This is a genomic window from Palleniella intestinalis, from assembly GCF_013166595.1.
In the GTDB taxonomy this organism is placed as follows: Bacteria; Bacteroidota; Bacteroidia; order Bacteroidales; family Bacteroidaceae; genus Prevotella; species Prevotella intestinalis.
The window spans coordinates 112103-169773 of the sequence record NZ_JABKKG010000006.1 but is presented as its reverse complement, the minus strand read 5'-3'; the positions used below and the strand labels follow the sequence as shown (position 1 = coordinate 169773).

Genomic DNA, 57671 nt, shown 5'->3' with positions numbered 1-57671 from the left:
TTTACTATTTCAATGCTGTGGAGCAGTTTGGCGGAGTGGTGAAGGTCACTGACCTTGGCGTGCCTAACTATGCGCCTGAGCGCACTGACCCATTGACAATATATAAGGAGGTGATTATCCCTGACCTTGAGTTCGCTACGCAATATCTTGACAAGGGAACCGACGCAACTTGCACGACTCCCACAAAGAAATCGGCATTGGGATTCCTCGCAAAGGCTTGCCTTCAGACTTACGAGTATGGTTCTACGGAGTTCCTGCAGAAGGGTATGGACGCAGCAAAGGCTCTTATAACCGACTGTGAGAATGGCGGTTCGCAGTATGGAGCATACATGTATTCCAACTTTGAGGATGTCTTCAAGCAGGACAACAGCTGGGAGAACAAGGAGGCTTTGTGGAAGCATCGCTGGTATTCCGGAAGCGACGGCCATGGCTCATCCAACGGTGCGCAGAAGTGTAACCGCAATGATGAGATGTTCCTCGCTGCCATCAACCATTTCGCTGCGCGTCAGGACAATCCACAGGCGCGACAGACATGGGAAGGCGGACAGACAGGCAGCTTCATGCCTACCCGGCATCTGCTCAACCTTTTCGTGCAGGAAGACGGCTCACTTGACCCGCGTTTCCACAAATCCTTTGTCACAGAGTGGAACTGCAACCGTGACTACACATGGACGGACGGCGACGCAAAGACTTATGGCAAGGACGCTTCTGTCGTAGGAAAGACCCTGAAATTCCAGGAGAACATCCTTGACAAGACACAGAATTCCAAGGCTATCGGTGACCTTGCCATTAAGTTTGTCATGCCGCAGGATGCCGGTTACGCATCGGAGGTTGCCAATGCTGCCAATGCTTCTTATCTGCTTGTGGACTATAAGAAGGTGTACAGTGACGCCGACCGTAACGTAATCATGACTTCCGGCAATGCAGAGAACCACTGGCGTTACTTCTATCCTTCATTGAGCAAGCACAACTCCAGCAACATCTATGTTGTTAACGAGAGCAAGAACCGTTTCGCAAACCTGAATGCTACGTTCATCATGCGCATGGCTGAGGTTTACCTTATCGCTGCCGAGCTTGACATTTATCTCAACGGTGGCAGTGGTGCGATGGCGTATATTAACAAGGTGCGCACAAGAGCAGGGGCAAACGCCCTCTCAGGCACTGCCTCTGTACGCACTGTGCTTGACGAGCGTGGCAGGGAGTTGTGTGGCGAGTACAGCCGTTTCTATGACCTGAAGCGCACCGGTATGTTCAAGGATGCCAACTATCTGCAGGAGACACACCCTGACCTGGCTAAGTTCTTCACTCCTGAGTATGCTCTGCGCCCTATCTCCACGACATATTTGGCGACAATCACCAATGGCGCCGGATGGCAGAACCCCGGCTATTGATAAAATGAACTGACGACTTGTTCAGTCGTCTGATTAACATGTAATCCGTGATACACTCTCAAAAGAGGGCATGTATCACGGATTTGTTGTGTTAGAAGGTCTCTTATTTCATGACATTACTCCTTTGTCAGTTCGATGACATGGCTCTGTGTCTCTTGCGCAGTGAACACATCAAGACCGACCTTCATGAGAAAATCGCCGCTGAAGACCTTATTGTCGGAAGCCCATGTTGACTTGTATGACGGATTAGGAGCGGCAGAACTTCTCTGCTTTGCGGACTTTGTTGTGTCTATCATAGGCATGACATTTATTTCTTTAACGCGATAGTTTGCCGTTGGAATCAGACCTTGCAGCTTCACTTTGTGGAGCTTCTCGGCAAAGCGAGGGTGTATGTCGAAGGCGAAGAGGACAGCCTTTGTGGCATCTTCCGTGGTGTACATTGTGGCAGTGTGGTTGCTTTCGTAAGGCGAAACGAGACGGTACTGCACACCGTCGAGGATTGCCGGTTTCAGACGGTTCCAGTTCTTTATGGCGTTTTGGACATAGAGGAGGTCTGTGGGAGAGAGGTCTTTGAGTCCGATGTCAAAGCCCAACTTGCCCATTGACGCTACATCGGTGCGGAATTTCACGGAAGTCTGCTTGTTCCAGCTTGTCACATGGGCGCACATAGCCTTGGCAGGGAAGAATTGGGAGAAGCCCCATTGTATGAAGAGTCGTTCCACAGGGTCTGTGTTGTCAGAGCACCAGAACTCGGTGAAGTATTTCAGTGCCTCGTAGTCGCAGCGTGCTCCGCCACCCGAGCAGAGCATCATTGGGGTGTCGGGGAAATTCTTCTTGATGCGCTGCAGCACTTTGTAGAGTCCGCGCACATGACCGATGTAGAGTTGCTGCTGCTTCTCCTTGAGGTAGTGTGAGAATATGTTTGTTATCGGAGAATTACAGTCCCATTTGAAATATGCCACGTCCGGGTTGTTCCTAAGTATGTCTTCCACCACTTTGTAGACATGCTCCTGAACCTCAGGGTTGTTGAGGTCAAGGACAAGTTGGTTGCGATAGTAGTATGTCTTGCGGTCAGGGAGGGTGTAAGCCCAGTCAGGATGTTTCTCAAAAAGTTCACTTTTAGGGTTTACCATCTCGGGTTCTATCCATAGTCCGAATTTCACTCCTGCCGTTTTTGCTGACTCTGTAAGGGCGTGGATGCCACCGGGCAGTTTTGATTTCGTTGGTTGCCAGTCGCCAAGACCTGCCCGGTCGTTCTTACGGGGATGCTTGTTGCCAAACCACCCGTCGTCGAGGAGGAACATGTCCACTCCGAGTTCCTTTGCTTCGTTCATAAGTTGCGCAAGAAGATTCTGGTCGAAATCGAAGTAAGTGTTCTCCCAGTTGTTGAGCAAAGTCATGCGGTCGCCCATGCCGTCTTTGAGTTGGTAGAGCCTTGCCCAACGCTGCAAGTCGCGGCTTCCCTCGCTGGTGCCGTGCTGTGATAGTGTGAAGATGAACTCAGGTGTGGCAAAACTCTCTTTTGCCGCCACCTCGTAGGTTGAGGCATAAGGGTTTATGGACGGCAGGATGCGCAGATTCCCCACATTGTCCACCTCAAAAGTGAATTGGAAATTCCCAGTCCATGCAAGTGTTCCCATGAGAACCTCGCCACGGTTCTCGCTTGCAGGCGTGTCCAATCCTATCTCGAAGAACGGGTGTGTGTGCATGGCGGCACGGCTTCCCAACTTTGTGTCGATGACTTTCTTTCCGAAACAGAGCGGTTGGGTGCGCATCTGCGCCTCCTTTGCCCAGTCGCTTGAGAACTCAGTGAGATAGTATTCGCTGCGGTTGAAGTAGAGCATTGCCGAGGCATAGCGCCACAATGCCACCGCACTTTTACCGTTGTTGCTGATTGTTGCCCATGTCTTTATGATGTTCTCTTTGTAGTAGGACTCATAATGGAGAGTCACTTCCACAGGGTAGAGCTTATCCTTCAGGCGTATCTCCGTTATTGCTCCGAAGGGCGTCTGCTGCTGTGTATGGTCGGAATATTGCAGGATTGTCGTAAGATTTCCGTCATAGTGGGTCATGGCAAGTGCCGGTTCGTAGTAGTCCTCCGCACCGGAACCGGGATAAACTTCCCATCCTCGTTCCGAGACACTTCCATCGCTGCCGCCCTTAACGTGCCAAGGCAGGATGTCACCGTCGGACTTGTTCAGTAGTTTTTCCCCGAGATAGGTTTGGTAGAGGCGTTTGTTGTCTCCCACTTTCAGTATCAGGTCGGTTTTTGATGTTGAGATGTCGATGCGCTGTGCGTCGATGTTCGTTGCTGAAGATAAGAGCAATAATGATAGTAGTACAGGTTTCATTGTTTGTATATTGTTAGGTTAAAATTCAAGTTTCATGCCAAATTCAAGTGTGAACGGACGAAGATAGTTGCCGCTCATGTAATGTCCCGCAAACAGATGAGCATCCTCTTTCGAGATAAGTTCGCTTCCGTTGATTGTGCCGCTTGCCCCTTTTTGATTTAGGAAGTTGATGACAGTGGCGTTGAGGCTGAGGTTTTTGTTCACTTTCCAGTTTATTCCGCCGAAGGATTCCCAGCGTCCGTTGAAGAAAAGTGATTCCTGAAGGTTTGCGTAGGTCTTGCCGAAATAGCGGAAACTGAGCCAAAGACGCAGGTCATCGGTGATGTTATAGCTTGGGTCAAGTTCTATTATTGTCTGTGGAATCTCTTTTACAATGTTCCCGTTGGCATTCACAGCCATGCCGGTGCCGTCAGAAAATGTCACTGATGCGTTGTAATCCTTGTATGTAGGCTTTTGGAGTGTCAGCAAAGCGTGGAGGTGTGCCCCTTTGAAGGGCGTTATCTCAGCCGATGTTGTCCACCCTATGGTTTGTATGCCGTAGATGAGCAGGACTGTCTTGCTTTCGGTGCTTCCGGGGCGTGTGAGGTTTTGCTGGTCGATGTTGTTTGTCTTTCCGATGTAGCTGACCATGGAAGTGAGGTCAAGCCATGAATTGCGGTATGTCATTCCGCCACGGACGAGAGGGATGGTTACGCGTTTGTACTGCTCTTCTGTCGGTCCGGTGCCGGCATATTCGTTAATGCGTGGGAATCGTGTCGCTACGGTTGCGTCCGCGGTAAGTCCGAAACCATGGTTCAAAGTGTAGGTGGCACGGAGCGTGGCGGCATAGTTGAGCTTGTTTTTCACAATGTTTTCCACAGCCACTGTTGAGCCGTCGACAGGCGAAGTCGCTCCAATATGGAAGCCGTTGAAGCGGGTCATCGGGATGCGGTCAGCGTTCATGCGGTAGTACTCAAGGCGTGCTCCGGCGAAGATGTTAAGGCGTCGCGTTGCCTGCCATTGGTCCGTGGCATAGAAGGCAAGTTTGTTTTCGTAGCCTTTTGTGTATTCCGGGCTCAGTTCGTTATAGCCATAAGTGGAGTTAAGCATACGGGGATATTCCTCGACTGTGGCGTCCCACTGCATGGAGGCTGAATGATAGTCCAGTGAATAGTGCCATTGGTTAAGTCCGAGTTTCAGTGTGTTGGTGCGGAAAGTCTTCTGCAGCTCCGTTGTGAGAAGGACATTTTTCACCTTGCCGTCATGAAGCCAAGTTCTTCTGCCTTCCTTCAGTCCGGTATATATAGAACCGTCGTCAAGCATATAGTTGTCGTCGGCACAGACTTCTGATATGGAGCTTCCACCGAAATCCACATATTTGGCGCGTGGAGCGTCCATCCATTTGAACGAGAGGCTGCCCTTCCATTCTTTGTTGAAGCGGTAATCGGCGACCAGAGTAAGCTCATTTGCCATGTTCCGGTCATCGTCCCCAAGGTTCCAAGTCTTCATTTCGCCGGTCATAATGTCCATGTAGTGGAAAGAACCGTTGTGTGGCACATAAGAACTTGTTCCCAGTTTGAAGCCCGGAAGTTCCTCAACGCTGCCGTCGCCTTTATATATAAACGGTGCAGCACTGGAAAAATTGCCCGGGTTTTCGTTACGTGAATGCTTATACATGAGGGATATGCGTCCGCGGTTGTTTGGCAGAAGGTGCGTCAAACCGAGATGATATAACTGTGTGCGGTCGGCATAATCCGTGAATTTCAGTTTGAAACTGCCCGGGTCGAAGTTCTGATAGACGGACGCTGTGAAGAGCAGATTGTCGGTGATTTCCCCTGAAACGTTCATGTCAAAGTTCTGCCAACCGAAGTGGTTAGCCTTGTATGAGAGTACGGCATGGAAGTCTTTCTCTCCCCATCGGCTGTTGCTGTTGACGGAGTATGCTATGTTTCCCGTGGCGATTGCCGATTCCGAAGGAGTCATGAGCGACACTTCGCCAAGGGAATTGTCGCTGCGCCAATGGGCGGAGAGCTTATGCACAGCGGAAGAATAGACGGCAGGGAGTCCGTTTTCATAGACATTGATGTCCTCGCTTGGCAGTCCGATTTGGATTTCACGCGGTTTGTTGGCGTCGGAGGCGTTAAGCATGACGTTGCGTTCCTCCTTCTTTTCCTGCGTGACGGATGCTGTTGTGTCACGCTTTTCCGTGGCTGCACTGCTTGCGACGGTTGCCGCAAAGGTCAAAGCAAGTAGAGATGTTCTTTTCATGTGGTGTATATCTTTTAGGTTTTTGGGTTTCCGTCGGCAAAGATAATATGATTTTCTTTAGGTTGTTCCGTTAAGTAATTGCGCGGTAAATGTACAGTAGTGTACTATTTTGTGTAATTAGTTGGTAATCAAAATAGTAATATTTCATATTTTGATGTTTCGGGTAAATATAATTAATTGAATTATTTGGTGGAATGCAGGAAAAGTATTATCTTTGCATAAGATAAGCTGCACCTCAGCAATTAAGAGCAAGCTCTATTGCATTCGGTTTGCATTATCTTTGCATAAGATAAGCTGCACCTCAGCAATTAAGAGCAAGCTCTATTGCATTCGGTTTGCATTATCTTTGCAAGAGATAAACTAACACATTACCCCTATGCGCAAATCAATAATCCTTTTCCTGATTTTTCTTACGGCTGCCATTGCCAAAGGCGAGACCGTCAGTATTGATTCATTGGACAAAGTCCTTGCAAAGCGCGACCATTATGTGCGTTTGAAGGAGCAGACCATAGAGCGTGTGAAATCAAAACTTGCTAAAACCACCGTTCCCACGGAGCGATTGAAGCACCTGAACTCCGTCTATGAGGAATATTCAACATTCAGATTTGATTCGGCAATGGCTTATGCCGACAAGCTCCATGGTGAGGCCCTCAGGGCAGGAAGCACGGATTATGCTAACCTTGCCATAATCCACAAGGCGGACATGCTCACCACGGCAGGGCTTTTCCATGAGGCTTTGGGCTGTCTTGGCAGCATCAGCCGTGAGGAAATTCCCGATTGGATTCTGCCCGACTACTACATGGTTTATGAGTGGTGTTACGGTGTTCTTGCGGAATATGCCGAGGGGACTGCCTATTCTGAAGGTTATCATGCTAAGGAAAATGTCTATTTGGATTCTCTAATCTCTGTGCTTCAGGAGGGTACGGCATCGTGGTATTACATGAAAGCTGAGCAGGAAATTAAGCGGAATGACCACCGCAAGGCATTGGAACTTTATGAGAAAGCGTTGTCTGGAGTGGCAGTTTACGAGCGCCTTTATGCCCAGATAACTTTCGGAATGGCTTCTGCAGCTACTGCTTTGGGGGACAAGAAGATGCGTCGTGATTACATTGTTCGTGCCGCCATCAGCGACCAAATCTGTCCGTTGAAGGAAAATCTGGCTTTGCAGACCCTTGCTTTGGATATGGTGAATGACAAAACGCCTGATTATGAGCGTGCTAACATGTATTTGGACTATTCGCTTGACGATGCCATCTTCTTCGGAAACCGTCTCCGTCTGCTGGAAATTTCGCGGAAGATACCGTCAATTGTGAATAATTATGAGCGTCAGCTTGTCGAGCGCAGCCGTCAGCGTGGCTACGTTATTATGGCGGTTGGCGTCATGGCGGTGCTGCTTCTTGTCGTTGCCGCCCTCCTTCTCGTTGACCATAAAAGGGTGAAAAAGAGCCGGTTGGCATTGACTGTTGCCAACGAATCGCTGAGCGCGGCAATGGAGAAGGCTGAGCGCACGAATGCAAGTCTTGACAGGGCGAACAAGGAACTGCTGCTTATGACGAGGCAGAGGGAGAGTGTCATAAGCATGTTTATGGAACTTACGGCGGCGTATATAGCCAAACTTACTCATTTTCAGACTACTGTACAAAGAAAGGTGAAGGCGAACCAAGTTGCCGACCTAATGAAACTTGCTAATCCGTCGCGCATGACGGAGGCGGAGGCGAAGGAGTTCTTCAACAATTTCGACAAGGCTTTCTTGCTTGCGTTCCCTGATTTCATTGAAAAATTCAATGCTCTTCTACAGCCCGAAAGCAGGATAAGTCTTGGCATGGGCGGTGCGATGAACCTTGATTTGCGTATCTTTGCGCTGGTGCGACTTGGCATAAATGACAGTGCGAAGATAGCCGTTTTGCTTAACTACAGTACGCAAACGATTTACAACCACCGCTCCATGGTGAAGGCGAAAGCGATGGTGAAAGAGACGTTTGATGAGGATGTGATGAACCTGTGATGACCGGGCATTTTCAGTTATGCCATGATACAGAAAACCAAAGGTAACCTTTCACAATGCGAAAGGTTACCTTTGGCTATGTAAAGTGTTACTTTTTGTGGGGTAAAACGTTACCTTTTGTTTTTGAGCTGTTGTGGTTTCTTTTAACTGGCTGATTATCTGCGGGTTGATGTTTGTGGGGATTGACAATCAAGCATCATGATGTACCATGTTTTCTCATGATACATCATGATGCCTGATTACTAACTTTGATGAGTTGTTTCAGCTTATCTTTGTTGCCTTTTCTTGGCTTATCCCACCACAGACCCCGGCTTCACCTCTTGGTCAAGAGTGGAGGTGACGTGCAGAGTGCCGTCGTAGTTCACTGCTGAGAGTATCATGCCCTGTGATTCTTCGCCCATCATCTTGCGAGGAGCGAAGTTGGCAACGAAGAGCACCTGCTTGCCTACAAGCACCTGAGGGTCTTCGTAATACTGCGCAATGCCTGACAGGATTGTGCGTCCGTCCTTTGTTCCGTCGTCAATGTGGAACTTGAGGAGCTTCTTCGACTTCTTCACTTTCTCGCAGGAAATCACCAGTCCGACACGTATGTCAAGCTTCTCGAAGGTCTCGAAGTCCACGTTCTCCTTGATTGGTTCAGGCTCAAAGTTGGCTGCTTCGTTGGCACGCTTTGTGTCTTCGAGCTTCTGCAGCTGTGCGTCTATCACGCTGTCCTCAATCTTTTCAAAGAGGAGTGCAGGCTCGTTGAGCTGCTTTCCGACAGGGAGGATGTCCATTGTGCCGAGCTGCTCCCATTCAAATGTGTCCATGGAAAGCATCTCGCGCAGCCTCTTTGATGAGAACGGCAGGAACGGTTCGAATGCGATTGAGAGGTTGGCGGTGAGCTGGAGGCAGACGTAAAGTATTGTCTCGACACGCTTCGGGTCTTCCTTCCACACCTTCCACGGCTCACATTCTGTGATGTAACGGTTGCCGATGCGTGCAAGGTTCATAGCCTCTTTTTGTGCCTCGCGGAACTTATACTGGTCAAGAAGTTCCTCAACGTTCTTCTTGACATCCTTGAATTCTGCTATCGCATTGTTGTCAACGTCAAGGAGTTCGCCACAGGCAGGGACTACACCGTTGAAATATTTCTTTGTCAGCTGCAGCGCGCGGTTGACGAAATTGCCGTAAATCGCCACAAGTTCCGAGTTGTTATGCTCCTGGAAGTCCTTCCATGTGAAGTTGTTGTCCTTGGTCTCCGGTGCGTTGGCGGTGAGGACATAGCGCAGCACATCCTGCTTTCCGGGCATGTCAACGAGGTACTCGTGAAGCCATACTGCCCAGTTGCGCGATGTGGAGATTTTGTCATTCTCGAGGTTAAGGAACTCATTGGAAGGCACATTGTCAGGCATGATGTACTTACCGTGAGCCTTCATCATGACAGGGAAGATGAGACAGTGGAACACAATGTTGTCCTTTCCGATGAAATGCACGAGCTTTGTGTCCTCGTCCTGCCACCACTGCTCCCATTTTCCGAACTTCTCAGGGTTCCGGTCGCAGAGCTCCTTTGTGTTGGAGATATAGCCGATAGGCGCGTCAAACCACACGTAGAGCACCTTTCCCTCAGCCCCTTCCACCGGAACAGGTATGCCCCAGTCAAGGTCGCGTGTCATTGCGCGCGGCTGGAGGTCCATGTCAAGCCATGACTTGCACTGTCCGTAGACATTCGGACGCCACTCCTTGTGGCCTTCAAGTATCCATTCCTTCAGCCAATCCTGGTATTTTCCGAGCGGCAGATACCAGTTTTTTGTTGGTCGTTTGACAAGTCCGTGACCCGGATTGTTCTTGTTTGTAGGGTTGATAAGTTCGTCCGGAGAAAGTGTTGCGCCACATTTCTCACACTGGTCGCCGTATGCTCCCTCTGCTCCGCATCGCGGGCAAGTGCCGACAATGTTACGGTCGGTGAGGAATTCCCCTGTCACCTCGTCGCAGTACTGCTCTTCTGTAATCTCTTCAAGCTCACCCTTTTCGTAGAGAGTGCGGAAGAAGTCGGAGGCGAACTTGTGGTGTATGTCGGATGTTGTGCGGCTGTATATGTCGAAAGAGATACCGAACTTCTCGAAAGAGTCCTTTATCAAGTTGTGGTAACGGTCGACAACCTCCTGCACGGTGATGCCCTCTTTGCGTGCGCGGATGGTCACAGGCACGCCGTGTTCGTCAGAGCCGCCGATGAAGATGACGTCCTTCTTCTTCAGGCGCAGGTAGCGTACGTAGATGTCCGCAGGGACATAGACACCGGCAAGGTGGCCGATGTGCACACCGCCGTTGGCATACGGCAGGGCGGCTGTTACGGTAGTTCTCTTGTATTCTTTCATGTTTGCTCTTGGTTTTTCTTGTTTGTTACATGGTTGGAAATCATTGTTCCGAAATGCAAAATTAATGTTTTTTTTTGACATTGTCAGCCGTTTGCGGGAAAAAAGTAGTACTTTTGCAGAAAAATACGTTACTTTACAAGACACGATATGGATGAAGCGATACTTTTATGGGTCAATTCCCATCATTTTGAGTATATGGATGAGTACATGTGGATGCTGACTTACAGGTTCACATGGATACCGATGTACCTTGCCGTTGCATACGCCGTGGTGCGCTCGCTGGGGTGGAGAAGGGGGCTGTTGTACATTGTCGCTGTGGGACTTACCATTCTCCTTGCCGACCAGATGTGCTCCCATGTCATCCGTCCATGGGCGGAAAGGTTGCGTCCGTCCAACCTTGACAATCCTCTTTCTGCAGTTATTCACATCGTGCACGACTACCGTGGCGCGCCATACGGCATGCCTTCGTGCCATGCAGCGAACACGATGGCGTTGCTGACCATACTCCTTTGGCAGTTCCGCAGCAGGGTTCTTGCCGTGACAATGACGGTGTGGATGCTCTCGCAGGTGTACTCGCGTATGTATCTCGGTGTGCATTACCCTACCGATTTGCTTGTCGGAGCAGCGGTGGGAGCGGTGTCTGCCACACTGATGTTCTTTGTTTACAAATGGGTTGTGGCATGGAATGCTGCTTTTTCGACAGGCACAGCCAATGCCGGTGGACGCTTGCCGATGCGAGCAGTGTGTGTGCCGGCAACGGTGTTCGTGGGCATCCTTGCCGTGATAGCCGTCCTTTCAGCGTTCTGAGAGTGGATTGTGGCATAAGAAATCCCCTGTTTCCAAAGCAGAAAAACTGTTTTGAGAACAGGGGAAAGTTGTGTTTTAGCCAGATTACAAGTAGTTTGTTGCAATGTTATAATCAGTTTTTTTTTGTATTATAAGCCGTTTCTTATAATCCGAGATACTTTCTCAGACCGAGCACACCGAGACAAGGCGATGAGAGAACCGGCTTGCCTGTGAGTTCTGCGAGACGCTTTTCCATGCGCTCCATAGAGCCTTGCGCAAGCACAAACATGTCCACCTTGTCCGCAATCTTCTGTGCTGCCTCGGCGATAAGGCGGTCGTGTGTCTCACCGTCTCCGCTCTGTCCGGCAGCGAAAGCTCCGTCAGCGAGTCCCTCCACGAGCTCTATTTCCTTGCCGGCCGCCTTTGCGCAGTTCTGCAAAAGGCGGCATGTAGGGTCGAGAGTGGTAGGAAGGGTGGAGATTACACCGATCCTTTTTGCTTCCTGCACAGCCTTTTCAGCCATCGGCTTGTCGATTCTGAACACCGGGATGCGGCAGATTTGGTTGCCGAGGTCTGCTATGTCGCCCACGGAAGAGCAGGTGTTGAAAATCACATCCGCACCGGAATCCGCAGCGGCGTTATAGTAGTCCAGCAGGCGGCGGCGCACAGCAGGAGTCATGGCATTGTTGGCAATGACCTCCTTTATCAGTGAACTCTCGGCGATATGCTCAACCTCCACTTCCGGAATGAGCCTCTTGAATGTCTCTGTCAACGGCCCTACCAGAGCCATTGCAGTATGAACGCATACAACTTTCATAGATTTTCTTTGTTTGATGATTGGTTTTAAGATTATGCTTTTGTTATTAAGTGTTCCGGCCTTTCTGCCTTTTTGTTCCGGCAAAGTTAATGAAATCTTTCCTTTATGCCAAACATTCCGGTGGAAATCTTAGTCCCACCAGAAGTTCCATACTGTCGATTCCTTGTCGGCATCGGCAAGTGTCGCAAGGCTGCCGTAGCCTTGGTCGATAATGTCTGGACAGTAAGCGAACTGCTCTTCGGCTAGTTCCAGTGTGTCTTTTGTGACAGGTTGTGGGAGGACATATCCTATTGTGTCGGACGACATGGCGGCAACCACAGCGCCATACTTCTCGAACCAGTATTTTGCGACAGCCATTTGCTCCTCCGCATCAGGGCATTCGTTCCAACCGCCCATAGGGAGATAGGCGAAGATTTGCCACGGATTCTTTACCGGAACCTCCACAAGCAGGATGTCATTGCCATAGAAATCGAACGCTGTGGATGCTTCCGCCCCTTCGGATGTCCCGACCATCACCTCTTCCCAGTCGGCATCTTCGTCGTTTTCTTCAAAGAGTGCACGCTCTTCTTCAAGTCTTTCCGCAAGCAAAGCCTTACCGTCCTTTACCGGATTGTCAAGCATCTGCTGTCTCCATGCGGCGAATTCCTCTTTCTCTGTCAGGCATGATGGTGTCGAAAGGCTGTCAAAGAAATTGTCGTTTATCTCCAGCAGGATAGGGCAGAACCCTTCTTTCCTGCCTCTTTGGTATTCATTCTGCCACAATTCCTTCAGTTCCTGCTGTGTCAAGTCCGGCGAAAGAGGTCTGCAACGGCAACCTTCAAGGAGTGATACAATCTCTTTGTATTTGTCATCATCACTCAGACAGTCATCCTCTGTTTCTTGCTTAATCTCCGATTCTTCCTTCTTTTCGGAAGGGACATAAGACTGTTCTTCACTCGTTTTAATGGTTTCCTTCTTGTTTTTCAGGAAGATAAAAAGGCAGAATGCTGCCAAAATGATGATAAAAATGGTAATGTACATAATTAGATGTTTATATGGTTAGTGTATGAAAGAGTATGTCCGTCTTTACCCTTTCCTCAGTGTTATGACCACGATTTCGGGCCAAACGCCGAAGCGGAAGGGTAGGTTTCCGCCTGTTCCGGTGCAGACAAATAGCTTGCGACCGGCTTCTTCGTACAGTCCGGCGTACTCATCGTAGATAAGGGATGCAGGAGTCCACCCGAAGAGTTTGAACTGTGTGGAGTGCGTATGTCCCGAAAGTTGCAGCTGCACACTCGTCTCCGGCAGCACGTTGCGCCGCCAGTGGGTTGGGTCATGGCTGAGAAGTATGGTGAACAGACTGCCATTCTTGCTCGCCGATGATGCTTTTCTGCCTGTCGATAGTGCTTTCCGCAAGTCCCCATAGTCAGGGAACGGCGGACGGCTGGAGTTCTCCACACCGGCAAGGAGTATGGAATCACCGTTATGGTGTATAGTCCTGTTGTCATTGTTCAGCAACTGCCACCCGAACCTGCGCTCACGTTCCTGCAGGTCGCGGACAGACTTGCGTATGGCTTCCGCGCTCTTGTCCCTGGTGTAGGTGCAGTAATCATGGTTTCCCATGACAGAAAACACACCGTCCTTAGCCTTCAACTGTGGAAAAATGTCCATAAAACCGTCAAGCTCCCTTGGGCTGCTGTTGACAAGATCGCCAACGAAACAAATCATGTCCGGTTGCCTTTGGTTCACTTCGCGGACAATCTTCTCCACGAATTCCGGCGCACTTCCGTAGGTTTCGATGTGCATGTCGGACATCAGCGCGATACGGTAGCCGTCAAAACCTGCTGGCAAGTCCTTGAACGAGAGTTCCACTTCATTGACCGTAAGGCGTCGCCAGCCGAACAGCATGCCATACATCACGATGCCCACCATTATTGTTCCGACAACCGCACCGGCACCGTTCATCACCTGCCATGCCACAGGCAGCAGCGGGCGTGCCGCAAGTCCTATGAGCGAAAGGAGCATGAACAGCAGTTTTGGGACGGTGAATATGAGCATAAGCATCATGCCCACGCGGAACATCCATGCCTGATACAGCGGTGTCTGCACAAGCACCATGCACAGAATCGTGGCGATGACCGGCACAAAGAATGCCGCTTGCCACGCCCAATGTGTGCCGCGCAGGAACATATACCATATATATATGTCAGGGATAAGCAGTAAAAGAAACAGTAATGCTATCATTTCTTAGTGTTTTTGGTTGTGTTTTTTGGAGGTTGTTGGTTCACTCGAATTATTCGAATGATTCGGTTAAGTCGAGTGAATCGGTTAATTCGAATAATTCGAGTTAACTAACAATTCTCACCAATCCTCCTCCACATCGTCCACATCGCCGATGCACTCCCTCGCTTCGGCGAAGGAAAAGCCCCTGCCTAAGGCAAAGCGGAGCAGCTTTTGGTTTATCTCGTAGTCGTTTCTGCCCTTCACGGACTTGCGTTTTTGCCTGATCAGCGGACGCAGGATGTCCGTCCATCTGTCCTCGTCAATCTCGTCAAACAGCGGTGTGGAGATGCTTTTCTCTATGCCTTTCATCCACAAAGCCTGCTCAATCTTGCGTCGGCCCCAATGGTTGTACTCCATTTTGTCATGGATAAGGCCGCGGCAATAACGGTCGTGATCGATATAACGCTCCTCGATGAGCGTCGCCATGATGCGTGCCCGGGCATCGTCGGGTATCTCCCAACGGCGCATTTTCTCCAGCATCTCGCTCTCGCAATGCTCACTTTGCGAGCAAAGGAGCGTCAGCCGCTGAAGGGCTTCCTTTTCGTCTATCTTCTGCATAATACAATCCTTGGGTTTCCAAACCGGTCGTCGATGACTTTCGCGTCGTGGTATCCGAGTGCGGAAAGCATACTGCACATCTCGCTGCCATAGGCGCGGTTGATTTCAAAGGCTATCCTTCCGCCCTCGGCAAGTGCCTCCCTGCCAAATTCAGCGATAGTGCGGTAGAAGAGCAGAGGGTCATTGTCCGGCACAAACAAAGCTGTTTCCGGCTCGTGGTCGAGGACATTGCGCTCCATTTCCGCGGCTTCTTTACGGCAGATGTATGGCGGATTGGAGACGATTATGTCGTATTTCTCCGCTGCGGGAAGTGCATGCCATTCACGCCATTGCAGTATGTCAGCCTTGCGGAAGGCGACCTTTGCGCCAAGGCTTGTGGCGTTTTCCCGTGCGACAGCCAGCGCTTCCTCGCTGATGTCCATGGCTTCCACATGGCAGCGGTGGCGCAGTGCGATGCTTATGGCTATGCATCCGGAGCCGGTGCCTATGTCAAGGACACGGCAACCGCTGTCTGCCACGCCGCATTTGTCCACAAGAAGCTCCGTCTCGGGACGAGGGATAAGCACTCCCGGGGCTACCCGAAAACTGTTGCCGCAGAACCATTCCCGCCCCAGGACATACTGGACAGGCTCATGGTTTTCTAAACGAACCATAATTTTTTCGAGCTCTTCAAGGTCTTCTCGGCTAAAATCATTAACTTTGCCCAAGGCAATGTCCGTCAGCGAAAGCCCGAAATGCTCCTCCAGCACGAGCCTTGCCACTGCCCGCGCCTCGCCTTGTCCGCAGACAGGCAGCAACCGTCGTATGATTTCCTGATAAGTCATCGTCTCACAAAATTAGCAATTAATCGAGACAAAACACCGCCTGCCGGCGAAAGATTAAGATAATTTAAGGCGGAAAGCCGACAGTGTTGACACAATTGTCAGTATTGTCAACACTGTCAATCAGACAATTCTGACATAACTGACAATACTGTCAATCCTAACCAAAACCAATCCCCAATGAACCTCCGAAGCATAAAAGACGCAATCTTCCCACGCACATGCCTTTGCTGCGGCGGACGGCTTATGCCTACCGAGAGGCATGTCTGCCTCGGCTGCGTTGCCGGAATGGCGCGCCCGTCACCACACACCGACCCTCGCGACAGCAGACTTGCGCGCCGGTTTTGGGACATTTTCCCCGTGGAGAGTGTGGCGGTTGCGTTTCAGTATGTCCCTGACGATATGGCACATAGCATCATCTTGCGCATGAAGTACAGCCATCCCGATGCCGAACTCTGCCGTTATGCCGGACAACTCATGGCGCTGGAGGACGTGCCGGCACGGATTCTTGCCGAGGGCGAGGTGCTTCTGCCTGTGCCGGTGACGCCGTCGCGGCGGAAGAAGCGCGGTTTCAACCAGAGCGAGGAGCTATGCCTCGGCATAAGCGAGGTCACCGGGCTGCCCATAGTCACGGATGTGTTCACCCGCCGGGAGTATGCTGTCAGCCAGGCATCCACGGCGCATCACCGGAAAACAGGCAATGACAGTGGTTTCCTTTTGGGTGACATCGGATGCCTGACTGACCGCCATGTCGTGCTCATCGACGACATAATCACCACAGGAGCGACCGTCAGGGCGTGCCTTGAGACGTTGAGGGACATCCCCGGCATTAGAATAAGTGTCCTCGCTTTCTGCCAGACGCAGAGGTGAAAGACTGTCATCAGCGTTTTATTGTATTATGGTTTGTAAAACTACTGTAAATCAGTGAAATACAAAAGGTAACACTTTGCCTGCCCAAAGGTAACACTTTGTCGTGCGAAGTGTTACACTTTACCATGCGAAAGGTAACCTTTTGTTTTGCAGATGCTCACAAAACCACAAAAAAAGTGAAAAATGCTGCAATATCAAAAATAATAACTACCTTTGCAGAAAACATCGGACATTATTGAAAATAGCGCGCGAAAGGCGCATACATGGAAACGTAAAACAATAAAAACATACAACACATGGAATCAATAAAAAACGCATTCGCAGCAAAACTGCTCGCAATCAACGCTATCAAGTTGCAGCCACAGAACCCGTTCACATGGGCATCGGGCTGGAAATCACCTATCTACACCGACAACCGCAAGACGCTTGCTTACCCTGAGGTACGCAGCTTCGTGAAGCAGGAGCTGTGCCACCTCATCAACAGCGAGTTCCCTGAGGCGACAGCCGTTGCAGGTGTGGCGACAGGAGCGATAGCACAGGGCGCGCTGGTTGCCGAGGAACTTGGCAAGCCTTTCTGCTATGTGCGCTCAAAACCGAAGGACCACGGCATGGGAAACCTTATCGAGGGAACGCTGCCGGAGGGTGCCAAAGTCGTTGTCGTTGAGGATCTTATCTCCACAGGAGGCTCTTCTCTGAAGGCTGTCGAGGCTCTTCGCGCCGCAGGGTTTGAGGTAGTGGGCATGGTAGCGTCCTACACCTATGGCTTCCCACAGGCGGAGGAGGCTTTCAAGGCTGCCGATGTGCGCCTCATAACGCTCTCCGACTATGAGCACACCACTGCCATCGCTGCCAAGACAGGCTACATCAGGGAGTCTGACCTCGAGGTGCTCTCAACATGGAGAAAGTCGCCTTCAACATGGATGCAGGACTAAATATTCAGGTTTTAGGTTATGGGCAATATTGACAGTGCTGTCAGTATTGACAATATTGCCCCACAAAACACAACCTAAAACCCACAATCCAAAACCCACAACCAACTTATGGCAAAATACGAAAGTGAAGTAAAATTCCTGCCACAATGCACTGTGGAACAGGTGTATAGCAAGCTCTCGAACCTTGAGACTTTCCGCCCTATCCTTGAAAATGCCGCCAACAACCCGATGATTGCGGAGAAACTGAAGGAGGCGGGACAGGACCCGGCGCAGCTGGAGAAACTGAAAGAAGTGGAACTTACCGGTGACAGCATCTCTTTTCCTGTGCCGATGATTGGCTTGATGGAGCTACGTATTGTCGAGCGTGAGGAGAACCGCTGCATCAAACTGGAGGCTGTCGGTGCGCCGCTTGACGCGAATCTGTGGATTCAGGTGCTCCCTGTGAGTGCCGGCGGCTCAAAGATGAGGCTCACCTTGAAGGCTGACCTCAATATGATGATGAAGATGATGATTGGCAAGAAACTGGCGAAGGGCATCGACCAAATGGCGGATATGCTTGCCGGTCTGCCTTATCAGATGATGTAAATTATAGAAAAACAGTAGTGACTATATAGTGGATGCAACTCCAGTAACGAAGGAGCACCGCGAGGCGGTGCATTCTTGTTAACCCCGTATGGAGCAGAGCGACATGCGGGGTGGTAGGGCAATTCTTCAATAGCACCGTAAGACGGTGCCTCATGGAAGTCCATGCAAAGTGAAAAACTCAGTGTGAGGCACCGTCTTACGGTGCTGTTTTACACTTTACGTTGTACCCCGCATGCCGATAAACGGCATACGGGGTTAACAAAAAAACACCGCTTTGCGGTGCATTGAGCATGGATTTTTCTGCTTTATGGTTAACAATTAATACCACGATTTCTTATGAAACTTTGGAGCAAGGGATTTGAGATAAACAAGGAGATAGAACGCTTCACCGTGGGCAGAGACCGCGAAATGGACCTCTATCTCGCAAAGTACGATGTGCTCGGCTCTATGGCGCACATCACCATGCTTAACAGTATCGGACTCATCGGTGACGAAGAACTGCCGCAACTACTGCACGAACTGCGTGCCATCTATGACGTCTGCGAGAGGGGAGAGTTCGTCATCGAGGACGACATCGAGGATGTCCACTCACAAGTGGAACTTATGCTCACACGCGCTTTGGGAGACATGGGCAAGAAAATACATAGCGGACGCTCACGCAACGACCAGGTGCTTGTGGACCTGAAACTGTTCACACGTGCCGCTCTCCGCAGCATTGTGGAGGAGACAAAGTCTCTCTTTGATGAGCTTTTGGCAAAGTCGGAGGAGTACAAGGACGTGCTTATGCCGGGCTATACACACCTGCAGATCGCCATGCCGTCATCCTTCGGACTGTGGTTCGGCGCTTATGCCGAGTCGCTTACCGACGATATGCTCTTCCTGCAGGCAGCCTACCGCATGACAAACCGCAATCCGCTCGGCTCTGCTGCCGGCTATGGCTCGTCGTTCCCGCTGAACAGGCAGATGACAACCGACCTCCTCGGCTTCGACACGATGAACTATAATGTGGTCTATGCACAGATGGGACGCGGCAAAATGGAGCGCAACGTGGCAATGGCAATGGCGAGTGTGGCAGGGACAGTGGCTAAAATGGCGTTTGATGCGTGCATGTTCAATTCACAGAATTTCTCCTTCGTGAAGCTCCCTAAAGAGTGCACGACTGGCTCTTCCATAATGCCGCACAAGAAGAATCCGGATGTCTTTGAGCTTATACGTGCAAAATGCAACAAGCTGCAAGGGCTTCCACAGCAGGTGACGCTCATCATGAACAATCTGCCTTGCGGATATTTCCGTGACCTTCAGATAATCAAGGAGGTGTTTCTCCCTGCCTTCGAGAACTTGAAGGACTGCCTGTCAATGGCGGCTTACATAATCAACCGTATGGAGGTGAGGACGGACATCCTTGACAATCCTATGTATGATGCCATCTTCTCCGTAGAGGAGGTTAACCGTCTTGCTGTCGAGGGCATGCCGTTCCGTGACGCTTACCGCAAGGTGGGACTGGACATCGAGGCCGGGAACTTCACGCCTGACAAGGACATCCGGCACACTCACGAGGGTTCTATCGGCAATCTCTGCAACGACAGGATACAGTCGCTGATGGAATCCATACTGAAGGAGTTTAACTTTGAACGTGTTGACGATGCGGAAAGGAAACTCTTGGCTGTATAGCCTGTGCCTTGTGGCGCTTTCCATGATAGGGTGCAGCGGTGACAACACATACACAAGCCAGCCGTGTTTCCTTATCATAGACAATGCCATCCATTTGGATGAGACGCTCGCCTCTGCCATGAACCGGATGTCACCGGGAGTGTTCTGCATGATAACCAACAATGAGGCGCGCAAGGAGTTCACTTTCAAGAACAACAGCGGGCAATCCTCGACAAAGCGCTATACCGCAGAGGACGACCGCCGCTCACGTGTTCTCGGGATGAACGGCGGGCTTATCGTCGGCTTCGGCACACTGATGGACGGCCAGTTCTGCGCCTATGACCGCGAATGTCCCAACTGTTTCGACCCTAACGCAGTGCCAGTGCGTTCCAAACCCCTCACGATGTCCGGTGACGGCATTGCCACCTGCAGTGTCTGCAAGCGCCGTTACAACATGAACAATGGCGGCAACTGCGAGTCCGGTGGCAAAGGCCTGACGCGCTACCATTGCAGTACCCAAGGCCCTTATGGTGTGCTTCAGGTGGGCAACTGATGCCGTTAGAATAGGGCTGTACAGCCGTTGCGCTTCGCTAATAATGACTTTTATATTAAATGATAGTACATAAAATAGCCGTATCATTACTCTGTTAGAGAGTCTGATACGGCTTTTTTTGTTTTACAGCATTATGAATAATATGAAAGAGCTGTACCGGTTTGGTGCAGCTCTTTCATGTATATAGAAATTATATGACCAACATTTATTCGTTATCAGCCGAGAATGCGTCAAGGCTTAGATAGAGTATTGTTGGATTCTTGGCTATGAAGTTACCTTCGTCCGCCATATTAAACACAAGGGAGTTTGCAGGGAAAGTGATGACACCCTTTGCCTCGTCATAAATGCCGAGAGGGTATGCCTGAATGTTAGAGCTCAAATTTCCGTAGATAGAGCCAATGCTGCACGCACCATAGCCCCAATTCATACCTGTCTGAGTCATTGCCATGGAAGCAGAAGTTCCTGTACATGTGATCTCGAACCAATGAGCTTTCTCGTCACCGTCCCCATCCTCGTTATAGACATAACCGATATAACCATGACCATCATTTTTACCCTCTGGGTTAGCATAAGACCATGGGCCGATGAAACGATAGATAGTCGCCTTACTTGTCTTGGCAAACTCAATCTCTACTGCATAAGGCAGAGTGTTGTCAAGATTGAAAGCTGCGGATACAGTACCGTCAATCAGGTAGCCAGTGCCCATTGGAGTGAACTCCAGCTGTTTGTTATAGCTGAAAGTTGTGGTAATGTTGTTTGCCGATGTGTTATATTTATCTTCAAGTTTGATTTTGGCAGTATAAGTGATACCAGGCTCAGCATCTGTCACGTTGATGATGTAGTCAGCAGTAGTCTGACCATCAGCAAACTCAACATTTTCAGCACCGCTAAGCACTTCAGGGGTAGCTGTCTCGATTGTTACAGGGATAGAGACAGTGCCGTTAGCATTGCCACGAGTAAGTTTGACAGCGAACTGTGTTGTCTCGTCAGCCATTGGAACACTGACTTTAGTGCTTGTCTGGTCAAATGAGACTTCACTTACTTGGTTAGGTGCAGCCTGTTCCCAGTAGCCGTCATCATTACATGATGTCAGCACCATTCCCGCCATAACGGTCAATATTGCGAATAATTTGCGTATTGTCATAATTAGTGTAAATATTATGTTCTACAAGTTATTAATTGTCAGTGACAGGTGTAGGAAGTGACACTGAAGGGTTGTTCTGGTCCTCGCTGATAAGTGGGTTGGCAGCAATCTCTGACTGAGGGATGCGATAAATCAGTGCAGGATCACCGGCAGGGATGTTGAACACGTAGCTTGGCTCAAAGCCGGCACCACGGCGGTCAACACCTTTCTTCAAGCGCATGATGTCAAACCAAGTGAGTCCCTCGCCCCAAAGCTCAATACGACGCTGCAACCATACAGCCTCTTGGACACCTTCCGCTGTGGCTGCCTTGCATGTGTAGGCAGGGTTACGGTAAGTTCTGACAAAGTCCTGCAATGTTGCTGCTCCTGCTGCTGGATTTCCGTTCATAGCCTCTGCTTCGGCCTTGATGAGATACATTTCCTCAACGCGCATGAGAGGGATGTCGCTTGCGTTTGTAGACTGAGCCATGACGCCCTGATAAGGACCGTACTTCATCTGAGTGTAAGCAGGGCAGCCATAAGCAGCGGCCTGTTTCTTCATGTTATCGTCAAGGTTTGCTGATTGTCCGTTTGCATCGAGCCACCAGCCTTTACGTACATCCGTGGCAGGAATTTCGTCAAAGAGGCTCTTGCTAATTGTGCGCCATGCGCCTACTGAAGCATAGCCATAGTTGAGAGAACCCATGTGGGATGGGAAGTTCACAATACCGGAAGTGACAACACGATCTGTCTCTGCAATCAGGATTCCCCACATCCAAGCGTGGTCGTCAATATCGTTGAAGCCCGGAGTGCTTACTTCTGCAATGCTGTATGGTGCTCCACTGCCTGCAATAGCCTTGTCTGCGTCGTCAATGGCAGCTGCCCAGTTGCCCATAACAAGCTCCACACGTGCGCGGAGTCCATAGACAACCTCCTTGCTGAGATAACGCTTGTCAGAGCGTTCCATTCCGCTTGCCTCAAGAAGTGAAGCTGCTTTGTTGAGGTCAGACATGATTTGGTCGTAAACCTCCTGCACAGTGCTGCGTGCGCAACCATTTGTTGCGGCCTCGTCAGCATTAGCGTCTGTAATGATCGGTACGCAAGGTTTTGACTCGTTGCCCTTGTATGTCTGCTGGTAAATCTGAGCAAGCATAAAGTAGTCGAAAGCACGTATGCCGAGAGCCTGTGCCAGATAGAACTGTGAAGTGGCATCATCTGTTTCCGGGTTTATCACAGCTGCCACCTGGTTAGCTGAGTAAATCTGGTTGTAGAGAGTGTTCCATGCCAATACTGTTGCACGACCTGTATAAATCAAGTCTTCATAAGTCACTCCGGCAGCGAACCAGTTGTAACCTATATTCGTAGAAACGAGGTCTGTGCCACGTGAGTCAAACTGCAACATTATACATGGATAACCGATGTCATTATGGCCGAATGAAGCCGGGATTGCCTTTCCATACTGGCTGAACATGGCGGTGATGCCTGCAACGCTGGCAGAAATCATCTCAGGATTTTGTGCAACAACATTCTCTTTCTGGTCGGAGGTGACATAAGAACCCATAGGAGCCGTTTCCAGGTCATTACATCCAACCACCATGATGGATGCCATTGCAACCAAAGATATCTTTGTCTTTAAAAACTTCTGTTTCATATATCTTTTTCGAATTATCTGTTTGTAAAATTAGAACACAACCTTCAGACCGGCAGAGAGACTGCGGAGAGCACCGTAAGTGGCATTCTCTGATGTAACGTAACCCTGGCGTGGGTCAAGTCCTTTGCGTGCAGCCCACACTGCAATGTTGTCAGCAGCGAAATAAACGCGTACAGACTGGATTCCTGCACCTGAAAGAAGGGACTTTGGCAGAGTGTAGCCAAGAGTGATGTTGTTCAAAGCAAGGTAGTTTGAACTGATGAGCCAGCGGTCGCTTGACGCATTGGTGTACTCATCGCTTGAACATAAACGTGGAACGTCAGTGTTTGTGTTTGTAGGAGTCCATGCGTTTGCAATGTCCTTATGCCAGTTCCGTCCTGCACCGTTGCTGTTACCATTGTGCATCAAGTCCTGATAAGTGTAGTCCCAAATCTTGCCGCCCATCTGGTAAGCGAATTGGATAGAGAAGTCGAAACCATAGAAATCAACCGATGTGCCGAAACCACCGTAGACCTTAGGCATTGTGTTGCCTGTTGACTGCTTGTTTGTTGCTGATGCCACTGACCAGTCTGGTGTTGCATACTCTTCACCATCCTCTACAGTGACAAGGTTACCTTCTTCGTCCTCTATCTGTGGCTTTGCCCAGTAGAGAGGCTTACCTGTTGCTGCGTCAACACCTGCATACTTGACAAGATAAAGCTGGTACATAGACTCGCCCTCACGGTAGATGCGTGAACCGTTGATAAGCTCGCCTCCAAGGTCAGGGTGGAGCTCTATCACTTTGTTGTTAATCTGTGTGATGTTGCCGAAGATGTCCCAAGTAAGGTTCTTTGTCTGTATAGGAGTGTATTTCAACTCAACTTCCAAACCATAGTTCTTCATTGAACCGACATTCATAGGAATGCTGCTGTAACCGTTAGAGGAAGCAACTGGCTTGTTGTAGAGCATGTCGCTTGACTTGCGGCTGAAGTATTCGATTGTACCACTCAGTTTGTTCTTCAAGAGCGAGAAGTCGAATCCAATGTTGAATGAATGGGAAGTCTCCCAAGTAATATCCTTGTTGCCTTTGTAGTACAGAGTTCCGTCAGAGAACACACCGTCAGCACCTGTTACCTGGTATTGATCGATGTATGGATAGTAGTTCTTGTAACCTTGTGTGTCACGCAAGTCATCGTTGCCCTGCTGGCCGTAAGATGCCTTGAACTTCAACATGTCAACCCATTTCACATTCTCCATGAACTTCTCCTTTGAGATTACCCATGCAGCTGATGCTGACCAGAAATCACCCCAACGGTTGTCCGGATGGAAGCGTGAAGAAGCATCGCGACGATAAGAGACGCTTCCGAAATATTTCTCATCAAAGTCATAGTTGATACGTCCGAAGATACCGCGTGTAGAGTACTCAGTTGCAGAACCGCCACCTCTAATCTGGTCTATCGTGTTGTTGACAGTGAAGTCATTCTCCTTATAGTAGTTGCTACCGATAGCGTAAGAATTCTCGTAGCGATAGTCATAGCTTTCGTAACCGAGGAGGATGTCAGCGTGGTGCTGTCCGAATTCACGACGGTAATTAGCCAAATACTGCTGGTTAAGTCCGGAAGTGCGTCTGTGCTCCTGCATGATTTGTCCACCGTAGCTTGCAGACTGTCCATAGAGTTTGTTGCTTATGAGGTGAGTACGTGTGTTGTCAATGTCAACACCGAGTGATGCTGTCAGTTTCAGGCCCTCGATAGGAGTCAGTTCGGCAAACCAGCGAGTGCTGAAGATGTCCATAAGGTATTCCTCTGTATTGTAGATGAGGTCACTCATAGGGTTTGATGAAGACATCCAGTTGCGTGAACAGTTGGTCTGGTTAGGGAGCGCAGAGTTACCGTAGTCATAAACGACATTGCCTGTTGACTTGTCGTACATGAGGCTGCCATCAGCGTTGCGCACATACATTGGGTAGATAGGCGCAATCTCGTTGGCAAGGAGGAAGGCGTTTCCTGAACCGCTTGCATTTGTCTGCTCATCAGGGTATCTGCTCTTATTGTAGTTGTAGCTGAGGTTTGTACCGATTTTCAGCCATTTCTTCAGCTGGTAGTCAACCTTGATACGTGAAGATATACGCTTGAAGCCGGAGTTCTCGATAACACCACCGTCATCAAGGTAACCTGCTGAGAGATAATAGTTCATCTTGTCAGTTGAACCTGATATGCCGAGGTTGTACTCCTGACGTGTCTGATTGTCAATAGTACCCTTTGTCCAGTCATCTGGAGTGTAGTAGTACTGGCCGTCAGAATATCCGAGTTTGGCGTTAGGATTGATTTTACCGTCCATGCCGATGAGTCCCTCGCCTGCAGGAAGTGTATATATCTGATAACCGGTTGCAGAGAACAATTGTGAGTTGGCTGCCATGTTAGCTGCCTCAGGAGAGAGGTTCTGGTTGTAGTAAGCCTGGTTGTAGCGAGCTTTGTAGAGTGTCTCATAATATTCTGCTGGTCCTTCCATTACGTCATATTTGCCAATCTGACGTGAGTTAGAACCCAAACGGGCATCAAGAGATATAGTAGGCTCTCCGCGCTGTCCTTTCTTTGTAGTGATAAGGATCACACCATTAGCACCGCGAGCACCGTAAAGCGCAGCGGCAGCAGCATCCTTCAAGACAGTCATGGACTCAATGTCCTGAGTGTTGATAGATGACAAGTCCAGGTCGTAAGGCACACCGTCAACGACATACAGAGGGTTTGTGCCGGCATTGATAGAGCCGATACCACGGATACGGACGTTGGATGATACGCCAGGTTGGCCATTGCTGCTCAACACCTGCACACCTGCAACGGAGCCGGAAAGTGTCTTTGTGATGTCTGAAGCCTGACGCTTGCCCAACTCTTCCGATTTGATGACGGAAGCAGAACCGGTAAATGCTGATTTCTTTGCAGAACCATAAGCGACAACCATGACCTCGTCGATAGCCTGTGCGTCAGACTCGAGGGCTATCCTCATGTTCTGGGAAGCCTTGACCGCCTTTGTAATCATGCCGACATAAGAGACCTCAAGGCGTGCGCCTGGGGCAACGTTGAGTGAGAACTCGCCGTTCATGTCGGTGACTGTTCCCGTCTGACTTCCCGCAACCTTCACGGTTGCGCCAATCACAGGCTCGTTGTCCTCAGCGGAAACGACAACACCCTTGACCGGTGTCTGTGCCAGGGCTATCCCTACGCAAAGGAACATGCTGGCAAGAATTAAAGTAAGTTTTCTTTTCATAAATAAAATATTTGTTAAACAATATTGTCTCATGAATGCCACAGACACGATTTCCGGCGTGCCCGAACATGCAGGGCGGTGCGCCGGAGACATCATGTATTTAATAAGGTGCTGCGCTCTTCTGTGGCAAGAGGAGCATGGGATGCTCTACAATACGAACTGCAAAGTTAACATTTTTTTTACAATTGGTTGTCTTTTTTGTCTAAATATTGCTTGTAAATTGATACGGACAAGTCTTTTCTTTACATAAATCAAGTGTACATGGCAGAGTGTTAGTGTTTTTCTATAAAAAACATGCGAAAGTATCACAAATCATTGCAATAAGCAAGCAAAAGTTTTGCTGTTTGGCTTATTTCCCAACCATGGAGTGAGATGTCATTGTGCTTAAAACAAAGTGTTACTTTTGTTTCTGCCAAGGGTGGCTTTTTGTGTGGTAAAAGTTGACATTTTGCATGACAATGTATGACACTTCGTTTTTTTGAGTGATTCATAATTGCAAAGGACGCCTCTGCCATGGCAAAGGCATCCTGTCTTTGATGTCTTTGGTCAAAGAAACAACCTGAGGAAATCTGTATGCCATGTGCAGACTTTCAGCGGCATAAGGCATCTGCCACGATGTTTGCCACGGTGATACTGTCGCGCCTCATCTCTGCATCAGGAATGCGAGCAAGGTATATTTCCGTTGTCTTGATGTTGTTGTGCCCGAGAGCCTGCGAGATGTGGTGCAGGCTTACTCCTGAGGCGTTTGCGAGGGACGCCCAGGTATGGCGGGCGACATAAGACGTGATGTCCTCCGGGAGTCCGGCGGAGACAGAGAGGCGGTGCAAGGCACGGTTATAGCGTGTAAGGCAATTATGGTACTCTTGCCATCCGCTGTCAACGGAAGAGAGTATGGGGAAGAGCAGTCCGCAGGGAGCAGTGTCTTCGTAGCGGAGGATTATCTCACGCATCTCGGGAAGCAATGGCACGGTGATGCGCTGTGATGTCTTCCGTCGGCAGTAGATTATGCTGTCCCCAACGATGTTGTCAGGTGACAGCCGTGTGAGGTCAGCGAATGGGATGCCGAGTCCGAGGAACGAGAATAGGAATACGTCGTACCACAGGCGCAGTGGGGATGTTGGAAGCGGTGCGTTGGCTGCGAACTGTGCCATCATCGTTGCGCTGAGCGCGCGTTTGCGTGTCTTTTCGTTGCCTGTGAACACGCCCGTGAAAGGGTTTCCGGTATCAGGGAACGCCCTTCGGTACAGTGAGCGCAGCGAACGTATGTAGCACGACGAGGAGTTGCGCCGTATGCCTTTCTGCGCCAGCCACTGCTGGTAGTCAGCCATTGTGTCGGCTGTCATGTGCCTGTTGCTTACATTGTCTTGGCAGAAGGCCGTGAGGGAGCGCAGTGCAGTGTTGTAGTTGATTAATGTGGAGTTACTGACTGTGGCAGAAATGGTGCTGACGATGTCGTGTGCCGATGAAAGGAACTGACCGATTGTGGGTGTTTCGGTCTGGCATTTCTTTTTCTTTCCGAAAGAAAAGCATAATGAGAAATCAAAGGTTACCATGTTGTTGTTTTTGTAGGTTAATTAATATGTTGCACGTATTTCTTTCAGGGTAACTGTTCAGGAATGCTCCAAAGGTAATAAAGATTCGTTGATAGTGGGACTGCATGTTAACATCTTTATTATCTTTTATATCTTTGATTTCTCAAAAGACGCTTAACCATCCCATGCTCCTCTTGCCACAGAGCGCAGCACCTTATTAAATACATGATGTCTCCGGCGCACCGCCCTGCATGTTCGGGCACGCCGGAAGTCGTGTCTGTGGCATTCATGAGACAATATTGTTTAACAAATATTTTATTTATGAAAAGAAAACTTACTTTAATTCTTGCCAGCATGTTCCTTTGCGTAGGGATAGCCCTGGCACAGACAGATGTTAGTGGCACTGTGGTGGCACAAGATGACGGTCAGCCTGTGATTGGCGCGACTGTCATGGTCTCCGGCACACAGGTCGGCACAGTGACAGATGCAGAAGGCAGATTCTCTTTGAAGATGCCTGAAGGAAAGAGTGTCCTCAGGGTTTCATACGTTGGTATGGAGACTATAGAGGTGGCTGCTTCCGGTTCACGCATGCTCATCAGGCTTAAGAATGATGCCAGCGCGATTGACGAAGTGGTTGTTGTGGCTTATGGTACAGCCAAGCGCCAGTCCATTACAGGCTCAGTGTCAGTGGTGGGTGAAGACAAGATAAAGGACCGCATTTCCACCTCTGTTACAGCTGCACTTGAAGGCTCTGCACCGGGCATACAGGTCAACAACACTTACGGTGAGCCTGGTTCTACTCCGAAGATTCGCATCCGTGGCATCGGTAGTCTTGTCGGCGGTGCTCAAGATCCACTCTATGTGGTTGACGGTGTGGTGTTCGAGGGAGACATTGCAGAACTCAACCCTAACGACATTGAGAACATGTCCATACTGAAGGATGCGTCTTCAGCAGCACTTTATGGTAACCGTGCAGCTAATGGTGTCATCCTCATCACTACAAAGAAGGGTAAAGGTCATGGTAAACCAAACATCTCGGTCAAGGTCAACCATGGTTTCTACACACGTGGTATTGCAGAATACGATCGTCTCGGTGCCAATGAGTGGATGGAGGCTTCATGGACAGCTATGAAGCATTTCGCCATGTCCGGTTCGCTTGGCTTGGACGATGCTGCTGCGCGCCAGTATGCCACACAGCATATTGTTACCGACTATGTGCAGCGCAACATTTATGACGGCAGCGCAACATCGTTGTTTGACGATAATGGAAAGCTCACAGCAAGCATTCTTCCTGGATATACAGACCTTGACTGGGCGAAGGACATAGAGCGTACCGGCCATCGTCAGGAGTACAATGTTGCGGGAAGCATGGCAGGCGAGAAATTCAATGTATATGCATCTGCAGGCTATTTGGATGAGGAAGGCTATGTCCGCGGCGTGGGATACGAGCGTTTCAACGGTCGTATAAACACTTTGTTCACTCCTAACAAGTGGATTAAGCTGGGTGTCAACCTCAATGGCACTTATGCTAACCATAGCTTCAATGATAATGCTGATGGCAATGCCTATGCAAATCCGTTCTACATAGTTCGCTATATGGCTCCTGTCTACCCATTGTTCTTGCACAATGCTGACGGCTCTTTCCTGCTTGACGAGTCCGGCAATGTGCAATATGACACACGCTCCTCTTATCTCAGCAACCGTAACGTTGCTTATGAGCTTGGTGTGGACGGTGACAAGCGCCGCCGCTCTGTTCTCAATGGTCAGGTGTTTGGAACATTCACCCTTCCTTACGGTTTCTCGTTTACATTGAGAGGTGACGGCACATATTCCACCACCAACCGTAAGAAATACAACAACCCTGAGATTGGCGATGGCGCTACAAACAATGGACGTCTGACAAACTATGCTTACCAGTACAATTACTATACTGCACAGGAACTTCTCAACTGGGAGCACGACTATGGTGTCAACCATATCGATGTCATGCTCGGTCATGAGAATTACAGTTGGAAGCGCAGCCTTACTTACGGCATGAATACAGGCATGGCTGTCAATGGTAATCTTACGATGGGTAACTTCCTTAACAACTCATTCTTGCAGGGGTATGATGACGAGTACAAGACAGAGTCTTATCTTGCTCGCCTGAGGTACAACTATGATGAGAAATATTATGCAGATTTCTCATTCCGTCGTGATGCTAGCTCCCGTTTCCATCCGGACAATCGTTGGGGTAACTTCTTCTCTTTCGGTCTCAACTGGAATGCTAAGAGGGAGAATTTCCTGAAGGACGTGAAATGGGTTGATGCTCTTCGCGTGCGTGCCTCTTACGGTGAGGTGGGCAATGATGCCGGTGTAGACCTTTATGGATATCAGGCTCTGTACACCATCGACAGTAACGGAGGTGAAGGCGCTTACATCAAGCAGAGCCTTGCTGCTAACGACATCAAGTGGGAGACCACCCAGACTTTGGACTTTGCTATCGAGGGACGTCTCTTTGACCGTTTGGATTTCAACATCGGTTATTTTGACAAGCGTTCCAAAGATTTGCTCTTCCAGGTGCGTCTGCCATTGTCTGCGGGCTCATTCCCTTATGTTGTGGAAGGTGACCCTATGAATATGACACAATATAAAAATATAGGAACAATCAGCAACCGTGGTTTCGAGATTTCGCTGAGTGGTGATGTCATCAGGACTAATGACTGGACCTGGACATTGTCTGCTGACGCTACATTCCTGAGCAACAAAATCAAGAAACTGCCTGGCGGCAAGGATATCCTGAACGGCCTGCGCCAATATTCTGAGGGACATGACGCTTACGAGTTCTACACTTACCACTTTGAGGGTGTCGACCAGATGACCGGTAACTCGCTTTACACTCTTAACGCTGACATGCGCGACAAGGCAGAGGCTAACGGTGCGCTTGTGGCTATCAATGGCACAGAGTACACAACCCAGACTGCTTTCGCCAAGAAGCAGTGGGCAGGCTCTGCACTGCCTAATGTGTATGGTTCCATCGGTTCAAAGCTTCGCTGGAAGGATTTGTCTCTCAACCTGCTCTTCACTTACAGCCATGGCGGTAAGGTCTATGACGGTTCTTATCAGTCGCTTATGTCTACAAGCTCGGCTTCTTCGGCTACTGCCAACCACGTAGATGTCCTTGGTTCTTGGAACGGTGTGCCGGAGGGAATGACAGAGACTTCTCCTGACCGCATCCTTGCTGATGGTATTCCTGTGCTTGATTTCAACCTCTCTACATATAACAATGATACGAGTGACCGTTGGCTGACAAGTGCTTCATACTTCATATTCAAGAATCTGTCGCTCTCTTACAATCTGCCGGCAAGCCTTATCAAGCCTCTTGGCATAGAAGGCGTTACAGTCACATTCGGTGCAGAGAACCTGTGGACATGCACTTCACGCAAGGGTCTCAACCCGCAGTACTCATTTAACGGAGGTTTTGACGACACTTATGTTACTGCACGTGTTGTCAATTTCGGATTGGCTGTTAATTTCTAACACAGAAATCTTTAATTTAAAAAGAATAGATATGAACAAATATATGAATAAAGTTTTTGCATTGGGCATGGTTGTCGGAGCATTGACGCTTGGCTCATGTTCGAGCGACTATCTTGATACAGACCCTACCGGTTCATTGAATGCTTCCGGTGCACTTCAGAACACTGATGAGGCTATGAAGTCACTCAACGGTATCGCCAAGTGTATGACAACACAGCAGTCTTATTTCGGTCAAGGCTTCTGTGGTGAGAATGCCATATACCGTCTTTATGAGAGCATGCCGAGCCAGAACTGGAACTATAATGTGTATGCTGCAGGATGGTCACCGCTGCATAATCAGGAGTTTCACATGAATACGAACAGCGTATATGACTCGTATGCATGGTACTATTATTATCAGCTGGTAGGACAGGCCAATACTATCATCGCAGGTATTGACAACGCAGAAGGTTCAGAAGCTGACCGTCAGTTTATAAAGGCTGCTGCACTCACTTTCCGTGCTTACAGCTTCGAGAAACTTGTACGTTACTATTGCTACCGCTGGCAGGACAGCAACAATGGCGCTTCACGTGGTATAGTGCTTCGCCTTGACGAGACGACCGGTGACCACAATGTTGCTACGCTTGCAGAAACTTATGCTCAGATTTACAAGGACTGCCAAGATGCCATCGCTTTGTTTAACGAGAGTGGTGTTGACCGTCCAAGTGGCAAGGTTTGGATTCCAAACGTGAATGTGGCTCATGCCGTTTATGCACGTGCAGCACTCAACCGCCAGGACTATGCCACAGCACTTGCCGAGGCTAAGGCTGCTCGTCAGGGGTATCCTCTTATGAGCAATGAGGACTATATGGCAGGCTTCTGCCGTCCTACAAGCGAGTGGATTATGGGCAGTTTTGGCGATGCCACAGAGAATACTTGGTATTGGAGCTATGGCACTCAGGATGCATGTAACGGATATTATGCCGCAGCAACACAGTGTGGTGCGGGAAGCATAGGCCATGAGCTTATTTCTCGCATTCCTAATGATGATGTGCGCAAGCAGAACTTTATCACAGAGGACAAGCTTGGCATAGACATCACCAAGCCTGGTACGCTGGATGGCACTTATGGATATATTGGATTGACATCCGATTTGTTGGGCATCGCTGATAAGGATGCTTACATGGCAGCTTATGAATTCGTGAATTCACGACAGATAAGTGGTCTGCCACCTGTTTACGAGTCAGAAATCTACCATATTGATGGACAATTGAAGTTCTGGGTGCTTGACTTGCCTGGTGTAAGTTATTTGCCGTTTATCCGTTCAAGTGAGATGTATCTTATCGAGGCAGAGGCAAACTATTTCCTCGGAGACATTCCGGCTGCACAGGCTTCACTTGTTGAGCTGAACACTGCAACCAACCGTACTCCGGGCTACACTTGCACTCTGACCGGTGAAGACCTCTTCAACGAGATAAAGGATTATCGTGAGGTTGAGCTTTGGGGCGAAGGCTTTGCCTGGAGTGACTACAAGCGTTGGAACATTCCTGTAGTGCGTCATAGTTTTGCACAGGGTGGCAATGCTCATGCTGCTGTTGCTATAACTGTAGCAGCCGACTCCGGCAACAAGTGGACTTGGGAGGTACCTCTTGCCGAGACAGAGTACAACGAAGCTTTCAAGAATGCTGATGCTACAGGGGCAACAATGAAATAAGTCTCTAGAGTTTAGTGGCACAATGACAGGTTGCTTTTAATAAGCAGCTTTATAGAAACAAGAGGCAGGAATGGATTCCGGATATTGTCCAATCCTTCCGGCCTTTTGTTTTTTTTATTCGTTTTGTGCTAATAGGTTGTAGGTTTGTGATTAAGGAAGCGAAGTTTTTTGTAACTTTGCAGAAGCTATAAAAGAGAGCGGAAATGATTGCGCATGCTGCCACTGTTAATGAATCTTTCACACTTCCGCATGATAAATTTCTACAAATGCTGCTTGTTGTTACAATGGCAGGGGAGTAGGGGCATGGAAAATAACATGTTGTTACTTTTTGCAGATTTTTTCTAATGAAATGACAATAAAAGGTTTTGTTTCTTGATATATATTAAAAAGAGCTCCTGTTGTACATTTATTATGCAAAGTTGACATTGTTTTGTAAAAAAATCGTTAACTTTGCATGAGAAAAAGTGCATTCGTGTGCTCATAAAGAAAGCAAAAAACGCATTTTTGCAGATTTTTGTGTTTCAGGATGCCATTATGGGTGGTGTTTGTGAGCCTGACATGCCGTGTTTGCACTAAATGAAATATATAAATATAAAATTAAGGTGTCCCGTCTCAAGGAGTAAACATCAGTTATTTCTGTGGGGAGCGATTTTGTTTAACTAAAATAATTTTATGAAAAGAAAACTTACTCTAATTCTTGCCGGCATGTTGCTCTGTGTAGGAGCAGCCTTGGCACAGACGAGGATTACAGGTGTCGTCGTTGAAGACGGCACTGATGAGCCTATTATTGGAGCCTCAGTCATGATTACGGGTACCAAGAAAGGTGTCATAACAGACATTAATGGTAATTTCACCATTGAAGTCCCGGCCAACAAAAAGTTGACATTCAGTTATATTGGTATGCAGCCAGTCACTCTTGCCGCAAAGTCGAATATGAAAGTGCTGATGAAGCCGGACAATACGACTATTGATGAGGTTGTTGTTACCGGTATGCAGAAGATGGACCGAAGAATGTTTACCGGTGCTGCTGACAAAGTGAAGGCTGAGGATGCTATGCTTGGCGGTGTTGCGGATATCAGTCGTTCTTTGGAAGGACATTCTGCCGGTGTGAGTGTGCAGAACGTTTCCGGTACATTTGGTACTGCGCCAAAAATCCGTGTCCGTGGTGCGACTTCTATTTACGGTTCTTCTAAACCGTTGTGGGTTGTTGACGGTGTGGTACTTGAGGATGTTACTGATATATCAGCGGATGACCTTTCGTCAGGTGATGCAGAGACTTTGATTTCCAGTGCGGTAGCAGGCTTGAACTCTGACGATATTGAGTCTTTCCAGATTTTGAAGGACGGTTCTGCTACTTCCATCTATGGTGCGCGCGCCATGGCCGGTGTGATTGTTGTCACAACTAAGAAGGGTAAGGCAGGTTCTGCCAATGTTAGTTATACAGGTGAGTTCACAACTCGTTTGATACCAACTTACAATGAGTTTAATATTCTGAACTCTCAGGATCAGATGGGTATATACCAAGAACTTGCTGACAAGGGATGGCTCAATATTTCAAACACTATCAACAGCTCGGATTATGGTGTCTATGGAAAGATGTATGAGCTTATCAACACCTATGACCCGGCAACAGGCTCTTATGGCTTGCTGAATACGACAGAGGCAAAGAATGCCTATCTTCGCAATGCAGAGATGAGGAATACCAACTGGTTTAAGCAGTTGTTCTCTTCTGCAATTTCTCAAAATCACTCTGTGAGCCTCAGTGGCGGAACAAAGAAGAGCAACTATTACGCTTCAATTTCTGCAATGGTAGACCCGGGATGGTATAAAGATTCCGAGCTTAACCGCTACACTGCCAACCTTAATGTCACACATCACATTATGGATGATTTGAGCATCAATATTATAGGTAGCGGCAGTTATCGTAAGCAGAAGGCTCCGGGAACCATCAGCCAGGATGTGGATGTTGTGTCCGGTAATGTGAAACGTGATTTTGACATCAACCCATATTCTTACGCCTTGAATTCATCACGTGCGCTTTCTCCAAATGAGTATTACCAGAGCAATTATGCTCCATTCAACATTATGCACGAACTTGAGACAAACTATATAGACCTTAACGTTGTTGACACAAAGTTCCAGGCAGAGTTGAAGTGGAAGCCTATCAAAGATTTGGAACTTTCTGCCCTTGGTGCCATCAAGTATGCTACAACATCTCAAGAACACAATGTGCTTGACTCTTCAAACCAAGCACTGGCTTACCGTGCCATGCAGACATTGAATGTGCGTGACGACAACAATTTGCTCTATACAGACCCTGATGATCCATATGCACTGCCTATCACTGTACTTCCGCAGGGTGGTCTGTATCAGCGTACTGATAACAGCATGCTTTCTTATGATTTCCGTGCGACTGCAAATTATAACCATACTTTTGCTAATACACATATTGTGAATTTCTTCGCCGGTACTGAGATCTCTTCAATAGAGCGAAGCCGCTCATGGTTTAATGGCGTCGGTATGCAGTTCGATTCTGGTGAGATACCGTTCTATGTGTATGAATTTTTCAAGAAAGCATCTGAGGAGAATACTGACTACTACACACTTTCGCATTCTCGTTACCGTAGTGCAGCCTTCTTCGGCAACCTTACCTATTCTTATAAGGGACGTTACAACCTGAATGGCACATTGCGCTATGAGGGTTCAAACCAGCTTGGACGCTCAAACAAGGCTCGCTGGCTGCCTACATGGAATATTTCCGGTTCTTGGAATGCTCATGAAGAGCCTTGGTTTCACGATGTGTTCAAGTCTGTGCTCTCTCACCTTACTCTTAAGGCCTCATACTCTCTGACTGCCGACCGTGGACCTACAGACTATACAAACTCTACTGCCATACTTAAGGCATACAACCCTTGGCGTCTCACATCTTCCGACCGCGAGTCCGGCATAGCTCTTGCTGAACTTGAAAACGCTGACCTCACTTACGAGAAGAAGCATGAGTTCAATTTTGGTTTCGATGCAGGTTTCCTGAACAACCGTATTAATTTGGCTGTAGATATATATTCACGTAACAACTATGACCTTATCGGCGCCATCGCCACACAAGGTATCGGAGGACAGATTATCCGTTATGGCAATACAGCATCCATGAAATCCCATGGTGAGGAGTTTACGCTCTCTACAACAAACATCCGAAACAAAGATTTCACTTGGCAGACGAACCTTATATTCTCACATACAAAGAATGAGGTTACAGACCTGATGTCACAGAACAGCGTGATAGGCTATATCACAGGTTCTGGTTTCGCCAAGGTTGGATATCCTGTACGCTCTCTCTTCTCAATTCCATTCATGGGGCTGGATGAGCAAGGTCTGCCAACATTCATTAATGAGAAAGGTGAGATAACTACCGATGACATCAATTTCCAAGAGCGTGACAATACAGAATATCTGAAATATGAGGGCTCTACAGACCCTACAGTCACAGGCTCTTTCGGCAACATCTTTACTTACAAGGGCTTTAAGTTGAATGTCTTCATCACTTATTCTTTTGGCAATGTTGTTCGTCTTGACCCGGTATTCTCCGCACGTTACAATGACCTCAGTTCAATGACCAAGGAATTCAAGAATCGTTGGATGGTTCCCGGTGACGAGAATCGTACCACAGTACCGACAATCGTCAGCTATCGTATGTACAGTGAGAATTCACAGATACGCTATGGCTACAATGCTTATAACTACTCTACTGAGCGTGTTGCCAAAGGTGACTTTATCCGTATGAAGGAAATCTCATTGTCATATGATTTCCCGAAGACTTGGTTCAGCGGCACTGTTCTTAACAACCTTTCGCTGAAGCTGCAGGGCACAAACCTCTTCCTCATTTATGCGGATAAGAAACTGAACGGCCAGGATCCTGAGTTCTTCCGCTCAGGTGGTGTATCGGCTCCAATGGCAAAACAGTTCACACTCACAATAAAAGCAGGATTCTAAAAACAAATACAATGGTAAAAGTAAATATAAAGAATTGTCTGGTGGCATTGGCATTGACTTCCGTTGTTTCATCATGTAATGGTTTCCTTGATGAACTGCCAGACAACCGTATGGAACTTGACAGCAAAGATGATGTCGCAAAGTTGCTCATCAGCGCCTATTCAACAGCATTCCCGGCATATCTTCTGGAAACATTCTCAGACAATACAGACGAATATGTTAAACCGGGCTGGACAGCCTACGACCGTTATCAGGAGGAGGCATGGAATTGGTCTGATATTACACAGGTGGGCAATGAGACTCCTCAGCATCTTTGGAACTCATATTATTCAGCGATAGCTTCTGCCAACCAAGCTCTGGAATACATGGATGGGCTTGATGCCGCAGCTCAGAAAGAGTACTCTTCACAATTGGGTGAGGCTCTGCTTTGCCGCTCCTATGCGATGTTCAAGATGTCTGAGGTTTTCTGTCAGGCTTATGACCCGGAACACGCTGCCACAGACCTCGGACTCCCTTATCCGCTGAAACCGGAGAAGACTATTGGTGAGAAATATGAGCGCGGTACACTTGCAGAACTGTATGAGAAGATTGATGCAGACTTGCAGCGCGGTCTCTCTTTGTGTGGTAACGAATATTCTTCACCTAAGTTCCACTTCACACAGAACGCAGCATATGCTTTTGCATGCCGCTTCTACCTTAACTACCGCAAATATGACAAAGCTGTGGAGTATGCTACAAAGGTGCTTGGCAGCAATCCTACATCAAAATTGCGTGATTGGGCTACGTTCAAAGGACTTTCTGCAAACGAGCAGATACAGCCAAACGATTATGTCGATGCACAGAAAAGCTGCAATATTTTACTCCTTCCTGTGGGTTCAATATGGGGTATATTGAGTGGTCCTTATTCTCTTGGACAGAAATACCGCCACGGTCAGTTTATCTCTGAAAAGGAAACGTTGGAGAGCAACGGTGTTTGGGGAACAAGTGACAAATCACTCGGAATCAATGTGTTCATCAATAACTCTTTGGCAGGACATTTCTTGCGTAACATTCCTTATGCATTTGAGTTCACCGATGTACAGGCTCAGACAGGCTACGCCCACTCTGTGTTCGTAGAGTTCAGCACAGACCGTCTGCTGATGGAGCGTGCAGAAGCTTATGCGCTCATGGGCAATTACGATGCTGCGATGGAAGACCTTAATGCTGAGTTGGCTGCTTTCTGGGTTTCCGGTAATAAGTATCTGACATTGGATGATGTTGTAAAGTTCTACAAGTCAGTCAAATATCACACTCCGGAGAAACCTACTGTGAAAAAAGCTTTCAACACCAGCATGGTCACAGACATGGAAGTGCAGGAGCCACTGTTGCAGTGTATTATGCATCTTACACGAATCCTTACAATGCACGAAGGTGAGCGTTTGCAGTATGTAAAGCGCTATGGCATAAAGATTCAGCGTCGCTCTCTTGACGGTGCACAGAACATCCTTCAGATTAAGGACGAAATGGATGCGCGCGACCCACGTTTGGCAATACAGCTGCCGGCTGATGTCATAACTTCGGGTATGGCTGCTAATCCAAGATGATCGTTCAATATTATTTAATCAAAGAATAGAAAAATGAACAAGAATATATTTAACATACTGGCTGCTGCCATGTTTGTACTCGGTCTTGCCTCCTGTTCTTCAGACGAACCGTCTGATGTAAGCATATTCCCTACGGACAAGCAACCGACAAATGAGTTTGACGAGTGGCTGCTACGCAATTTCACATATCCGTACAATGTGCAGGTTACTTACCGACTGAACGACATTGAAACTGATAACAACTACACAGTAGTGCCTGCAGATCAGGTGAAGGCTGCTAAGTTGGCAAAACTTGTCAAATACATGTGGTTTGACGCTTACGATGAGGTTGCAGGCCACGAATTTCTCAAGACCTATGCACCACGTATGATTATGATGGTAGGTTCAGGTATGTATCAAAGTCAGGGAACTGTAATTCTTGGTTATGCTACAGGCTCAATAAAAATTGCTTTGTGTAACGTCAACAACCTTGAAGATGAAACTTTCCGTGACATAGAAACACTCAACAGCTGGTATCTTTCCACGCTTCATCATGAGTTCCAGCACATTTTGAACCAAAAGGTTGCATATGACCGTGCTTTTGAGGCTATTTCCCAGGGTGATTATGTCAGTGGAAACTGGTATCAGATGAGGAATGAAGACTCTTATGATTCTGACGGCAACTTGGTTCAAGGCGCTTATTCTTTGGGTTTTGTACGCAACTATGCAATGCAGGAGGCTGCAGAGGATTTCGCAGAGACCATGTCTGACTATATTGTGTATACCGATGAGAAATTCGAATACATAAAGAAATGTGCAGGTGGTGCAAACTCTAAGGGATGGCTGAAGATACAGGAAAAGATAGACTTCATCCGCAACTACATGCAGTCTGCTTACAACATCAATATTGATGAGTTGCGTACTGTAGTTCAGCGTCGTGCCAAAGAGATTGACAAGCTGGATCTTGAACATCTTGATTAAAGATGCCGTAATATAGAATTAAAAAATAGGAATTTCATTTTTATAAAATAAGTGATATGAAAAAGATATTCAATTTGTTGGTTTTCGCTCTTGCGGCTCTCTCACTGCAGTCATGTTTGCATGACGATAATGAGATTTTTGATGTGCCGGCAGCAGAGCGCATCCAGCAGACTGTGGAGGAGGTTAAAAAGCAGCTGAAGTCTTCTCCTAACGGGTGGCATCTGCAATACTACACAGGGCAGAACTATTCCGGTGGCGGCTATAATGTATTCTTGCGTTTCAGTGACATGTATTGTGACGCTTCTGCTGACTACACTGATGCCGGCAAAGTGGCCAGCTCCACATGGGATGTGAAGAAAGACCAAGGTCCTGTTCTCTCTATAGATTCTTATAACGAGGTAATCCATGAGATGAGTAACCCTTCAAGTTCTGCTATAGATGGTGCTCAGGGTGATTATGAGTTCGTTGTGCAGAAAATGACCGATGATACAATATACCTTAAAGGTAAGAAATGGGGTAACCACATGGTGATGACTCGTGTTGCAGATGATGTGAATTGGAAGAACTATCTGGAGCAGTGTCAGTTGGTTAATGACAGTATCGGACGTAAATACACTACTCCGCAAGGTTCTGTATTGCTTGTGGACTATGACAATCACAGGCTTGGCATCGAAAGCGATGGCGTGGGCACAGCATACTGTCCAACTCCGTCAGGCATTGTATTCCCGGAAGCTTACACTATTGACGGTGTGCCGGTTAATAGCATCAGCTATAACCCAATCACATTGGTTATGCAGTCAGAGGAGTTGGGTGGAAACATTGCCGAGCAATCCATAACAAGTGTGGAATGGTTTCTTGCTTCACGGTGGTTCCTGACACAAGATGGTGCAGGCTCTGGAGCGATGACATACTTTAATTCGTTCAAGAATGCTGCAATGAACTTGAAAGGAGAAAAGGTTGGATATTTCGCTATCGGTGAAGTTTCAGAAGACATGTGGGGAGCTCTCATGAATTTCGGAACAAACGAGACAGGCTTTACTGCATGTGCCTTGGGCATGGAGTATGAAGTGCTTGGCGATAACCGTATAACGCTTACTATGGATGGTTCTCTTGCCGGTTCCGCCGATTACTGGAACGGACAACAAATTCAGCAGGAGATTATGAATCTTATATCCAACAAGTTCAGTGGACGCACATGGACATTGTCTGTGCCTTCAACAGAGTCAAAGCGCAAGCCACGCAAACTTATGCTGAAATATAACAACTCTACATATTTCTACATGTCAAAGGATTTTGTAACCTACCCTTTCAATCCTGAAGACAGAGTAGAAGAATAAATATAATGTAGGCAAACGAAACTACACTAAAACATATATACAATGAAAAGTTTGAAAATATTCGCTCTCATGCTCATTGCTGCAGCCTTTACGGCTTGTAGCAATGACGAAGGCAATGATTATATAATTAATGATGCCACCGTAAAGGTCATCTCGACGCAGACTTCAATAGGGGCAGCAGGAGGTGAAGGCAAGGTGGTTGTGGACAAGGCTGTGATGAAGGCGTACTCAGAACAGGATTGGCTCTCAGTTTCTGCTAATGGCAGTGAAGTCAGCTTCATTGCTCAGGAGAACATTGGTAGAGAGTCTCGTTGCGCAAATCTTGTCATCAAGTCAACGGAGACGGATTCTGTAATAGTTTCTGTATCACAGTATGGCATAATCTTCACTGCTGATAATGCAAAAGACATCAGCCTTTCAAATGTAGCATCTACAGCAACTATCCCTGTGGAGACAACCGGCAATCTGCGTGTTGTCAGTGCTCCGGAGTGGGTTAAAGCTACTGTTGTGGAAGACGGTATTAATTTGGACATTGAGGACAACACTACCGGCTCTGCTCGTTCCGGCTGGGTGGTTTTTGCAGCAGGCAACATAGAGGATAAAGTCAGTGTAAGCCAGTTTGACGCAACAGACGTGTTCGGCAAGTATATGCTCACTGCAGTTGATGCAACAACAGGCAAGGACATTGAGCCTATGGTGTGTGAGATTGACGCTAAGAGCCTTTCTCTGCCAGGCTTGGGGTTGAAAGCTACGGGAACATTCTCTGAGAGTGCATACACACTGTCCATAAAGAACGGAAACTATATGGGCACATATAATGGCACACGCATAAACGCTATGTTTACAACTGCGGATAAGACTTTGGTGTACAGTATTCTGTCATCTGCGCCAAAGGGTGATTTCGTATTCAAGTATGACTTGGAATCAGGAAAGTTCACTGCAAGTCTTAGTGGAACATACCGTGACTCCGCTTTAGAGTACATGTACCTTGAGAAGTTCAAGACATCATCAATCAATAAGAATGGTGACCTTGGCACACTCATGGCATTGAAAGATATCAAGCTCGTGGAAGTAAAAGAGTAATACGCAGCTTGCAAGCAAAGTTGCACATTAGCACAAGCGTTCTTTATATTCCGCAGCCCGTAGGAGGCTGACCGATATTGACATAACGATATAGTCATATTTTACGGGCTGCGGTTTTATAGAGACGCTTGCTTAGATAAGCAATTACAGTTCATTTATTTATAAACAATTTATTTTTTTTACAATGAGAAAATTGTACACAATTATTGCATTATGCATGAGTATCAGCATTTTTGCAATTGCAGGTACTCCTGTAACAAAGGCAACTGACGCCAAGGTTCAACAGACAGTATCACAGAAGACCGTTTTAAACACTTTCACAAAGTCTGTCAGTGTTAATGGTGTCTCTCTCAAAAAAGTTGAAGGTGCAAGTATGGCGGCTCAGGCAAAGGCACCTGCAGCTTTGGCTGATATAGTCGGCGTTTATGACTATACTTATTATAGCTACCTGAATAATGATGCCGGAGACCACAATTCAAAAGTGACAATTGAGATTGTAGATGAGACAGACGGCTTTGTTTCCTTGGATGGTCTTTATCCTGGAAGGAAAGTAGAAGGAATTTATGATGCAGAAAGTGGTGTGTTGACAATTCCATCCCAAAAACTGTTCACAAATACACATTATGAAGAAGATGTTTATTTATGTATTGGACAGTGGGATAAAGAAGGTAAGAACCCTGTTCCATCTTCTGCTGATTTCATTTTGGAATATGCAAACAATGGTTTTGCTCAGGTTTCTGAGAATGAAAACGGTTATGTTTCTTTGGCTGCTACTTTGGAGTCATGGTTAGACAATCCGAATTATGAGGGTTGGTTTTTCCTCTCTGATGTAATGAATCTAACCAAACAAGTACCTGCAGAATGGAGTGTTATTGGTACAGCACAGTTCTTGGATGGTAGCATGTTTGCAGGCGTTTTTGGAGCTACAGCTACAGCACCTTCTACTGTAAATGTTGAGAAGGACGCTGCTGTCAAAGGTCGTTATCGCTTGGTTGGACCATGGAACGAACTTTTTGGAGAAGAACTTCCAAACTCATATCTTGAATTCAACTGTGCAAACGTTGAGAATGTTGTCATACCAGAACAGAAGACAGGTTTAGGCGACAGAGACTGGGGTGCAGCTTTTGTTCAAAACTACAGTGGCATGTTTGAAGCTATGGGAAGAGAGCCTTCATATTATTTGCCACTTCTTATCGCAAACAACTTGCTGAATAAGTTGGTTGACAATAAGATTACAATACCTGTAGGAACGGCATTTACGACCTTTGAGAATCAACCAGACCCAGATAATATATTTTACATCACAGCTGAAAAGGGTGGTGTGGACAGCTACATTGTTCTTGACGAGAGTGTAATGAAGGACATCAAGGAAGCAGGCATTGGTACCGGTGTTGATGCTATTGTTACAACAACAGCTGATGCAAACGGCAAGGCTTACAATGTAATGGGACAGCAGGTTAATGCTGCAAATGCTAAGGGTATCATTATCAAGAATGGCAAGAAGTTCATTACGAACAAATAATAATTCTCATATTATAGAGAACAATTAACGGTAGTCGGGGCTCTTATGGGCCTCGACTATTTTGCCTTTTGAATATTTGGGATTATATTGTTGACAAAAAAGAATGATAACCTGATGAGGAAGATAATTCTAACAATGTCTGCACTCGCGCTATCAGCAATGATGTGGGCTGTGCCTGCAAAGCGCGGAATATGGAAGACTGTAAAACTTGCCGATGGCAAGGAGGTTCGCGTAGAACTGCATGGCGATGAGCATCTGAGCTTCTGGCAGGCGGAAAACGGAGTAAGATATGTAAAGTCAGCCGAGAAAAACAGCTATGTTCTTGCGGATATGGCTACATTACAGAGACAAGCAAGCAAAAGTCGTGCCATGGCTCCATTGCGCTCGCCTGAAAAAGTAGGTATCGGTGGCAACCACCTGGCATTTATAGGCAAGAAGAAAGGACTTATAATACTTGCCGAATTTACTGACAAGAAATTTGCTGACGGTCATGATGCTGCCTATTATACGGCACTTGCCAATGCTGAAAATTTCACTCATCCTGATGGTCATCAAGGTTCTGTCCATGACTACTACATGGATCAGAGTGAGGGACAGTTTGACCTCACATTCGATGTTATAGGTCCGATACAACTCAGCCACAACATGGCTTACTATGGAGCACATTCTGATGGCAGTAGTGATATCCGACCTCGTGAAATGGTTGTGGAGGCGGTACGTGGCGCAGCTTCTCAGATAAAATCGTTTGCCGACTACGATTGGTTTGGCGACGGATATGTTGACCAAGTGTTTGTCATTTATGCCGGCTATGGCGAAGCAAGTGGCGGTGATGAGAATACGATATGGCCACACCGCTGGTCATTATATGACAAGGCTTTTTATATGGGAGGAAAAGTTATTAATGACTATGCTTGTGCCAACGAACTTGTACCATTGTTTGATAAAGGTCAGATAGTAAGCGAACGGGTTATGGGAATAGGCACTATTTGCCATGAGTTCAGCCATTGTCTCGGACTTCCCGACCTTTATGACACAGCGTATACCGGTAATTATGGCATGGGCAATTGGGATGTGATGGACCAAGGAAGCTATAATGGCAATGGTGTTGGCAATCGCCCTTGTGCTTATAGTGGCTATGAACGTAATTTCTGTGGCTGGAAAGAGCCAATAGTGCTTACAGAAGATACTGAGGTAAAAAACCTGAAAGGCATAAGTGAAGGTGGTGACTACTATATTGTAAGGAATGATGCTTATGAAAATGAGTATTATATTCTTGAAAACCGCAGTAATACCGGCTGGGATGATGCACAATATGGTTCCGGATTACTTATAACATATATAGACTTTGACCAGAATATTTGGGCGAGAAATGCTGTGAACACTACAGTGGGGAGTGGCAACGACCATCAGCGTTACACACCATTCCTTGCCGATAACAGTACTGCTGCAAATTCTGCCAACGCTATTGCCGGCGATTTGTATCCGTATAAGAACAACAACGAACTTACCAGTGTATCTATGCCTGCAGCTACATTATATCATGCAAATGTGGACGGCTCTAAGTTCATGAACAAGCCGATTACCAATATTACAAGGAATGCAGATGGCACAGTGTCGTTTAGGTTCAGAGCTACTGAAGAGGAAGAACCTCCACTTCCTCTTCCGGAAGGAGTATTCTTTAAGGAAACATTTGACAAGTGTGCCGGTATTGGTGGCAACGACGGTGATTGGAATCCGACGGCATCAGAACTCAGCACTTTCCAGCCAGATAATAGAGGGTGGATTTGCTCTGTCAGCAATGGTGCAAATAAATGTGCTGTTATAGGCACGAACTCAGGGACAGAAGAGGGGACGGCAATAACTCCTGCATTTACAATAACAGAAGAAGCCGAGTTGACATTCAATACAGGTTATATAACTCTTGCGGGAAGCAAGATAACGCTTAGTGTGGTTAGCGGAAATGTTACTTTGTCGGATACAGAGTTCACAATGGAGAAGAATAAGTGGAATACGATGAAGACAACTGTTTCCGCTCCAAGCTATCCTGTGAAATGTAAGATAAAGTTCGCTGTAAATCGTCGCCGCTTCTTCCTTGACGAGGTGTTGGTAAAGGAAAATGTTAACACAGGTATCATGGAATTTCCTTGCGCACCATCCTCTTCGAAGGCAGAAGATGCCGTGTATAATCTCTCCGGACAGCGTGTCGGCAATGATTATCGTGGCATAAGAATCGTGAATGGCAGGAAGGTGGTAAGATAAGTGAACAGGAGTAACTGTTGTATACGGCTTCATGTGGTATCTTATATTAGCGCAAGTTAATGCGCAACAGTTACTTCTGCTGATTTTTGTATACATTAATGGCGGCTGGCAATCAACTTGTCAGCCGCCATTAATGGTTTTAATCCCAAGTGGAATGTTCGGTTTGGGTTAATATTTCACTTTCTTGAAGTCGTTGAGTTTCTTTGTGTAATAGGCTTTTACGTCATTCCAGCGGTAGTAGGGCCATGTGTTGGTAGGGATAGGCAGGCGCGCCTCGTTCTCGTTGCGGAGGACTTTGACGAGGATGTCCTTGCCACGGCTGTCCTTTCCGCCGGTGCCGGCTTTGGCTCCTTTGCTGCGGTAGAATACGAATTGGATGTTGCATGCCATGGGGAAGATACGGTAGTCGCACCATTCCTGCTCTGCAAGGGTGTTGAGGTCGAGGATGTCACGGTTGGTGTTGTCCAGTTCGAGGAGACAGGTGAGCGGCATGACCATTGTGTCGTGACCATAACGCAGTGTCGCTCCGCAGTTGTCAAGCATGAGGCAGGAGTCCGCTTCGCTGATGATTTTGGTGAGGAGGTTGCGCTGTGAGTAAGGCTGGAGGCCTCGGCTGTAGCTTGACGGACCGTAGGTGAGGTACCAGAAAGCGTTCTTTGTCTGCCAGAGGTCGTAAAGTTCCTGTTGTGTGAAGTAGCCGGTCATGTTCAGTTTGTGGCGTATTTCGGAGCTTTGCACGTTCATGGCGAGTTTGTAGATGTTGTGCATCAGTGAGTTAGCCTTAATGGAATCTCTCCAGTACGTCTCTGAGGAGAACAGTTCCTTCATTAGACGTTCAGGATGAGTGTGGCTCTTTTCGAACGCTGTGCCTACGGAGTCCATGGCAGCTTTCTTGTATTTGTAGACATCGTCAGCGTTTTGGTTCATGTAGTACATGTCATGATGTGACGCGTCATGTGTGATTTCGAGCTGCGGGTTCATGCCTTTCAGTTGCAGCAGTGCATTCTCCATGGAGAGTATACAGCGTATGACGATGGTTGATTTTGCGTCTATGTGTGTCTTCTTGCCAAATATTTCGGGGAAATTACGGTACATGCGCTCTGCAATCTGTCTGTGCTGCAATGCGCCGAGCTGTGTCAGTTCGCCGTCACGTCCGGCAGCCTCGTCCTTGAGCATCTTCACCTGTTGCAGGAGTGTTTTGCCTTTGGCTGTCAGCACGTTGGCAGAGTCGGCATGCTGAAGGAGACTGTAGACGTGTGTATAGACAGTGCCGATATGGTAGCGGCTGCCATGCCTGCCGTAGTGGCTGAGGTAGACTGGCTCATAGCCTTTAGGCGCAGGTGTCAGCGAACCTTTCGGTCCCGGGTAAGCCACGTAGTTGGAACCGGCGAGATAGGCATCGCGTTTGAAATCGTCCTTGCATGTCTGTGCTGTGGCAAGGCTGCCAAGTCCTGCGGATTGCAGGGCGAGGAGGGTAATGAGGGCAAATGATTTTAGTTTCATATTGTTGTGTTTTGATTTGTTTTTTCTTTTGCAAAGGTAGTAATAAGAAATTGAAAAAGCAAATTTTCCCCCTCTGAAGATTTCAATGGGAGATAAAACTTTTTCCGCAGAAGTTGTTGTTTTTCAGGAATAATATGTAAATTTGCACTTGATGACTAAAACCAACCAGTGATATGAGAAAGATTGTTCTTGCGATGGCGATGTCCGTTTGCAGTGTTTGTGTGATGGCGCAGCAGGCCATTTGGTGTGTTCCCCAATTCAAGTCTCCGGAAGTAAATGCCGACAAGACGGTGACTTTCCGATTCGTTGCTCCCGATGCCAAGGAGGTCAAGGTGACGGGAGATTTCCTTACGGTGGAGAAAGTCAAGACACCTTACGGTGAGTTTGAAGCCCCGGGAAGTGCACTGTTGACCAAGGACGACAAAGGAATGTGGACATTCACGACCTCTGTTTTGTCTCCCGAACTGTACAGTTATTCGTTCATCGTTGACGGGTTGAAGACCACAGACCCTATGAATGTTTTCGTAATCCGTGACACAGGCACTTTGACAAACATCTTCCTTGTCGATGGCGGTTATGCCGATTTGTACAAAGTCAATAAAGTTCCGCACGGCACAGTAAGTAAGGTGTGGTACAATAGCCCTTCCCTTGGTATGGACCGCCGCCTTACAGTCTACACTCCGGCAGGATACAATGAAGGGAAGAGGGCATATCCCGTCTTCTATCTGCTCCACGGCATGGGCGGCGATGAGAACGCTTGGACAGAACTTGGGCGTGCTGCGCAAATCCTTGACAACCTTATTGCTCAGGGCAAGGCAGAGCCGATGATTGTCGTGATGACCAATGGCAATGCTGCCCTTGAAGCAGCTCCGGGCGAAGGAACTACAGGTTTCACGCCTCCGACGATACAGTTGCCAAAGACCATGGACGGTTCTTTCGAGACCTCTTTCCCTGAGATTGTACGATTCATAGACAGCAACTACCGCACGAAAGCAGACAAGGCACATCGTGCCATTGCCGGTCTTTCGATGGGAGGATTCCACTCCCTGCATATCTCCAAGGAATATCCGGACATGTTTGACTATGTCGGACTGTTTTCAGCCGTGATAATGCCGGACAAAGGTGTGGCATCTCCGATTTATGACAATATGGAGCAGAAACTCGCCCGGCAGTTCTCCAAAGCCCCGAAGCTCTATTGGATAGCCATCGGCGACAAGGATTTCCTGTATAAGGCAAACGTGGACTACCGCAAGTTACTTGACGGCAAAGGCATCAAGTATGTCTACCGTGAATCCACTGACGGGCATATCTGGAAGAACTGGAGGATATATCTCTCAGAGTTTGTCCCCAAACTGTTCAGGTAATCCTCTAAGTAACTATATATTTTTTTTAGTATAAATTATAGTAAGAAAGAATAGATTTACGAAAATATGCAAGTGCATGGCTCATGGTTTTCCAATTACCCAATGATTGCGTTTTTGTATAATTCCATGTTCTACAGTAACTGCTGTCGTGCAAAGTGTGGCGGAGCCACAGTCTTTACGGTAACCACGGACTTCAGCCCTGCGGGTAGGGAATAGTCCATACATAACGTGTGGCAGCGCCACACTCCTTTATGGTTCATCTTCGCACAAGCGTATGAAAGTGGCTTGTTGAGGTTCGTGCTGTGTGTTCGGCATAAAGGAGTGTGGTTCCACCACACAGCGTTTGAGTTTCTTTACAGTCCTCACGGCTAAAGCCGGAGGTTACCGTAAGGGCTGTGGTTCCGCCAAACTTTGCATGGAAATGTTGGCAATAAGGCATGAGTATTTTCGCAAATCAATTATGTTTTATTGTAATTTCCAACAGCTACTTATCCGCAATAAACCTCTTTGAACCATATGCGGAACAGCGGGTCTTGGAATTCCGCTCTTCTGCCATGGATGTCGATGATGTCCTGCATGGAAAGAATCCGTTTGTTCTTTGTCACGCTGGCAGAAGAGCCGAGCCTGTACCGCTTCACTACGGCTGATGACGACAGTTGTGTCTCATCAGCCGCTATGGCGCGCAGCAGATTGAGTTGGGTTTCCGGCAAGTTCTCGCATGTCTTGCGATAAGAGTCGGAATTGACATCCACGCACCATTCCAATGCCTTCTTGAAGGCTGCCGTGTCAGTTTCCTGCCCCGTGAAGTTCCATACGGCGCTTGACAACTGCTGTACATACCACGAGTGGCGGTCGACAGTGTCAACGATTTTTTCTGCCAATGCTTCGTCTATGCTTTTCCCGGTGGCGGAAAATCTGTCTATGATATACTTTTTCCAGTCATTTCCCTCTATTTTCTTCAGGTTGTAGACTTGTCCGAAGCGGAAGAAGGGCTTTTCTGTGGAATTGAATATTTCTTCCATCATGTGGCGTTGGCTGCCGTACAGGCAGTAAGCGACATGTTGCTGATGTTGCCATACACTGCGCATCATGCTTTCGAGGCGGGCGTAGTCGCTCAGCCGTGCCAGTTGCTGGAACTCGTCTATGCACACGATTACCTGCATGCCACGTTCTTTTGCCATCATTTCCGGCAGGTTGAGGACTTCTGATTCATCATTCCCGTTCCCGCTAATGTCCAAGGATATGGAGAATTCGCTCATCGGTTCAGGGCTGAATGATATTTTGGGAGAGACGCTTTTCAGGAACTTTCCAATGGAGTTTATGGCACTTTGGACTTGTGAACAGGTGGCGTTCAGCACCTTTTGAGCGAAAATCTTGTAGAATTCCGCCGATGAGGTTATTGGGAAAGCATCAATGTAGCACACTCTGACATCCTTCTGTTCGTTACAGAGTTCCGACATTGCTTGCTTCACAACAGAGGATTTTCCCCAGCGGCGCGGCGAGACAAGTATCACATTTGTACCAGAATACAATGTCTGCTTAAGGAACATTCTGTCAATGTCCCTGTCGATGAAATTCTCTTTCTCGGCAACTTTGCCGTATTGGAATGGGTTTTTCATATAAGAAATTTTTATGCAAAGATACTGATTTTACTGTTTAGTAAGTTACCTTTTGGTAAGATTGTTTTGCGTAAGCCTGCTTTTTTAACAGTAATTGTGAGTTTTGGACATGTTTTGCTGTTGTTTTTCAGGCAACTATTTGTGTAATGCTACTTATTCTGCGGTGTCCTTTTTAAGCTATATGATTATGTCCAAGTTTTCAAATGCTCTGTTTATCATAATGGGAAAACGGCATAGGGAAATGCGTCTTTTTACGTTTGATTATGGCATTTGTTAGCGGAAAGAGAGCGGAAAAAGACAGTTTTTGATGCAAAAGGTTATGGATTGCCATGTTTTTCGTTACCTTTCGCAGTGTCAAAGGCTACCTTTTGCAGTGCGAAAGGTAACCTTTTGTGTAGCGCATGACGGCAGAATTTTGGGAGGTTTTGTGTAAGTATCTCATTGATAGTGTTTTAATAAAATGGCAAAATTCTGCGATTTTTCAAGGATTTCTTTCCGAATTTGTTTTCAAGCGATTCTCATAAGGCAAAAAGGCAGTGAGTTTTCTAATTCTGGAGAAAAATTCTTGTCCTTTTTTGCGTATGCCGTGGAAAATGCAGGCAAGAGGAAGACAGGGAAATAAGTATGGATGTTGTGTTGCAGGATGTTCCAGGAATACACATAAATCAATAACTTTTCGTGATAAAGGTGCAAATGGACAACTTTTTTCCTGAAAAGGAAGAAAAGTGTGCGTTGTTTCAAAAAAATGTATTAACTTTGCAAAAATTTTATAGATTTTACTATAATTGCCATAGGATACTGCATATATTCAGATATTCAAACATATATAAATCCAAACGTATGAAGAAACAACTCAAGAAGGTACTTGTACTCGGTTCCGGTGCTCTGAAAATCGGACAGGCAGGAGAGTTTGACTATTCCGGCTCTCAGGCATTGAAGGCGCTCCGCGAAGAGGGCGTCAGTTCGGTGCTTATCAATCCTAATGTTGCTACGATACAGACAAGTGAAGGTATTGCAGACAAGGTTTATTTCCTGCCTGTTAATACCTTTTTTGTTACAGAAGTGATAAAGAAGGAACGTCCTGACGGAATCTTCCTTGCCTTTGGCGGACAGACAGCACTCAACTGCGGTACGGAGCTTTACAAGAACGGAACGCTCAAGGAGTATGGTGTGGAAGTGCTCGGCACAAGTGTCGAGGCCATCATGAACACCGAGGACCGTGACCTTTTTGTCAAGGAGTTGAACAAGATAGACATGAAGGTGCCTGTCTCCCAGGCTTGCGAGACCATGGAGGACGCTGTGGCAACGGCACGCAGGATAGGCTATCCTATCATGATTCGTTCGGCATACGCTTTGGGCGGTCTCGGTTCAGGTGTCTGCCAGGACGAGAAGACATTCATGGAGATTGCCGAATCGGCATTCACTTTCGCCCCTCAGGTGCTTGTCGAGGAGTCGCTGAAAGGCTGGAAGGAGATTGAGTTTGAGGTCATCCGTGATGCCAACGACCACTGTTTCACTGTCGCTTCGATGGAGAACTTTGACCCGTTGGGCATACACACCGGCGAGTCTATCGTCGTTGCGCCTACCTGCTCACTGACAGAGGAACAAGTGAAAATGCTTCAGGACATCGCCGTGAAGTGCGTGCGCCACCTGAATATTGTCGGCGAGTGCAACATACAGTATGCTTTCAATGCCGAGACCAACGACTACCGCATCATCGAGATTAACGCCCGCCTCTCACGCTCGTCAGCCCTCGCGTCCAAGGCGACAGGCTATCCGCTCGCTTTCGTGGCGGCGAAGATTGCGCTTGGCTACACTCTCGACCAGATAGGTGAGATGGGAACTCCTCATTCCGCATACAAGGCTCCTGAACTGGACTACATGATTTGCAAGATTCCACGCTGGGACCTCACCAAGTTCGCAGGAGTAAGCCGCAAGATCGGCTCTTCCATGAAGTCCGTCGGTGAGATTATGTCCATCGGACGCTCGTTCGAGGAGATGATTCAGAAGGGTCTCCGCATGATCGGGCAGGGCATGCACGGCTTCGTGGGCAATGACCACACCAAGTTTGACAACCTCGACGAGGAGCTTGCCAACCCAACCGACCTCCGTGTCTTCGCAATCGCTCAGGCGCTGGAGGAAGGTTACACCATAGAGCGCATCCATGACCTGACAAAGATTGACCCATGGTTCCTTGAGCGCATGAAGAACATTGTGGACTACAAGGCTAAGCTGGAAGGCTACAACACGCTTGAGGAAATCCCTGCCGATGTCATGCGTCAGGCAAAGGTGTGGGGCTTCTCTGACTTCCAGATAGCACGCTTTGTCCTGAAACCACAGACAGGCAACATGGAGAAGGAGAACCTTGCAGTCCGCGCTTATCGTAAGAAACTCGGCATTCTCCCTGCCGTGAAGCGTATCGAGACTGTCGCAAGCGAGCATCCGGAACTGACAAACTATCTCTACATGACATACGCCGTAGAGGGCAACGACATCAACTACTACAACAATGAGAAGTCTGTTGTCGTCCTCGGCTCAGGCGCTTACCGCATCGGCTCTTCCGTTGAGTTCGACTGGTGTTCCGTTAACGCCATCAACACAGCGCGCAAACTCGGCTACAAGAGTATCATGATCAACTATAATCCGGAGACTGTCTCCACGGATTATGACATGTGCGACCGTCTGTACTTTGACGAACTCTCCTTCGAGCGCGTGCTTGATGTTATCGACCTTGAGAACCCTCGCGGTGTGATTGTCTCCGTCGGCGGTCAGATTCCTAACAACCTCGCGATGAAACTCCATCGTCAGAGCGTGCCAATTCTTGGCACAAGTCCGGTGTCTATCGACCGTGCAGAGAACCGAGGCAAGTTCTCCGCAATGCTTGACACTCTCGGCATCGACCAGCCACGTTGGTCTGCGCTGACCTCTATGGAGGATGTGCAGTCGTTCATCGATGAGGTAGGTTTCCCTGTTCTTGTCCGTCCGTCCTACGTTCTGTCAGGCGCGGCGATGAATGTCTGCTACGACAATGACGAGCTGAAGCGCTTCCTTGCCGCAGCTTCCGAGGTTTCAAAGGAATATCCTGTTGTAATTTCAGAGTTCATGACTGAGACCAACGAGATAGAGTTTGACGGTGTGGCACAGAACGGTGAGGTTGTCGAGTACGGCATCTCCGAGCATATCGAGTATGCCGGTGTGCATTCCGGCGACGCTACAATGGTGTTCCCTGCCCAGCAGATTACCTTTGCCACAATGCGCCGCATCAAGAAGATAGCGCGTGCCATAGCGAAAGAGCTGAACATATCCGGTCCTTTCAACATCCAGTTCCTTGCCAAAGGCCGCGATGTGAAGGTCATCGAGTGCAACCTCCGTGCTTCACGCTCCTTCCCGTTTGTCTCCAAGGTGCTCAAGCGCAACTTCATCGAGACAGCGACACGCATCATGCTTGACGCTCCTTACAAGCAGCCTGACAAGTCAGTGTTCGATATTGACCGCATGGGCGTAAAGGCTTCACAGTTCTCTTTCGCACGTCTGCAGAATGCTGACCCGATCCTCGGTGTGGACATGTCCTCTACCGGTGAGGTGGGATGCATGGGCGACTCCTACGAGGAGGCACTGCTCAACTCGATGATTGCCACAGGCTACAAGATTCCTTCCAAGGAGAAGGGCATCATGCTGTCAAGCGGCGGAGCAAAGGAGAAGGCTTCTCTCCTCGACGCTGCACAAGCTTTGGACAAGGCTGGATATGCTGTCTATGCTACAGAAGGCACAGCCAAGTATCTTGGTGAGAACGGTGTGAAAGCCACAGCAGTGGGATGGCCTGACGAGGATTCACATGTGCTCAATGTCATGGACATGATTCACGACCATAAGTTTGACCTTATCGTGAACATTCCTAAGAACCACAGCAAGCGCGAGCTTACGAACGGTTACAAGATTCGCCGTGGCGCAATCGACCACAACATACCGTTGATAACCAATGCGCGCCTTGCGTCTGCATTCATCGAGGCATTCTGCGAGAAGCAGCTTGACGGTCTGCAGATAAAGAGCTGGCAGGAATATGAGTAATCCTTCGGGTTTGCCCTGAACAAAAGGCAGATGCGACAGCCATGCCGCCCACCATAGCCCTCGTGGCAAGTGTGGCTCCGTGGTGACTGTTGCATCTGTCTTGTTGTTTCCTATACATATTTATATATGCAGCCTGCCACAATAACGGAAAAGTTTCTGCGTTATATTCATGAATGTTTATAAACTTTTATGATTATGAAAAGAATAATTTTTCTCGTTGTGACAATGCTTCTTTGCCTTTGTTCCTATGCCCAGAGTTTCGATTTTGGCGTTACCGGCGGTCTGACTGTCTCTGACCCGAAGGATGTCGGAAGCCATGTCGGATATAATGTCGGTGTGAAAGGCGAGCTTCTGATTAACGAAGGGTTCAATGATTTCTTCTTCTCTCCGGAGCTGCTGCTTGTGCATAAAGGGTGGAAGGAACTTGTCTATTATGTTGAAGAGGACGACAAAACCCATGATTGGATGTGGAATCTCAACTATCTTGAAATCCCTTTGCTGGTCGGAATGAGGATGTGCAAAGACAGAAATACCCAGTTTGTTTGGGAGGCAGGCCCTTATGTAGCTGTCGGACTGTGGGGAGACAACAAGTTAGAGGACGACCCTAATTTTGGAACAAGCCGCATTTTCTCGGATAATGTGTGCAGGCGTTTTGACTGTGGCATAAAGGCTTATGCCGGCATGGAGTGGGGAAGGCTGCGTTGCGGGGTAAACCTCACTCATGGTTTCCTGGACACACTAAAGGATCCTTATGACGTAGTGGGCAACAGGAAAATGTTCACCTACGGTGTGCAACTGACATATATGATAACAAAATAAAGGATTAAAACTAAAAAACTAATACATGGTGATGACAAGAAAAATGGCATTGTGCCTTTGTGCACTACTGTTTCATCTCTCTTCCGCCGTTGCTCAGGTGACTTTCAAGCCATCTTTGAATCAGACAGCGCCGGACGAGATAACCATAACCTTCTCGGGAACGATTGCCAATGGCTGGCATGTCTACGCTCCGGATGAGAAGAACGGTCCAATCCCTGCCACCTTCAATGTCGAGAAGATTGAAGGACTGAAGGCTGTCGGAGGACTGAAAGCCAACAAGGCTCCTACGCGCAAGCATGAGGAAATGTTCGGTGCGACAGTCTCTTACTATGAGAATGCCGTGACATTCATACAGAAGCTGAAGATTACCGGCAAGCATTATTCTGTCCAAGGCTATCTGGAGTATGGGGCATGCAACGACCAAAGCTGCCTGCCTCCTACTAGTGTGGATTTCTCTTTCTCGGGAGATGTGAAGGGAAATGACGCTGAGAAGGTTGAGTCTGCTGACACTAAGGAGGAGAACCTGGACGCCGAGCCTGCCACTGAGACAGCCACGGCAACGGACACTGTCGCTGCTGACACTGTTCCTGCCGTCATTTCAGGCAGCGAAGGGCTGTGGACTCCGGTCATAAAGGAGCTTGCCGAGTTCAAGGACGGCAACACTCCGGGCAGCGCAGAGGAAAACTCGCTGCTGACAATCTTCATGCTTGGCATCCTCGGCGGTTTCATTGCACTGATGACCCCATGCGTGTGGCCTATCATACCGATGACCGTCAGCTTCTTCCTGAAGCGTGCAAAGGACGACAAGCGTAAGGGAATCCGCGACGCTTTCACTTACGGACTGTCAATAATCGTCATCTATCTTGCCCTCGGGCTTGCCGTAACACTGCTGTTCGGTGCTTCCGCGCTCAACGCATTGTCGACAAATGCAGTGTTCAACATATTCTTCTTCCTCCTCCTTGTTGTCTTCGGAGCATCATTCCTTGGAGGATTCGAGATTGTGCTGCCGTCAAGCTGGACAAACGCCGTTGACAGCAAAGCATCCTCGACGACAGGATTGTTGAGCATCTTCCTTATGGCGTTCACCCTCGCCCTTGTCAGCTTCTCATGCACAGGCCCGATAATCGGATTCCTGCTTGTGGAGATGGGCACCTCCGGCAACATCGTCGGACCGGCTGTGGGCATGTTCGGTTTCGCCCTTGCCTTGGCTCTTCCGTTCACTCTCTTTGCCATTTTCCCGACTTGGTTGAAGAGTGCGCCGAAGTCAGGCAACTGGATGAATAATGTTAAAGTAACTCTCGGTTTCATCGAACTGGCATTCTCGCTGAAGTTCCTGAGCGTTGCCGACCTCGCTTACGGTTGGCATATTCTTGACCGCGAAGTGTTCCTTTCGCTGTGGATAGTGCTCTTCTTCCTCCTCGGATGTTACCTTATAGGTTGGATACGCTTCCCGCATGATGAGGACGAGTGGGACGAAATGGGCGAGAAAATCATCAATCACCGCACACCGGTGACAAAATTCTTCGTTGCCATGTGCTCCTTCGCCTTTGCCATATACATGATTCCGGGACTTTGGGGCGCACCGTGCAAGGCTGTTTCCGCCTTCGCTCCACCGATGTCAACACAGGATTTCAACCTTGCGGAGCATGAGACAATCGAGGCGGAGTACAAGGATTATGAGGCAGGAATGGAGGCAGCGCGCCATGAGGGCAAGCCGGTGATGATTGATTTCACAGGTTTCGGCTGTGTCAACTGTCGCAAAATGGAGGCTGCTGTGTGGACAGACGAAGGTGTGAAGACTATGATTACCGACGATTATGTCCTTATCCAGCTCTTTGTCGATGACAAGACACCGCTTCCTGAGCCAATAGAGGTGACGGAGAACGGCACACCTCGCAAGCTGCGCACTGTCGGTGACAAGTGGAGTTACTTCCAAAGAACAAAGTTCGGCAGTAACACTCAGCCGTTCTATGTCCTCCTTGACAACGACGGAAAACCGCTCAACAGCGCCTATTCCTATGATGAGGACATTCCTAAGTATAAGGATTTCCTCTCCACAGGTCTGAGAAACTACAAGAAATAATATACATATAATTATATGAAAACCGCCCGAAACATGAGGCTCTTTCCTTGTGTTTCGGGCGGTTTCTTGTTTTATTTCTTGTTGATTTGCCGTTCAAAAACAACCATATCCTTCAGGACGACTCCGGCCTCAATGATAGTATGGTTGTAATTGTCTGTGAAAAAATCCTTTATCCGATAAGTTTCGGTGAAGCCGCACGACAGATAGAATGGCATGGTCAAAGGACTGTCGCCTGTCCCGACACGCAGTAGTTTGTGGCTGTTGTATTGCTTTGCAATGAATTCGATCATCCTTTTGCCATAACCATGCCTTTGCTGTTCCGGAACGACAGCAAGGTTCTTTATCTCCAAAGTCCCGTTTCCTTCATCCGTTACTACACATGCCGCTTTCAGACCATTATCCTCCAGCACCCACATGTCGCCACGGTCAAGGTAACGGTCTATCATACTCTCTTGCTCATCGGCAAGCAGAAGCAGTTCCATGTACTTTTTCTTGTTGTCACATATAGGACGGAATATGGTTTTGTTCATAG

The 57671-nt window shown here is 48.0% G+C and carries 37 protein-coding genes (2 of these 37 running past the window's edge); 21 read left to right on the top strand and 16 right to left on the bottom strand.

Features of this window, described 5'->3' with window-relative positions:
- Nucleotides 1-1391, top strand: partial view of a RagB/SusD family nutrient uptake outer membrane protein gene (locus tag HPS57_RS09920; protein ID WP_172182671.1) — the 3' portion only. Its footprint begins 442 nt before the window's first position; 1391 of the gene's 1833 nt are visible here — the last part of the coding sequence; its start codon lies off the left edge, out of view; it ends in the stop codon at nt 1389-1391.
- A 116-nt stretch (nt 1392-1507) separates the two neighbouring features.
- Here the strand turns inward: HPS57_RS09920 and HPS57_RS09915 are convergent, their stop codons facing one another.
- Nucleotides 1508-3742: an alpha-galactosidase gene (locus HPS57_RS09915; protein ID WP_172182669.1), complete on the bottom strand. Its 2235-nt coding sequence runs from the start codon at nt 3740-3742 to the stop codon at nt 1508-1510.
- Between the two features lie 18 nt (nt 3743-3760).
- Nucleotides 3761-5989: a TonB-dependent receptor gene (locus tag HPS57_RS09910; protein WP_172182667.1), complete on the bottom strand. Its 2229-nt coding sequence runs from the start codon at nt 5987-5989 to the stop codon at nt 3761-3763.
- Nucleotides 5990-6365: 376 nt separating this feature from the next.
- Here HPS57_RS09910 and HPS57_RS09905 point away from each other — a divergent pair, with 376 nt between their 5' ends.
- Entirely contained in the window at nt 6366-7994 is a 1629-nt protein-coding gene (locus HPS57_RS09905; protein ID WP_172182665.1) for a SusR-related protein, read from the top strand.
- A 290-nt stretch (nt 7995-8284) separates the two neighbouring features.
- On the opposite strand, the gene metG is transcribed toward HPS57_RS09905, so the two are convergent.
- Nucleotides 8285-10351 carry a methionine--tRNA ligase gene (gene metG / locus HPS57_RS09900; RefSeq protein WP_172182663.1) on the bottom strand — a complete coding sequence of 689 codons (2067 nt, stop codon included), beginning with the start codon at nt 10349-10351 and terminating at the stop codon, nt 8285-8287.
- A gap of 147 nt (nt 10352-10498) precedes the next feature.
- Between metG and HPS57_RS09895 the strand changes: the two genes are divergently transcribed.
- Nucleotides 10499-11158, top strand: coding sequence for a phosphatase PAP2 family protein (locus HPS57_RS09895; protein WP_172182661.1), 660 nt, complete (start codon nt 10499-10501; stop codon nt 11156-11158).
- Nucleotides 11159-11300: 142 nt separating this feature from the next.
- Here HPS57_RS09895 and HPS57_RS09890 read toward each other — a convergent pair whose 3' ends face one another.
- The 5 genes from HPS57_RS09890 to prmC all read right to left on the bottom strand — a co-directional run bounded on the left by HPS57_RS09890 (nt 11301) and on the right by prmC (nt 15598).
- Nucleotides 11301-11954 (bottom strand): aspartate/glutamate racemase family protein, encoded by a 654-nt coding sequence (locus HPS57_RS09890; RefSeq protein WP_172182659.1) that lies wholly within the window; start codon nt 11952-11954, stop codon nt 11301-11303.
- 129 nt (nt 11955-12083) lie between these two features.
- Nucleotides 12084-12974, bottom strand: coding sequence for a DUF4253 domain-containing protein (locus tag HPS57_RS09885; protein ID WP_172182657.1), 891 nt, complete (start codon nt 12972-12974; stop codon nt 12084-12086).
- 45 nt (nt 12975-13019) lie between these two features.
- The gene (locus tag HPS57_RS09880) at nt 13020-14177 is read right to left on the bottom strand and encodes a metallophosphoesterase (RefSeq protein WP_172182655.1); all 1158 of its coding nucleotides are present in this window, start codon (nt 14175-14177) and stop codon (nt 13020-13022) included.
- A gap of 117 nt (nt 14178-14294) precedes the next feature.
- The gene (locus HPS57_RS09875) at nt 14295-14774 is read right to left on the bottom strand and encodes a regulatory protein RecX (RefSeq protein ID WP_216653399.1); all 480 of its coding nucleotides are present in this window, start codon (nt 14772-14774) and stop codon (nt 14295-14297) included.
- A complete protein-coding gene (gene prmC / locus HPS57_RS09870) occupies nt 14762-15598 on the bottom strand; it encodes a peptide chain release factor N(5)-glutamine methyltransferase (protein ID WP_172182653.1) in 837 nt (278 codons plus the stop codon). Before prmC ends, HPS57_RS09875 begins: the two co-directional genes overlap by 13 nt.
- A gap of 177 nt (nt 15599-15775) precedes the next feature.
- On the opposite strand from prmC, the gene HPS57_RS09865 reads away from it, so the two are divergent.
- The 5 genes from HPS57_RS09865 to HPS57_RS09845 all read left to right on the top strand — a co-directional run bounded on the left by HPS57_RS09865 (nt 15776) and on the right by HPS57_RS09845 (nt 20185).
- Entirely contained in the window at nt 15776-16465 is a 690-nt protein-coding gene (locus HPS57_RS09865; protein ID WP_172182651.1) for a ComF family protein, read from the top strand.
- 296 nt (nt 16466-16761) lie between these two features.
- The gene (gene pyrE, locus HPS57_RS09860; protein ID WP_172182649.1) at nt 16762-17397 is read left to right on the top strand and encodes an orotate phosphoribosyltransferase; all 636 of its coding nucleotides are present in this window, start codon (nt 16762-16764) and stop codon (nt 17395-17397) included.
- Between the two features lie 108 nt (nt 17398-17505).
- Nucleotides 17506-17982 (top strand): SRPBCC family protein, encoded by a 477-nt coding sequence (locus HPS57_RS09855; RefSeq protein ID WP_172182647.1) that lies wholly within the window; start codon nt 17506-17508, stop codon nt 17980-17982.
- 336 nt (nt 17983-18318) lie between these two features.
- A complete protein-coding gene (gene argH / locus HPS57_RS09850) occupies nt 18319-19653 on the top strand; it encodes an argininosuccinate lyase (protein WP_172182645.1) in 1335 nt (444 codons plus the stop codon).
- A complete protein-coding gene (locus HPS57_RS09845) occupies nt 19625-20185 on the top strand; it encodes a hypothetical protein (protein WP_172182643.1) in 561 nt (186 codons plus the stop codon). The genes argH and HPS57_RS09845 overlap by 29 nt, the downstream gene beginning before the upstream one ends.
- Before the next feature lie 205 nt (nt 20186-20390).
- Here the strand turns inward: HPS57_RS09845 and HPS57_RS09840 are convergent, their stop codons facing one another.
- The 4 genes from HPS57_RS09840 to HPS57_RS09825 all read right to left on the bottom strand — a co-directional run bounded on the left by HPS57_RS09840 (nt 20391) and on the right by HPS57_RS09825 (nt 27758).
- On the bottom strand, nt 20391-21329 hold the full coding sequence (locus HPS57_RS09840; protein WP_172182641.1) for a COG1361 family protein: 939 nt from the start codon (nt 21327-21329) through the stop codon (nt 20391-20393).
- Nucleotides 21330-21360: 31 nt separating this feature from the next.
- The gene (locus HPS57_RS09835; protein ID WP_172182639.1) at nt 21361-22959 is read right to left on the bottom strand and encodes a RagB/SusD family nutrient uptake outer membrane protein; all 1599 of its coding nucleotides are present in this window, start codon (nt 22957-22959) and stop codon (nt 21361-21363) included.
- Between the two features lie 30 nt (nt 22960-22989).
- The gene (locus HPS57_RS09830; protein ID WP_172182637.1) at nt 22990-26205 is read right to left on the bottom strand and encodes a SusC/RagA family TonB-linked outer membrane protein; all 3216 of its coding nucleotides are present in this window, start codon (nt 26203-26205) and stop codon (nt 22990-22992) included.
- 590 nt (nt 26206-26795) lie between these two features.
- Complete coding sequence (locus HPS57_RS09825; protein WP_172182635.1) at nt 26796-27758, bottom strand: tyrosine-type recombinase/integrase; 963 nt, start codon at nt 27756-27758, stop codon at nt 26796-26798.
- Between the two features lie 300 nt (nt 27759-28058).
- Between HPS57_RS09825 and HPS57_RS09820 the strand changes: the two genes are divergently transcribed.
- The 9 genes from HPS57_RS09820 to HPS57_RS09780 all read left to right on the top strand — a co-directional run bounded on the left by HPS57_RS09820 (nt 28059) and on the right by HPS57_RS09780 (nt 45683).
- Nucleotides 28059-31256 carry a SusC/RagA family TonB-linked outer membrane protein gene (locus HPS57_RS09820; RefSeq protein ID WP_172182633.1) on the top strand — a complete coding sequence of 1066 codons (3198 nt, stop codon included), beginning with the start codon at nt 28059-28061 and terminating at the stop codon, nt 31254-31256.
- A gap of 31 nt (nt 31257-31287) precedes the next feature.
- Complete coding sequence (locus HPS57_RS09815; protein ID WP_172182631.1) at nt 31288-32949, top strand: RagB/SusD family nutrient uptake outer membrane protein; 1662 nt, start codon at nt 31288-31290, stop codon at nt 32947-32949.
- Between the two features lie 672 nt (nt 32950-33621).
- Nucleotides 33622-36939, top strand: coding sequence for a SusC/RagA family TonB-linked outer membrane protein (locus HPS57_RS09810; protein ID WP_172182629.1), 3318 nt, complete (start codon nt 33622-33624; stop codon nt 36937-36939).
- Between the two features lie 11 nt (nt 36940-36950).
- Nucleotides 36951-38522 carry a RagB/SusD family nutrient uptake outer membrane protein gene (locus tag HPS57_RS09805; RefSeq protein ID WP_172182627.1) on the top strand — a complete coding sequence of 524 codons (1572 nt, stop codon included), beginning with the start codon at nt 36951-36953 and terminating at the stop codon, nt 38520-38522.
- Nucleotides 38523-38555: 33 nt separating this feature from the next.
- A complete protein-coding gene (locus HPS57_RS09800; protein WP_172182626.1) occupies nt 38556-39482 on the top strand; it encodes a zinc-binding metallopeptidase in 927 nt (308 codons plus the stop codon).
- Between the two features lie 56 nt (nt 39483-39538).
- Complete coding sequence (locus HPS57_RS09795) at nt 39539-40819, top strand: DUF4302 domain-containing protein (protein ID WP_172182625.1); 1281 nt, start codon at nt 39539-39541, stop codon at nt 40817-40819.
- A gap of 42 nt (nt 40820-40861) precedes the next feature.
- Nucleotides 40862-41902 carry a BACON domain-containing protein gene (locus HPS57_RS09790; RefSeq protein ID WP_172182624.1) on the top strand — a complete coding sequence of 347 codons (1041 nt, stop codon included), beginning with the start codon at nt 40862-40864 and terminating at the stop codon, nt 41900-41902.
- A gap of 184 nt (nt 41903-42086) precedes the next feature.
- A complete protein-coding gene (locus tag HPS57_RS09785) occupies nt 42087-43424 on the top strand; it encodes a hypothetical protein (RefSeq protein ID WP_172182623.1) in 1338 nt (445 codons plus the stop codon).
- 114 nt (nt 43425-43538) lie between these two features.
- On the top strand, nt 43539-45683 hold the full coding sequence (locus HPS57_RS09780; protein WP_172182622.1) for a M6 family metalloprotease domain-containing protein: 2145 nt from the start codon (nt 43539-43541) through the stop codon (nt 45681-45683).
- A 168-nt stretch (nt 45684-45851) separates the two neighbouring features.
- On the opposite strand, the gene HPS57_RS09775 is transcribed toward HPS57_RS09780, so the two are convergent.
- The gene (locus tag HPS57_RS09775) at nt 45852-47186 is read right to left on the bottom strand and encodes a histidine-type phosphatase (protein WP_253946525.1); all 1335 of its coding nucleotides are present in this window, start codon (nt 47184-47186) and stop codon (nt 45852-45854) included.
- A 173-nt stretch (nt 47187-47359) separates the two neighbouring features.
- Here HPS57_RS09775 and HPS57_RS09770 point away from each other — a divergent pair, with 173 nt between their 5' ends.
- Nucleotides 47360-48550 (top strand): esterase, encoded by a 1191-nt coding sequence (locus tag HPS57_RS09770; RefSeq protein WP_172182621.1) that lies wholly within the window; start codon nt 47360-47362, stop codon nt 48548-48550.
- Between the two features lie 488 nt (nt 48551-49038).
- Here the strand turns inward: HPS57_RS09770 and HPS57_RS09765 are convergent, their stop codons facing one another.
- Entirely contained in the window at nt 49039-50169 is a 1131-nt protein-coding gene (locus HPS57_RS09765) for an AAA family ATPase (protein WP_172182620.1), read from the bottom strand.
- An 840-nt stretch (nt 50170-51009) separates the two neighbouring features.
- Here HPS57_RS09765 and carB point away from each other — a divergent pair.
- From carB to HPS57_RS09750, 3 genes are all read left to right on the top strand, one after another.
- Nucleotides 51010-54237 carry a carbamoyl-phosphate synthase (glutamine-hydrolyzing) large subunit gene (gene carB / locus HPS57_RS09760; protein WP_172182619.1) on the top strand — a complete coding sequence of 1076 codons (3228 nt, stop codon included), beginning with the start codon at nt 51010-51012 and terminating at the stop codon, nt 54235-54237.
- A 195-nt stretch (nt 54238-54432) separates the two neighbouring features.
- Entirely contained in the window at nt 54433-55056 is a 624-nt protein-coding gene (locus HPS57_RS09755) for a porin family protein (RefSeq protein WP_172182618.1), read from the top strand.
- A 31-nt stretch (nt 55057-55087) separates the two neighbouring features.
- Nucleotides 55088-57139 (top strand): protein-disulfide reductase DsbD family protein, encoded by a 2052-nt coding sequence (locus HPS57_RS09750; RefSeq protein WP_172182721.1) that lies wholly within the window; start codon nt 55088-55090, stop codon nt 57137-57139.
- Nucleotides 57140-57210: 71 nt separating this feature from the next.
- Here the strand turns inward: HPS57_RS09750 and HPS57_RS09745 are convergent, their stop codons facing one another.
- Together HPS57_RS09745 and HPS57_RS09740 are read right to left on the bottom strand one after the other, a co-directional pair.
- Nucleotides 57211-57669, bottom strand: a complete 459-nt coding sequence (locus HPS57_RS09745; RefSeq protein ID WP_172182617.1) for a GNAT family N-acetyltransferase — start codon at nt 57667-57669, stop codon at nt 57211-57213.
- Nucleotides 57638-57671: the end of a tape measure protein gene (locus HPS57_RS09740; protein WP_172182615.1), read on the bottom strand. Its footprint extends 1640 nt past the window's final position; 34 of the gene's 1674 nt are visible here — the last part of the coding sequence; the start codon falls outside the window, past its right edge — the gene reads right to left on this strand; it ends in the stop codon at nt 57638-57640. Before HPS57_RS09740 ends, HPS57_RS09745 begins: the two co-directional genes overlap by 32 nt.

What these genes read in the sequence shown, in the direction of transcription:
- HPS57_RS09915 (WP_172182669.1), bottom strand. Translation starts at nt 3,742, where the DNA reads ATGAAACCTGTACTACTATCATTATTGCTCTTATCTTCAGCAACGAAC.
- HPS57_RS09910 (WP_172182667.1), bottom strand. Translation starts at nt 5,989, where the DNA reads ATGAAAAGAACATCTCTACTTGCTTTGACCTTTGCGGCAACCGTCGCA.
- HPS57_RS09905 (WP_172182665.1), top strand. Translation starts at nt 6,366, where the DNA reads ATGCGCAAATCAATAATCCTTTTCCTGATTTTTCTTACGGCTGCCATT.
- metG (WP_172182663.1), bottom strand. Translation starts at nt 10,351, where the DNA reads ATGAAAGAATACAAGAGAACTACCGTAACAGCCGCCCTGCCGTATGCC.
- HPS57_RS09895 (WP_172182661.1), top strand. Translation starts at nt 10,499, where the DNA reads ATGGATGAAGCGATACTTTTATGGGTCAATTCCCATCATTTTGAGTAT.
- HPS57_RS09890 (WP_172182659.1), bottom strand. Translation starts at nt 11,954, where the DNA reads ATGAAAGTTGTATGCGTTCATACTGCAATGGCTCTGGTAGGGCCGTTG.
- HPS57_RS09885 (WP_172182657.1), bottom strand. Translation starts at nt 12,974, where the DNA reads ATGTACATTACCATTTTTATCATCATTTTGGCAGCATTCTGCCTTTTT.
- HPS57_RS09880 (WP_172182655.1), bottom strand. Translation starts at nt 14,177, where the DNA reads ATGATAGCATTACTGTTTCTTTTACTGCTTATCCCTGACATATATATA.
- HPS57_RS09875 (WP_216653399.1), bottom strand. Translation starts at nt 14,774, where the DNA reads ATGCAGAAGATAGACGAAAAGGAAGCCCTTCAGCGGCTGACGCTCCTT.
- prmC (WP_172182653.1), bottom strand. Translation starts at nt 15,598, where the DNA reads ATGACTTATCAGGAAATCATACGACGGTTGCTGCCTGTCTGCGGACAA.
- HPS57_RS09865 (WP_172182651.1), top strand. Translation starts at nt 15,776, where the DNA reads ATGAACCTCCGAAGCATAAAAGACGCAATCTTCCCACGCACATGCCTT.
- pyrE (WP_172182649.1), top strand. Translation starts at nt 16,762, where the DNA reads ATGGAATCAATAAAAAACGCATTCGCAGCAAAACTGCTCGCAATCAAC.
- HPS57_RS09855 (WP_172182647.1), top strand. Translation starts at nt 17,506, where the DNA reads ATGGCAAAATACGAAAGTGAAGTAAAATTCCTGCCACAATGCACTGTG.
- argH (WP_172182645.1), top strand. Translation starts at nt 18,319, where the DNA reads ATGAAACTTTGGAGCAAGGGATTTGAGATAAACAAGGAGATAGAACGC.
- HPS57_RS09845 (WP_172182643.1), top strand. Translation starts at nt 19,625, where the DNA reads ATGCGGAAAGGAAACTCTTGGCTGTATAGCCTGTGCCTTGTGGCGCTT.
- HPS57_RS09840 (WP_172182641.1), bottom strand. Translation starts at nt 21,329, where the DNA reads ATGACAATACGCAAATTATTCGCAATATTGACCGTTATGGCGGGAATG.
- HPS57_RS09835 (WP_172182639.1), bottom strand. Translation starts at nt 22,959, where the DNA reads ATGAAACAGAAGTTTTTAAAGACAAAGATATCTTTGGTTGCAATGGCA.
- HPS57_RS09830 (WP_172182637.1), bottom strand. Translation starts at nt 26,205, where the DNA reads ATGAAAAGAAAACTTACTTTAATTCTTGCCAGCATGTTCCTTTGCGTA.
- HPS57_RS09825 (WP_172182635.1), bottom strand. Translation starts at nt 27,758, where the DNA reads ATGGTAACCTTTGATTTCTCATTATGCTTTTCTTTCGGAAAGAAAAAG.
- HPS57_RS09820 (WP_172182633.1), top strand. Translation starts at nt 28,059, where the DNA reads ATGAAAAGAAAACTTACTTTAATTCTTGCCAGCATGTTCCTTTGCGTA.
- HPS57_RS09815 (WP_172182631.1), top strand. Translation starts at nt 31,288, where the DNA reads ATGAACAAATATATGAATAAAGTTTTTGCATTGGGCATGGTTGTCGGA.
- HPS57_RS09810 (WP_172182629.1), top strand. Translation starts at nt 33,622, where the DNA reads ATGAAAAGAAAACTTACTCTAATTCTTGCCGGCATGTTGCTCTGTGTA.
- HPS57_RS09805 (WP_172182627.1), top strand. Translation starts at nt 36,951, where the DNA reads ATGGTAAAAGTAAATATAAAGAATTGTCTGGTGGCATTGGCATTGACT.
- HPS57_RS09800 (WP_172182626.1), top strand. Translation starts at nt 38,556, where the DNA reads ATGAACAAGAATATATTTAACATACTGGCTGCTGCCATGTTTGTACTC.
- HPS57_RS09795 (WP_172182625.1), top strand. Translation starts at nt 39,539, where the DNA reads ATGAAAAAGATATTCAATTTGTTGGTTTTCGCTCTTGCGGCTCTCTCA.
- HPS57_RS09790 (WP_172182624.1), top strand. Translation starts at nt 40,862, where the DNA reads ATGAAAAGTTTGAAAATATTCGCTCTCATGCTCATTGCTGCAGCCTTT.
- HPS57_RS09785 (WP_172182623.1), top strand. Translation starts at nt 42,087, where the DNA reads ATGAGAAAATTGTACACAATTATTGCATTATGCATGAGTATCAGCATT.
- HPS57_RS09780 (WP_172182622.1), top strand. Translation starts at nt 43,539, where the DNA reads ATGAGGAAGATAATTCTAACAATGTCTGCACTCGCGCTATCAGCAATG.
- HPS57_RS09775 (WP_253946525.1), bottom strand. Translation starts at nt 47,186, where the DNA reads ATGAAACTAAAATCATTTGCCCTCATTACCCTCCTCGCCCTGCAATCC.
- HPS57_RS09770 (WP_172182621.1), top strand. Translation starts at nt 47,360, where the DNA reads ATGAGAAAGATTGTTCTTGCGATGGCGATGTCCGTTTGCAGTGTTTGT.
- HPS57_RS09765 (WP_172182620.1), bottom strand. Translation starts at nt 50,169, where the DNA reads ATGAAAAACCCATTCCAATACGGCAAAGTTGCCGAGAAAGAGAATTTC.
- carB (WP_172182619.1), top strand. Translation starts at nt 51,010, where the DNA reads ATGAAGAAACAACTCAAGAAGGTACTTGTACTCGGTTCCGGTGCTCTG.
- HPS57_RS09755 (WP_172182618.1), top strand. Translation starts at nt 54,433, where the DNA reads ATGAAAAGAATAATTTTTCTCGTTGTGACAATGCTTCTTTGCCTTTGT.
- HPS57_RS09750 (WP_172182721.1), top strand. Translation starts at nt 55,088, where the DNA reads ATGACAAGAAAAATGGCATTGTGCCTTTGTGCACTACTGTTTCATCTC.
- HPS57_RS09745 (WP_172182617.1), bottom strand. Translation starts at nt 57,669, where the DNA reads ATGAACAAAACCATATTCCGTCCTATATGTGACAACAAGAAAAAGTAC.